The following is a 57278-nucleotide window of genomic DNA, read 5'->3' on the forward strand; positions in this document are numbered from 1 at the left end:
CTAGATCGTCCAGCCACAGGACACATCGCCGCTCGTCACGCGCGGCCGCCACCGCACTGCGAATGGATCCAGGCTGGTGGTCAGGGAAGACAAACGCATGATCGGGGAGACAGCGGCGCGTCGCTTCGAACGCGGCTCGCGTCTTCCCAGCGGTCGAGTCCCCCACCACCAGGACGAAACCACCGCGACGGACCGCCGCCTCCAACGCGTCGCTGCGATCGCGCCGTACGAACGTCGGCACGTAGCCCGATGAGGACGACACCCGCGCGGCGCGATGTACCCCGACGAACAGCGGCTCGGCCACGTCGCGAACCCGGGGAACTCGGCCTCGCCGATCCACCCAGACGTTCTCGAGGAGCCGCCGGCCAGCTGCCGCGTCCAACGCCTGGCTGCCCCTGCTCGACAGGACCGCCCCCACCGCTCCGACCACCGCGACAGCCAGCGACGCCACGACCCCCGGCAACACGTCCGCCAGCGCCGCCGCCCCCGACCCAAGCAAGGCCGAACCGGCCACCAGAGACCAGGCCGCGAGCGACCGACTCATCCGCACATCGCACTATCACCACAAAGATCCCGAGCATCGAGCCAATCTCAAAGATCAACTCTCGGATTCCCTCCGCTGTCTGCTGTCCGGGATCCCTGGACGGTTACCGCGCGTCAGGCCCGGCGCGGCGTGCGCCAGCCCGGCCCGGCCGGGTCTCACGGAGCGTGAACATCCGTCGCGTCGACGATCGACCTCCGCGTCGGGGTGAAGGTCGTCGTCCGGCTCCAGACCAGGCCGGTGTCGCGGCCTACGCCGAAGAGCTCGACGCGGCCTGGCAGCGAGAGGAGGCCTGGCTCGACGCCACCGGCCAGTAGCTTAAGATCCACGACGTGTGCCCTCGATGGCCCCGACCACGACCTGGTCGGGGCCATCGCGCGTCCTGGCCCGGCGCGGGGGCTCGCCAGCGCCCTGGCCCTGCCGACCCGCGCCTGTATAGGAACCGGATGAGGATGCCCACGCCAAGCAGGCAGGTCACGGTAGTTGGCCAGCGCACGCGCGCCGATCGGCGTCGTTGTTGGCCAGGGCTGGGGGTAGGCGCATAAGCCTGCTGCGGGGCGGCCCGCGGTGGGCGCTTGGCCCCTCGCCTGCGTGCACCGCCCTGTTCGAGCGACCAGCTGACGGTTCGCGCTGGTCAACGGCGCTGGCGCAGGGCGGTCAGGCGGTCGCGCAGCGCGGGTTCGTCGGCCGGCGACGCGACGATCTCCACGAGCTTCGTGCGGCTCGTGGCGCCGCGTACGAGACACACGTCGGCACGGCGCAGGCCGAGCGCGTCGGCGAGCGCCCGTAGCGCCGCCTCGGTCGCCTTCCCGTCGACGGCGCGCGCTGAGACGCGCACCACCAGGCTCGGCTCGCCGTCCGGGCCGGCCAGCTCACCGCCGACGGCGGTCCTGCCGGCCCCCGGTCGCACCCTGATTGTCACCCGCACGCACCCCATCGTCGACGATGCAGGCCCCCGGCCGGTTGGGACGTCTGTCGACATCGATTTTCGACGCGGGTTGTTGACGCCTCCCGAGGGCGCTACGGGTGGTCGTCGGCGGGTGTCGGCGGACGACCGTTTACCGACAAGATCGAATGGCGTCTCTGTCTATGGGGCGCTGTTCGGGCAGATCTCCCGGTACGGCTCGTCGGGTAGGTATCGATTCCGTTCCTCCTCAGTCAGGCTGCGGCGGGCTCGTTGGCAGGCAACTTGGATGGGGTTGTTTCGGAGGCTTTGGAGCGCGCTGACGTCCCATAGTTCCACCGTGCCGTCGAAGCCAAGGCTGGCAAGCAACCCGTTTGGGCCGAATGTGACCGACGAGACCTCGGAGTTGATGGTGAGCGGCGCGCCGAGTGGGCGGGGGCACGGGCGGGTCGCTGACGTCCCACAGCCGCACTGTGCGGTCCATGCTGCCGCTGGCGAGCAGCCCGTTCCGGCCGAAAGCCACTGAGAAGACGCTGGAGTTGCCGGCGAGCGACTCACCAAGTGACCGGAAGATGCAGCCAGAGCAACCTGAAGAGACCACAGTAGGAACACGACCGTCGACACCACGCCGTCATGATCTCTGCCGCGCTGGTCGCCCAGCTCGGCGCCCCCCGACCGTCCAGTTGCACCCAACAGGCGAAATACGACCCGCCCAGGATGACCTCGGCCGAGCGCTGGCGAACTCGCGAACCGCGAGCTCCACCGGACTCAGCCCGGTAGTTGACCTCGGAACGGTCTGGGTTGTGGCCAGGAAATTCGCCCGGTACATAGATCCGCGAATCTGCCTATACCTAATCTTCCCGCCCTGACCCGAAGAGGAGAATGTTGCCGGAGCAGCCGCTCCACGTTGGCGAACGAATCAATCGGTGAATACGAGTACCCCAATGATCGACGAAGCTCGTTAATCCTGTTCCAGGAAAGCGCCGGCGCCACCGCCAGCTCTTGGCGGCAGATGCCGAGGGTGTCCACTACCGATCTTTCCTGGCTGTCTAGCGCGCCCAGATTGTCAGCACTGAAGTAGTCGACAATCGTCGCGGCGAAATAGAGGTAGCACGCGAGCGTACTAGCCTCGGCCACACGCTCTCTACCAGGTTTACCTTGCGCAAGAACCGCCAGTTCCGAGGCGGCCGCCACGAGTTCTCCCGAAGACCCGAGCGCGATACTGTCGACTATCTCCGCCAACCAGTTCACGCCCCCATCGCCTGGGTTCGCAACCGGCAGATAGCGATAGGCGTCTATCTTTTCGCGGACATCAAGGGCAACGATGTAGCGCGCGACTTCGGCGAGCTCGCTGCCGCCATCCGGCCAGATAGTCGGCATTTTTCGCATCATTCTGATCGCGTCGCGTGCCAATCCTCCTGACATCGCGTGCGCGAGTGCGATGAACGGGACAGGTATTCCCAGAGTCCTCCGCTCGATGACGCCTCTGGTCTCCCTGAAGTTCAGGTAGGGTAGCTGTATAACATCGTCAAACGAGCTATCTATGGCATCCCGAGCGGGCATGCCGCGGCGCTTGAAGGAAAGCAGCGCGTCGGTGCTCACGGAAAGCAGGAAATAGCACCCTTCGATACCAAAGATTCCCTTGATATCGTTAAGGAACTGGCTGGCGTGCACGCCGTCTTCCATCTTGTCCATCTCGTCGATGACAATGAAGACCCGCCCGCATTCTTTGGCCACTCTTTGAATGAAGTCCCTGAAAGATCGCACCGTCTCCGGGTGGGTAGAGTCATGGCGAGTCCAGGTCTCCCCGCTGGTGCTCTTTCCCTCGATGATGGGGATTTTGAGTGACAGTGAGGTGTCTGAAGTCTGCGCTTGCTGGAAGCGTAGATGCTTCAGCTTCTCCTCAGCCTGCTCTTTTATGGGTAAAGTGCGATTGGAAGTACCTGGGCCGGCGGCGCGGAATATTGTTGCCCTGCCCGTTTTCCAGATGACCAGCGCGACGGATCCGCAGAATCCAAACGCCAGGTAGAAGGTTCCGAGTCCAATAGACATATTCCCTGTGACGACGTGCGCAATGCCTGCGGCAATAGCTATAAAGACGGTACAGAGCCCGAGCCAGAATCTGCGAAGCGAGGGTGGGCTTTGTTCACAGGCCGTCACTCTACCGAAATCATGATCCTGGCCTAGGACGGCCATGCAAAGGCGGATATAAATATGTTGAATAAATTGCATCGCGTCATAGCTAACCGGGGCGGATACCTCAACACGGATCGGTCTAGATCGCGATCCCTCCGCATTGCTGGTCGCAGCGTGGAGTAACGTGGTCTTCCCGACGCCTCGTGGCCCCGCGACCCCGATACTTCCTCCGTCGATTGATGACACAACTCTATTCACGCGGTCCAGCGCCTCGGTGGAAACTTCGAACCGCGGGTTGAAGATCTCGCTCAACCCCGAGGCGTCGTCGAAACTGAAGATTTTTGAAAACGATGGCGTGGCCTTGTTGACCAGATGCCTCAACCGGGGAACAAGTACCTCCTGGCGAAGTGCATCTCGCAGCGCCTCCTGGGCCGAACTATACCTGTCCTGCGCCAACCGAGCTCGCTTCCACCGGGTGTCCGGCCTGTACCTTATCAGGAAATACAGTCCGGCGAGACTAAGAAGAAGACCGTTGCCGATCTGAATTACTGCGATATACACCGCCTGCGACCGGCCCGTCGAGCTGAGAAATAGGTACAGAATCCCGGCCGCGGCCATCACCGGACCCATAGCTAAGGCCAATGCGGCAAATGTCCGCCGAAGTTTTCGCTGATGATCTATTTTGCCTTTTCTTTCCCGTGCATACTCCACCTCTCGCACTTCTTCGTCGACATCATCCCACAATATTTCCGCGTCCGCCTCGCAGATGTCTCGGAATCTACGTTCTATAATTGGGCCAAGACGCCCACTGGACTGCACCTTGTCGTCTTTCAGTGCATTTTCCATCTCCTGCTCGATAATCGACGAATCGGGCATGGTCCCCTCCCTTGACACTAGCTGCTCGACAGGTTCCCGGTATGGGCGCCGTGAAACAGAGCGGACGTGACAGACCTGTTTGAAACCAGCAATATAACTGATGTTGGGTACTCGCGATGGACTCGCCTCCAGGAGTAGAACTCAATATTTCGTCGGAACCGCACGCACCCGTCCCATAAACCAGTGCCCGCGAAGGTCCGTCGGCGAGCCAGGGCAACACATATCCGCCTATTGGCGATTGTTCTGGCGACTGTTATCAGAGTGATTTTCGATGGCGCTGTCGCAGCCGACGATCCGGTTGTCCACTCGGGCACCGTTCTAAGCGCGTATCCAGGGTTCTGCGCGCAACCCGGGTGAGATCACCAGGCGAGAGGTCGTGTTGACACCGGCCCGCCGGTGGTTGGATCGAGGTTGCACCCACTCGTCCTCCACCGGCGAGGTCGTGGTCAGTATGCGCCCGCCCATCGTGTTCGCCAACCGCCCCACCAGCCACGTCGAGCAGCTGCGCGGTGATCTGCGCGGCCGGCGGCGTGTGGCGGTGCGGGCGGTGATGGTGCCGCTGTCCTGCACGGGCTGACGGCGGCCGAGATCGGCAATGAGTGGAACACCGTAATGCCCGAAATCGTCATATGTGCAAACATGCCGACGAAGCGCACGTCTCGCACTTGCAGTTGAAAGAATTTGGCCAGAGTTGACGGTCGGAGATTCCCGGAGCGGACGTAGCCCGCATTACGCATTGGGCACAGTGTCAAACGGAATGGGTGTCGGGACGGTTAATATGGTTCTGCGCCCTTTGGTGGCGCCACGTTCGAAGGCGTCTCACGCCCACAACCGAGTACTTTATGGCACGCGATGGGTCGCAGATTCCTTGGGGGTGGCGGCGCAGCCGCCACCCTCATAGGTGCCGGAGCGTCGCGGTGACCCCGGGGGGGGGGTGCAGTTGCCCTGACCTCGGGTCGCGCTCGCCACCGGCACTGGGGCGACGCTGGGCGGTGTGGGCGAGTCTTGGGCGGTCTGGTTCGAGGCTGCCGGTAGATGCTTTCAATACAAGATCTACAGCACTACGGCACCATTTCATGATCTTCGTTTCCGCCATTGGACGAGTGGCCGTCGAACGGGATTCTGGTGCTGCGGGAAGGGCCTGGCACGCGAGGTGCACTCGGCCGCCGGTTGCTGGGGCGGCGAGAACCATCCGGGCGTTGCGCTCTGCTGGAGTCGCGGATCGGGACGTGTACGAGCCGGACGACTGGCTCCGTGCCTGTCCAGATGGCCGATATCGCGCCTCGGTCGAACCAGGGTCGCCCGCACGCCGGGCCCATCAGCGGATTACAGCGGTAGTTGCGGGTGGAGGTCGGGTCCGAGTTGGCAGGCCTGGTCGTAGGCCGCGGCGGCGCGTGGGTCGGGTGGGCAGTTTCCGAGCGCTGCGTGGGCGGGGTTGGCGTCTCCTGGGATGGCGGGGGTGCCGTGGGGCAGGCCGAGGTGGCGGTGGCGGTAGTCCTCGACGCGCTGGGCGGCGTCGTCCCACGCGGTCGTGTGCTGGCCGGTGGGGCGGGGGCCGAGCAGCGCGACGAGGTAACCAGGCGGTTCGGCTTGGGCGCGTAGGAGGGCGTGGCTGGTCTGGCGGTCGAGCGCGGCGTCGAGCCGGGCCAGCCGGGTCTGTGCCAGGGCCCGGTCTGGCGGCGGCAGCTCCACCGCGTCGGCGTCGTTCGCCGTGCTGAGTTGTTCGTCGAGGGTGCGGCGTTCGGAGGCCAAGCCGCCGGTGGGTCGGGTGGCGAGGTGCCCGATCTCGGCCGTCTCCAGGAGGCGCGTGGCCTGGTTCCACTCGTCCTGGGCAGTGCGTGGCACGGGGAGGTCGTAGAGCAACGGGTCGAGTCCGGCCTGCGTGCACAGGTCGGCGACGCGGTGTGCCAGGACCGCGGCGGCCGCCTGTGCGTCGGTGACGGGCTGGCGGGTGAGCGCGGTGTGGATCTGGTCGGCGGGGTGGCCGTGGTCGAGCAGGGCGTGCAGGCCGGCGATCGCCTGATCGCGTGGCACGCTTTCGCGCGGGCTGTGGAATCGGGCCCGGGCTGGTTCCGGGAGGGTGCTGGCCCAGGTGGTGGCGAGGTGTATGGCCTGGTCGTGGTGGCGTAGCCACGGGTCGCGGCGCCGGTCGTCAGGGCTGGCGCCAGGTGGCGGGCCTGGGTCGTGGGCGGGGGCGGCCGGTTGGTGGCGGGCTTGATAGATCGCCAGCGCGGCGACCGCGTCCTCCCAGCCGGCCTGCTGGGAACCGGTCGTGGGCCGTGGGCCGATCCGAGCCAGCAGCGCGGCCGGTGGGGCTGCGAGCGCGGCGGCGCGGAGCGTGGCTTCGGCGGCGAGTTCGGCGCGCCGGAGCGCTACCTGGTGTGGGAGACCGGCGCGGGTCGGCGCGAACGGTGCCTCGTCCGGCGCGGACGGCGGAGTGTCCGGCGCGTCGGCGGCCGCCGACGGCGCGTGGCGTGGCGCGTCTGGCTCGCGATTCGGCGCGGCGGCGCCGACGCGGTCCCTCTTCGCGCCGATGGGCTGGTGTGCCGGTCCGGTAGCCAGGCGCAGGGCGGCGAGTTCGGCGAGGCTGTGGCGTAGGCGGAGTTGGTGGATGGCGGCGGCGTCGGGGTCGTGGTCGGTGGCGAGGCGTTCGGTCCGGGTGCGGGCGAGCTGGTCGGCGAGTCGGTCGAGCGGCCCGTCGGCCTCGGCATCGGCGATCTGGGGTAGCCAGTTCTCGTCGTCGTCGCGGTCGCTCAGTTGGTCGCGGCGTAGGACGTAGGCGTGTAGGTCGGTGCGGGCGCGCGAGAGCATGACGTAGAGCGCGGGGCGGGTGGTGTCGTCGGGGACGATGGCGCGGGCGGTGTCCAGGGTGGCGCCTTGGGCCTTGGCGGCGGTGATGGCGTAGGCGTGGCCGAGGCCGCCGTCGCGGCCGTCGTCGAACCGGTGCGTGAGGTACTCCCAGGGGACGCGCACGGTGCCTTTGCTCGGGAAGTACACGTCGAGTGTCTGCTCGTGGGTGGTGTCGGCGAGGTGGACGGCGGTGATGATGCCGACGGTGCCGGTGCGGATGTAGGCCGATGCTGGCCGGCCGGTGGGGATGAGGGTGTGGCCGGCCTGGGTGAGGGTGATGACCTCGTCGCCGGCCTGGAACTGCCGTCCTGCGGCGGTCATGACCGGGCCGGTCAGGGTTCCGTCTGCGGCGAGTAGGGCACGGGCGTTGGTGTTGAGGGTGTCGACGTCGCGTTGCCGCTCAGCCATCAAGCGCACCATCACCGGCTGCGCCGGCGCGGCGTGGGCCGGCGCCCGCTCCGGCGCGCTCATCTGGTTCGCGCCGCCTGCGCGGCGCGTGTCCGCGCCGTTCGCGCCGTCGGGTTCGGCGCGATCTGGCGCGCCGCTCGCGGGTGTGTCGCCAGCCGCGGCGGCGAGGGTGTGGCAGCGTTCGGTGTACCAGTCGGCCACGGCGCGCTCGAGCAGCGCGTCGGCGGTGTCCGCGAGGGCGACGTGGCCGGCGTCGGCGAGCCGGGTCAGGGCGGCGCGGGTCGCCGGCGCGGCCTCGACGCGCAGGGCGGCGAGCGCGGCGCGGATCGGTGCCATCTCGGCGCCGGCCTGGCGGTGCACGGCCGTGAGGGTCGGGAGGTCGAGGGTGTGGGTGGCCAGGTGGGTGAACCAGCCGCCGGCGTCGACGGAGCCAAGCTGGGCGGGATCGCCGAGCAGGATCACCACGGTGCCGGTGCGGGTGGCGTGACGCAGAAGGCGTTCGGCGTGGCGGGTGGAAACCTGGGTCGCCTCGTCCACGATCAGCACCGAGCCCGGCGGCCACACATCGGCCGGGTCGTCGACGTTGTCCAGCAGCGTCAGCCAACTGGTGACAACCCGAGCGGGGATCCCGATCCGTTCGGCGAGCTCCTCGGCCTGGCGACCGCCGTGCGCGGTGGCGAACACCTGGCGCCCTGCGGCGGTGACGAGGTCGGTCAGGGCGCGCATGGCCTCGGTCTTGCCCGTCCCGGCCGCGCCGACAACGGGGCGGACCAGGTCGCCGCTGGCCAGCAGCCGGAGGACCAGTTTGATCTGCTCGTCAGACAGCGCCGGCCGCGCCTCAATGGCGCTTGCCGTGGTGGCTGGGCGGGCGAGAGCGGCCAGCTGGGTGTCGAGCCGTGCCGGGTCGGTGAGCAGGCGGGGTGGGGCGCCGGCGGCGACCTGGCCCTGGCGGATAAGGGCGAACACGGTGTCCTCGGCGGCGAGCAGGCTTTCGACGGTGTAGAGGGTCTCGGGTTGATGCCGGCGCCGGGTGCGCCCGGTGTCGTGTAGGACGACGACCCGCTGGTCGGCGAGGAACCGGTCGGCGAGCTGCTCGATGCCGTCCGCGGCGAGCCGGTCTCCCGCGAACGTGGCGACGTGCTGGACGACGTCGCGGCGGGTGAAGGTCGTGGCGTGCTCGGTCAGCCCGAACGGCCCTGCCAGCCGAGTGAACAGCCCGGCGACCGTCTCCTCGTCCAGGACGGCCGTGTGGCCCGGCTCGGGCCGCGCCGGGGCGAGGCCGCGGATCTGCTCGACCGTGAAACCCGCAGCAGCCAGGCGTTCGATCTGCAACGCCTGCACCCTGGCGTCGGCGAGCACCCGCTTGGCCGCACGGGAACCACGCTGCGCCGCGGCCTCGGTCGCGGCGGACGGCTCGAAACCGGCCGCGACGAGCTGAGCGAACTCCTCAACGACCTCGCCATGCCGCGTCGAGAACGCCGCCAACAGCCCGGCCGGAAACGACGCGATCTCGGCGACCCCGTTACGCGCCGGCTCCCACACGACCCCACGGCGCGCGGACAGCTCGTGGCGCAGCACCGCCGCGCCGACGTGCCCGGCGGTCTTGACCTCGGCGAGGAACAGCTCCCCGTCGAGCGCCCGCCACTCCCAACCCGCCCTCCCCGCTTGCTGCGGGTCGTCGGTCTCCGTGGGGACGACTACCGCGTTGATCACAATGTTATGGATGTGCAGGTGCGCCTCGACACTGCGCGAGACGTCGTGCAGGTAGGACGCCACCGCCAGGCCCAACGCGTGCCGGCTCTCGCCCTGTACGACCCCGAACGCGCCGTGGCGCTCCAGATAGCCGATCGCCGCGTCCACCGCCGCGTCCAACGCGTCGGCGACATCGGCGCGCAGCGCGTCGTCGCCGAACGCCCACAGCAGACTCACCGACTTCGGCGCCGCACACACCACGTCGTAACCGATCACGGTCGCCGGCGGCGTCCGCGCCGCGCACCACCGCTCCAACTCCCCCCGCCGGACCAGCCACCGCCCGCCGGGCCCTCGCACCCCGGCCAGTTGCTCCGCCGGCTGCTGGACCGTCCGCTGGCCAGCGGGCGGCGCCGCCTGGCTGACGCTGCCGTCGGCGGGCATGCCGGCCGGGGCGGAGGTCTCCATCGTCGGTAGCGGGGGCGCCGTAGGCACCGGGCCGGCACGGCTGACCAGGCGGCGTAGGTAGGTGGCACCGACCCCGGCCAACGTTGCTGCCTGCGCCAACGTCAACAGATCATCGGGCCGGGGATCGGTCGTCGGAGCCTTGCCGTCCGCCGGCGGGATGCGCATCACCCGGCCCGCGGAACCGGTCGCGGCGAGCAACGGCCGGCCGGTGACCGCGTGCTCGCCCCGCAACAGCCGCTCCAACGCCAACCCGGACACCTCACCCCGCAGCCCGACCAGCCCGGCCGCCGACCCACGCGCCCGCCCCTGCGCCTGGCCCCGCCCGTAGTACCGCGCCAACGGGTCGACCGCCTGCGGCTGCCCACCCTGGACATAGTTCACGACCGCCCGCGCCGCCCTCGCGACCTGCCCGCTATCCCGCGCGTGAACCCGCAACACCTTCGCCGTCGCGATCACCGGCGGCCCACCTCGCCGGGTCGGACCCTGGCCAGCCACGCCGGCCGGCCGTCGACGTCTGGTGTCTGCTGTGGCCTGGTGCGGCGGACCGGGCCGGGTTCGGGCCGCGCCATGTCGCCTCCCGCTCGCCAGGGCGGCACCCGCGCGGCCCAGACCCGGGCAGCACGGATACCCGAAAACCCCGACGCTGCCGCCCGCTGTCACCGCGGACGACACCGCAAGAGACACCGCGAACGACACCGCGACGTACTGGCCTCAGCGCGCGCATCGCGCAGGACATCGCGGGCGACACCGCAGGCTGCGGGTCCTGTCGCGCCACGGGGAAGCGGCGAGCGGCCGGCCCAGGGCAGCGCGTCAGCCGGCGCGCGCTACCACCAGCCCGGCGCCGGTCGTCGCCGCGTCGTCCTGCGCGTTGCCCGCGGCGCTGCCGGCGGTGTTGTCTCAGGCAGCCGCAGGTCGGGCGGTGGCCTGGCGGCGCCATTCGGACAGGTAGCGGCGGGCGGTACCCGCATGGAGGTTGACGACGGGCGCGAGGTCGCGGGCGAGGGCATAGTCGCTGCGCGGGTCGTCGGGGCCGACGTCGTACAGGAGGACGGCGGCCAGGCGGGCGCGTTTGCTGCCACGCCGAGCCGTGCGCAGAGCCCGGGTAAGCACAGCCGGCGGGATCCGCTCCGGCGCCGCGACGCACTCGATGGCGCCGTCTGGCCAGACCACGTCGCGCTCGCCCAGCCGCTGCGCCGTGCTGGTCTCGGCTCGTGACGCCGGTTCTGGGCGCGACGGATCGGAGGCGGTCGAGCGGCCAGCACCATCGGCGGCCACGGCGTTCGGCTCCGGACACTGACAACCGACGAAACAGACTCGGTCGTCTACACCACGCCCCTCGGCACCGCCGGGGCTGTCGTGCCCGCTGGGGCCAGCTGGGTGCACGCGGGTGAGCGTGGAGCGCGGGGCGCCATCCGGGCCGGGCCGACCGGAGTCGGCAGTGCCTGCCGGCCGACGACGGGCTCCGCGGATCTGGCTCACGAGCATTTCATAGGAACCGATCAACGCGGCCGACGGCCACGCGGCAATCACCCGGGCGGCAATGTCTGGCTGGGCGTGCATCACGTTCGCCGCGACGCTCGCGGCCGAAGCCAGGGCGAGCAGCGCGTAGGGCAGTGGCGAGCGGCGGCGGCCGGCGCGGCTGTCGGCGAGCAGGGTCAGACTCGCCGCGACGATCAGCCCATCGACCGAGATCGGCACAATCGCCGCCGTCACCCGATCCTCACCATGCTCCCGGGCAACGCCAGCCATGTGCATGTAGGACACCGCGCCAGCGATCAACGCGACGGTCACGACAGCGACGACCGTCGCCAATCGGGTCCACAGCTCCCCACTCCCCCACCGCGACCCATGCCGCCCGCTCGCGGTCGGGATGACGGCTACGTCGCGCGGCCCGGCTGTCGGGACGGCGGCGGTGTCGGTCGTCGTGGCCGTCGGAGTGGCTGCGGCGGGTCGCGCCTGGCTGGCGGTGGGCTGGACAGCGAGAGCGGTCATGGCGACCTACCAGGGGTGTAGGGGTTCCTACTAGGCAGTGCGAATCTGCGGGCCGGTTCCGGAAGCTCGCGTCGGAGCCGAGGGCGAAGGTCCCGGCCGAGGCCCCACAGCGCACTGCCATCGCCGACGTCACCGTGGATGTCATCCCGAGCTACATCGCGCCAAGTTGGGTCATCGCCGGGGCCACCCGCACAGGCATCGCCGATCCCGCCGGAGTGCGCGGCGCCCGGGGTCCGGGGTCCGATGGCCTCGGATCAGGCCGCGCGGGTACGGGCCCGGCGCAGAAGGCTGCTGATGGTGAGGGCGCGGTCGGCAGTCTGGGTCGCAAGCCACGCCAGAACGTGCTCGTCCTGCGGGCCCAGCGGCACGCCGTCGAGCGCCGCGTGCAGCCGGTCGGCGAGATCGTCGACGGTGAGGCCGACCAGCTCGCGGCTGACCGGGCCAGATGGGCCGGTCGGGGCCACGCGCGCGAAGGGCACCAGGTCACCGTGTGGCCCGGAGCCTTCGGTCGGCAGCGGGATGGGCACGAAGACGAGCGTCATCTCGACATCGCCCAGAGCCTCGACAAAGCGAGCGGCCGCGGGGACCTGACGCAGCGTCGCGACCACGCCGGCCACGTCGTCATCCGGCTCGACCGTCACCTCGAACCGACCCTCCGCGGTCAGCCGCACCCGGCCCGCACCGGCCACGGGTCCCAGGCCGGCATCGGCAGCCACAGCCGGCGCCCCCACGTCAACCGCCAAGGACAGCGCCGCTGCCGGGCGGGCGTCGAGCGCGCAGATCTCGGTCACGACGGTCGTGAACCGCTCGGCGAACGTCTCGCCGCCAGCCCGAGCGGTCGGCACGTGCGACAGGTCCGGGACGAGCAGCAACGCCTCGGGATGACGCGCGATCTCGTCGACAGCGAGCTGCAACCCGGGCCGGGCGCTCTCGGCGGCGTCGGACGGACGGTCGACGTACACCTCGACCAGCTCCAGGCCTGCGCGCGCCGCGTAAGCGGTCAGCCGCCCGTGCAGGCCGTTGACGAGGTCCTCGTCGTCCGAGACACACACATAGCCAACCGCCAGCCGTCGCTGGGCCGCCGGCGAGGCCGGGCGCGTCGCGTTGGCCAGCGTCACCGGTTCGGCCGGCACCGTCAGGGCCGACAGCGCGCTGGGTTCGACGGCCGCCGCCGCCGGGACGGGGACGGGCAGGGGGCGTGGCACTGACTCGGCCATCGCTTCCTCCAAAGCACGGGACCACGGGTGGCGGGCGGTACGCCCAGGGCCGGTTGGCTCGAGGCCACGAACTCCGCGCGGTCCATCCGCGCGGCCATGTCCGATCACTTGTCATTCTGACTTGGCTAGTTGACTTGGATAAGAGTAGCTGACGTGAGCGCAGCGACCAACCGGCCAGAGGTCGTGACGATCACCGGCGTCGCCGAGCTCCTCGGCGTCTCCCGCCAGTGGGCAGACGTCCTGTCCCGCGGCAAGGACTTCCCCGACCCCCTGCCCATGGGCGCTGGGAGCGAACGCACCCGGGTCTGGCTCGCCGCCGACATCACCGCCTACAAGGCCAGACGCGACCAGCAGCCGACGTAGCCGCCCGCAGCCGTCACCGGCCCACGTCCAGCGCCGTACTCTGCGCGACGCCGCCGATCTACGCTGCGAGCCGTGCCACCATCCCCGGACTCGGACCGGCTGCCGTCGCTCGTCGTCCTGCGCGGTCCGTCCTGCAGCGGTAAGACGACGACCGCGCTCGCCGTCCGCCAGGCGGTCGGCCGTGGGGTGGCGGTCGTGCAGCAGGACGTCATCCGTCGGGAGCTGCTCCGCGAGCGGGACGTGCCCGGCGCGCTGAACATCGACCTGATCGCCATGATCGTGGCGCGGTGTCTGGCCGGGGGCTACGACGTCATCCTCGAAGGCATCCTCGACGCCACCCGCTATGGCACCGCAGTGAAGTCGCTCATCGCGGCGCACCCCGGTCCGGCCCACGTCTACTACTTCAGCCTCCCGTTCGAGGAGACGCTCCGCCGGCAGCGGCGAAGCCCAACGCCGACGGCTACGGGAAGCGCGAGCTGGCCGAGTGGTACGTCCTCGACGACCTGCTCGGCGTTCCCGGCGAGCAGATCCTCAGCCCGGCCGAGTCCCAGGTGGAGATCGTGGCCCGCATCGTCGCCGAGGCCTTACCGCCACGGATCCGACCAGGTGCCGAACCGATGCCGTCAGCCTGAACGGTGGACGCGACGCTCAGCGAGTTGTCGGATAGGAGGACATGGGTCCTGTCGACGGCGTTGCCGGGTCTGGGGTTGGTGACATGTCCACGGTTGCGGAGCTCCAGCGTTCTGGACCCGAGACGGCCCAGGCCCGCATCGATGATCTTCTCGCTGTGTACGCCGATGCCTATGGCGCGGAGGTCGGCGATCGGAAAGTGACCGCGTTCGCGGACCGGCTCGCGCGGGCAGTGCGACGCCCGGGCTTCGAGGTCGCGTTCGCGTCGGTCGGCGACGCCGGGCTGGTCGGTTTCGTGTTCGGCTATCCACTGCCGGCCGGTGACACGCACTGGTGGGCGGGGCTACGTCCCGAGCCCGCCGCCGGGTTCGCGGTCGAGACCGGATCGCGGACGTTCGTGCTCGCGGAGATCGAGGTGCGCCGCGCGTTTCAGGGCAGCGGCGTGGGCCGCCAGCTGCACGACCTGCTGCTGACCGGGCGCCCGGAGGAACGGGCGACATTGGCGGTGAATCCGACGGCCGACCGGTCGCACGCGATCTACCGAAGCTGGGGCTGGGAGCTGGCCGGGCAGGTTCCGGGCAGCTCGGGCGACTACTTCGACGCCTACGACCTGTTCGTGATCTCGCTGGGCAGCCTGGCAGGGCGACGGTAGAGGCGGAGCTGTTCGTCGAGGTCCCGGACGGCCGCGGTGCGCTTCCAGGGCTCGAGGGCCCGGCGCAGGTGGACGATGCGGTCGTTGATGCGCCCGCTGCTGTGGGCCACGGTCGCCTTCGCGATCTCGGCGATGTGCGGGCAGGCTGCGGGGCCGTCGCCGTGGCGGATGACTGCCTCGGCCTGCATCGTCTGGGTCATGACCCGGTTGTGCAGGTTGGCCGGGTCGATGAGGGGCAGCGAGCGGCTGGCGGCGTCGAGGGCGGCGGCGGGCCGGCCGAGCAGGAGGCTCGCCTCGGCCTCGGTGCCCAGGCGGAACGACTCGTCGAAGAAGTACCAGCGATCGGCGGCCGGATCGTCGTCGCCGATCATCGCGGTAGCGGCGTGCTCCAGGGCGAGCGCCTCGTCGCAGCCGCTGTGCTGGTCGTCGTCCTGGGCATAGGCCCGAGCGGCGACATCGGCGGCGTACGCCACCGCCCGGGGGTTGCTGGTGCGTCGAGCCCAGGTCTGCGCGGCGACGGCGTGGTCGATACCGACACGAGGCTGACCGGTCCAGGTCGCGAGGTGGCTCATCGTGCACAGGACGTAGGTGACCAGGTCGGTGTCCTGGGCCGCGTGCGCGACGGCCCTGGCCTCGTCGTAGTAGTGGCTCGCCGTGCGGTAGTCACCGAGGTTGAACGTCAGCCACCCGGCCAGCTGGGTCAGCTCCGCGTAGGCGGACCGTGCCCGGCGAGCCTGCGCGGCCGCAGGCAGGCCGCGCAAGATCGTGGCGAGCATGTCGCGCTCGGCCATGACGCACTGGAGAGCGACCGCCGGCCCGAGTACGTCGCCATGCCGCCGGCAGTCCGCGATGACGGCCTCCGCCCGGTCAAGGGTGGCCGCGTCGAGCCGGCCCGGGTCGTCGAGCACCCGCGCGAGCCGCTGCTGGTCGTCGGTGATGCGTTCGAACACCGGCGCCGCCGCGGCGAGCGCGAACGCACCGCTGAGCTGGAACAGCAGCGCCCGGCGGTCGACGTCCGCGCTTAGCCGCTCTCCCCACATGGTCACCGCCTGCGCGAGTTCGGTGAGGTCCGTGTACGCGAGCGTGTGGGACGACCACATCAGCCCGGCTAGTTCGGACTCTACGTCGACCGGCGTCCCGCTGATCGACACGTCGACGGCCGGCCGGAAATCGCCCAGGTCGGCGAGCAAATCGCCGACGGCGCACTGGTAGAGGCGGGCCAGGTTGGCGAGGACGCCGAGGCTCGGTTCGTGGCCTGTGGTGGCTGGCCACGTCTCCCAGTAGGAGATGTGTTTCAGCGTTTTCGGGTCGTCGGGCCAGCACGCGGTCCAGCGGTCCGCGACTTCCCGTTGGCTCCAGCCGCGGGCCAGCCGCATCGCCACCCTGGCGTTGATGCGGTAGCGAGAGCGGAACACCTCCGCGATCTCGTGCCATGTCCTCCCGTCCGCCCGCATCCGGGCGGACAGCTCCGCGCGCTCCTGGCGCTGGCTATGCGACATGGGCGGCATCCCGTCTTCCAGTGCCCCCTAGCTTCTCCCAGCATCGCGGATCGCGGCGACTCACTCACTACCCGTGGGCAATGTTCCCGGTCTGAGAGGGATCTTTCCGCGCCGCAGTTCCCCGTCCGAGTGGATGGCCGCGACGCCGGACCGCGAGCGATCGTGATCGGGCAGACGCGGGCCGTGCAGGCGGCCCGCTGCGGCTCTTCACTGGAGGTGCACGGTGCGCACTCCCACGACGGGCGACAGACACGATCCGCGCCCACAGACGGAAACCGCCACAAGACCCGAGGTGACCCCGCCGGCCGGCCACTTTCGGGTCGGGAAACGTTTCAGCTTCGACGCCTCCCACCAGCTGCCCGGCCTGCTGGACGGGCACAAGTGCGCTCGGTTACACGGTCACACCTACACGGTGGAGATCGTGGTGGCGGCCGACATGCTGACCGATCCGGGATTCGTCACCGACTTCGGTGACCTGGCACCGTTGCGGGCCTACCTCGACGACGAATTCGACCACCGACACCTCAACGAAGTCCTGGCCGCGCCGCCGACCGCCGAGAACCTGGCCGCCCACCTGGCCAGGTGGTGCCACGTTCACCTGGAGCCGTTGATCCCGGGCCAGGTTGTCGCGGTCCGGGTCAGCGAGACGCCCACGAGCTGGGCGATCTGGGAAGCGGACCCGCGATGACCGCCTCGGTGTCGCTGCTGGCCGCCGACGCGGAGACGACCCGGACGCTGCAGATCGTCGAGATGTTCGGGCCGACCTTCCAGGGGGAGGGACCGCACGCCGGTCAGCTCGCGCTGTTCGTACGGCTCGCCCAGTGCAACCTGTCCTGCCGCTGGTGCGACAGCCGCTTCAGCTGGGACTGGACACGTTTCGACCCACGTACCGAAACCCGACGGCTGCCCGTTGCGGAGATCGCGGACTGGGTGCTTGGTCAACCGGCACCCCTGGTGGTCATCACGGGCGGAGAACCGCTGCTGCAGCAACAGGCGCTAGTACCGCTGGCCGAGGCGCTGACGAGCGCTGGTCGGCGGGTCGAGGTGGAGACGAACGGGACGATCGCCCCGACCGCCGAGTTGGCCGGCGCGATCAGCGCGTTCATGGTGTCCCCGAAACTCGCCCACGCGGGTGGGCGGACCGCTCGCCGGCTCGATCCGGCCGCGTTGCACGCGTTCGCGGCCAGCGGGAAGGCCGCGTTCAAGTTCGTCGTCACCGGGCCGGACGACCTCGACGAGGTGGCCGCCGTGGTCGACCGGTTCGCGCTCGCTCCGGTGTGGGTCATGCCAGAAGCCACGAGCAGCGCCCAGCTCATCACCGCGCTGCGGGAGCTCGCCGATGCGGCGCTGATCCGTGGCTGGAATCTGTCCACCCGACTGCATGTGCTCCTGTGGGAGGACACCCGTGGACGTTGACCGTCTGACCTGGACCGAGGTCGCCGGGATCGCGGCGACGCTGGCCGACGCTGTGGCAGCCGACGGGATTCCCGACGTGATCATTGGCATCGCGCGCGGCGGGCTGGTGCCCGCGGTGCTGCTCGCTCATCTCCTGGGCCTTCGGGACGTGCGGGCGCTGGAGATCGCGCACACCGAGTCGGACGCGGTGAACGCCGCGAAGATCGACCTGCCGGTGCTCAGGAATTCCATGTCCCTTGGCCACCTGGCTGGCGGCAACGCGCTCGTCGTCGACGACATCGCCGGTAGCGGTGACACTCTCGTCGCCGCGCGGGAGCAGGTCGTTCTCGGCGGCGCCGCGTCGGTCCGCACCGCCGTGTGCCTGCTGAACCTGGCCAACTGGCCGGCCTGCCGGGAGGTTGCTGGCGACCGTGCCGGCGAGCAGGAACCTACGTACGTCGGCCGGCGAACCTCGCGGTGGGTGGTCTTTCCCTGGGAGCGGTCATGACGGTCGTCGTGTTCTGCCTGCTGACCTACCGGCCGGACCATCCGTCGGGCATCGAACGGAGCATCGCGGCGCTGGCCGCCGGGCTGCGCGGCCTTGGCCACACGGTCGCGATCATCGCCGCGGGGCCGGCAGAGCCCACCGACGCCGTCGAGTCGGGCCTCGTCCGGCTGACGTCGGTGCGGCTGCCCCGGCCGGCGCGGAACGACGACGTCCTCGCCGCGCTCGCCGACCCACGACCGGTCGTGTCCGAGATGTCTGAAGTGCTGCGGCGACTGCGTGCCGATGTCGTGTGCTGGGGCGCACCGGTCTGGGGCTTGGGCTACCTGAACCCGGCGCCTCCTGGCGTGCGGACGGCGTTGATGGTGCACAACAGGATCCGGGCGAGTTCCACCGAGACGTGGTCGGCGGCGCTGGCCGCCGCCGACGCGGTGCTGCCGGCCAGCCCGTACCTCGTCACGGCCGCGGCGCAGGACGGCTGGGACACCAGCGCCTGGACGGTGGTCCCGAACGCGGTTCTCGTCCGTCCTCGGCCTCCGGACTATGACCAGCGGGAACAGCTTCGCCGGTCGGGTCCGCTGCGGCTGGTGTCACGAGCCGTTCCGGTCAAGGGCCAGGCACGACTCCTCGCGGCGATGCCGACGGCTTGGCGCCGCCAGGTTCAGGTGGTTCTCGCCGAGGCCGATTTCGAATTCGAGCAGGGCGAGCAGTCAGCCGCACTCGCCGCGTGCCGCGAGCAGGCCGCGCGGCGCCCCGAGCTGATCCAGATCCGGCCGGCGCTGTCCTGGCGGGACGTCCCGCCGTTCTTCGCGGGCGCGGCCGCCACCGTCATCTCGTCGCTCGAACCGGAGACGTTCAGCCACACGGCCGCCGAGGCGCTGTCCGCTGGAACTCCCGTGATCGCCTTCGATCACGGCTATGTGCCCTCTCTCGCCGGCCCGGCAGGGCGCGCCGTGCCCCTGGAGGCTGGCTTCCCGGCGATCTGGCAGGCGTTGGACGACCTGCTCGCCAGTCACGACGACTACCACGCCGCCAGCCAGGCAGCGCCCGCCCGGATCGACCCGCACACATCCGAAAAGGCGGCCGAGATCTTCCTCGCCGCGACAGTCTCCCGCTGATCTGTCCGACGTACCCCGCCGCCCGGTTTCCGGCACCGCCTACGGACCTGTCCGTACGGCCCCGTCCATTCCCTTCCACGGACAAGAGGAGGGTCCCATGTTTGGGCTCCATTCCGGCGAACGTGCGCTCGTCGTGGGCACGCATCCTGATGACGAGACCGTCGGCATGGCCGGCACGATCGCCGCCATGACGGCCTGTGGCATTCACGTCGACGTGCTCGCCGTGACGTGCACGACCGCTCCTATGTACGGCGGCCACTCCGAGGTGCGCACCCGCCTGGATGAATTCCACGAAGCCTGCGACGTCCTCGGAGTGGGACAACGGCGGGTCGCCTGGTTAGACGACGAACGCGCGGCAAGCCCGGAGGCGTTCTTCCCCGATCTGGTGGCGCTCATCGAGTCGGGCGAGCAGGTGTCCCTCGGCGCGTCCCGCCCGGCCGCGCTGTTCCTGCCCGCCGGCGGCCACCACCAGGACCATCGCGCCGTGCACTTGGCCGGCCTGGCGGCGGTCCGCCCGGGCTTCCGGGACGGCCGGCCGCTGCCTCGCATGGTTCTCGGCTACGACGGCCCGGAGGATCGGGCGTGGTTGGCCGGGCCGATGCCACGGCCGGCGATCGTCGACATCACACCCATGGTCGAAACCAAGGCCAAGGCGCTCAGCTGCTACGGCAGCCAGCTGCGAGCGAATCCGCACCCGCGCAGCGTCGAGAAGATCCAGGCGCAGGACTGCGCCGCCGGCGCCGAGCTAGGCACCCAGGCCGCCGAGCGGTTCGCCGTCTACCGGATGGCGTTCTGATGAGCGAAGCGACCCGCGTGGGCGGCCACGTACTTGTCGCGCACCAGCCCGGCTACCTGCCGTGGCCGGGCTACTTCTCCCGCCTTCTGGACGTCGACCGATTCCTCTTCCTCGACCACGTCCAGTTCAGCTCCGGAAGCTGGCAGCAGCGCAACTACATCGCCGGCCACGACGGCCACCCCCGTCTGGTCACCGTCCCTGTCCGCCGTCCGCATCACCAGCCCATCACCGACGTCCGCATCAACGGCGATGAATGGCGCCAGCGCCACTGGAGCATCCTGCGCGAGGCGTACCGACGAACCCGGTTCTGGCCGAGCTGGGAACCGCGCCTGGCCGCTATCTACGACTATCCCTGGCAGCGGCTCGCCGCGTTGAACGAGGCTCTCCTACGGCTTCTGCTGGACGGATTCGGCCTGCGCGTCGAGATCCTGCGGTCCAGCGACTTGCTCCCCACTGGGCGCCGGACCGACATGTTGATCGACCTGTGCCGGATCACCGGCGCCCAGGCGTTACGGGTCGGTACCGGGGCGACCGGCTACCTCGACGCCGACCGCCTCGCCACCGCGGGTGTGAACGTTGAAATAGCCGGTTACAGCCACCCGCCCTACGACCAGGGACGCCCCGGCTTCACCAGCGGGCTGTCTGCCCTGGATCTCCTGTTGCACCTCGGGCCTGCGGCCAGAGACGTCCTGGCCGTCGGCGCCACGACCGGCCCCTGGGTACCCGCCACGATGACAGGAAGTGCCCGATGACAGGCGCCTTGCCCTGGATAACCCTCGAAGGGGTCAATGGCGTGGGGAAGAGCTACCTGGCTCGCCGCGCCGCCACGGAGCTCGGTGACCGGTGTGTTCCGCTCGTCGAGCTCTCCGACAGCCATCCCGGTCTGCTTCCGGGCCGGATCATCGACGCCCTGCTTGCCGGGGGCGACCCGTTCCTGCGTACCGGCTGTCCGCAAACCGAGACGCTGCTGCTGGCCGCCCTCCAGGTCCACCGGTACGAGACCACCACCGTCCGCGCGGGCCAGGTCGTCCTGGAGGACCGCGGCCCGCACAGCGTCGCCGTGTACCAGGCGGCTGTCCTCGGAGGCGACGCCGCGAGCGACGACGAGACGTTCACCGAGGCTCAGGGGCTTCTTGACCTGATGGCGCGGTGGCGACCGCTGCCTGGCCGGACGATCCTGGTCCTCGACGATCCGGCCAGCTGCCGGCGGCGCTTCGAGGAACGGCTGGGCCGGCCGGCTCTCCCCGGCGAGATCGGTCTCATGGAGCGCGTCACCCGGCTCTACGGCCGATTCGCCGCCGCGCTGCCTCACCGGTTCGAGGTGCTCGACCGCCGCCGTCTCGACGCCAATGCCTGCGCCGACTCGATCGTCGCGGTCTGCCGACAGGCAGCCGGCGTGTCCAGGTGGCCACGGTGACGCCGCGCGGCGCGGCGGCGGTGACGCTGCTCTGGGCACTGCGCAGCCCGTGTCCGCTGTCGTGCCGGTACTGCTACTTCGGCACCATCGAGGAGCACAGGCAGACGCCCGTCACCGGTCCGGGCACGCTCTCGCACCTGTCCCGCACCGACCTCACCGCCGCCGAGGTCCTCGCGTTCGCCCGAACGGTGGCCGGGTCCGCGGTGAGACGGGTGTTCCTCGCCGGCGGCGAGCCACTCGTCTGGCCGCCCGTCTTCCAAGTGATCGAGACCCTCAAGCGCGCCGACGTGCAGGTGGTCGTGTGCACCAACGGCCTTCCGCTGAACCGGCCGGACATCGTCTCCACGTTGCTCGATCTCGACGTGGATGCCGTATCGGTCTCCGTGGACTCCGCAGATCCCGCTCATCACGACGCCTGGCGTCCGTCGCGCAACGGCAAGGACGGCTGGCGGCAGGTGGTCACCGGAATCAGGTCCCTCGTCGCCGCACGCGCCGCCGGCGCCTCGCCCCGCGTCGGCGTGTACATGGTCGTCACCCGGCAGAACGTCACTGCCATGGCCGAGACCGCGCGGCTGGCCGCGGACCTCAGCTGTGACTACTTCGTCCCGCAGCCCATAGCGCTCGACCAAAGCCACCAGCTCCATCACCAGCTGTCCCTCACCGTCGCGGACCTCCCCGACCTCCGGGGACAGTTCGCGGCGCTCGCCGAGGCCGGGCTGCCGCTGAGAATGCCCACCGCTGCATATCCCGAGCAGGTCGCCTCGTCGGTCCGCGAGCCGGTCGGCGTCGCCTATGGCTGCTTTGGCGGGTCGTCCCTCTTCTTCGTCGAGCCTGACGGGTCGGTCTGGGACTGCCCGTCGTCCCTGCGCATCGCGGCCACCCCCACCATTCGGCATCGCACCATCCGCGGCGCCAACGCCACCGAGGTCTTCGCGGGCACCGACGACTGCAACGACTGCCCGCTGTTCTCGGTCGACTGCGTGAACATGTGGCCGCTCCTGGATTTCGACCGGTTCCTGACGCCGATCGGGAGCCAGCCGTGAACGTGGCCCGCGAGACGCTGTCGCCCATGGCCTTGCTGGCGCAGGTCGTCGCCTCCATGCCGGATCCGACCAGCCGCGAGCAAGCGGCGTTACTCGAAGCCGAGCTGGCCACCGCCCACAACGTCGCTCACGCGATCACGGTCTCGTCCGGAACGGCGGCGCTGCACACCGCGCTCGTCGCCTGCGGCATCGGCCCCGGCGACGAGGTCCTCCTTCCCGCAGCCACTGTGATCATGACCGTGGCCGCGGTCGTCCAGGCAGGCGCGCGGCCGGTGTTCGTCGACGCCGGCCCCGACGGCGGACTGCTCGACCTGGCCGACGCCGCCCCGAAGATCACGGCCAGGACGCGGGCTGTCGTCCCGGTCCATCTCGCCGGCCGCTGCGGAGACCTCGACGCGCTCACCGATCTGGCTGTCCGCGCCGGCCTGGACGTCATCGAAGACGCCTGCCAGGCACACGGCAGCCGTTACCGAGGACGCCTGCTCGGCACCGTCGGCACGGTCGGCTGCTTCTCCCTCAAGGACGGCAAGCTCGTGTCCTGCGGTGAAGGCGGCTACCTCGTCACCGACAACCCGGACCTCGCCGCCCGCGCCGCCGCCTTCCGCACCCACTGGCAGACGCCGGCGCCGGGCCAGCCCGCGCTGTCCCGCCTCGGCACCAACTACCGGCTCGCGGAGCCCCTCGCCGCCCTCGCCCGCTGCAGCCTCGCCCGCCTCGACGACACGCTCACCCATCGCCAGCAGGTCGCCAGACACCTGGTCGAGCTGGTCGGCGACCTGCCCGGTCTGGCCCACATCCCGGCCACGGCCGATGAACAGCCGAACGGCTACTGTGCCCTGTGGCGAATCTTGCTGCCCGACCCACGCGGACTGTGCCGCCGCCTCGCCGACGTCGGCATCGTCAACAGCGTCGGTACGTTCGGGCTCCGCGCCGCCCACCTGCACCCCGCCTGCCAAGAGCTCCATCCCGCGCCCTGTCCGCGAGCCGAGCGAGACATCGACACGCTGCTGGCCGTCCTGACACCAGAGGACGACCAGCGGGTCGACCAGATCGCGGCCTTGATCAGGAACGAGGTCCAGGCATGGTGATCCTGGAGGACCCGGATTTCCGGGACCACACCTTCGTGGTCATCGACTTCGAGGCACTCACCCCGAAAGGCCGCCCCGCAGAACCCGTCGAAGTCGCGGCCGTCGCCGGGTCGTTCCGTGGCGGGCAGTGGGCCGAGTCGGGACGGTTCAGCTCCCTGATCCGGCCGCCCGACGACGTTCCAGTTACCCCGTTCGACATCGCCCAGACCGGCCTGAACGCCACGGTACTTCGCGCCCAGCGGCCAGCCGCGCTGGTCATGGCGTCCCTCGACGCTCGGCTGACCGCACCGCCCTATCGGCTGGTTGCCCATCATGCCCCCACCGAAGCCGGGCTCATCGCCGGCCAGCGCGAGCACTGCCCGACGCTCGCGGCCACCTCGCTGCTGTGCACCGTCCGGCTCGCGCGCGCCGCCTACCCCGATCTTCCTTCCCACAGCCTGAACGCGGTGCTCCACCATCTCCGCATCCCGCTCCCCGCCGACCGGCACCGCGCCCTGCCGGACGTCGAACTCACGGTGCAGGTGTTCGCACGCGTTCTCGCTGACGGCGCCGCTGCCGGCCGCTGGTGCAGCCTGCGCGACCTCGACCAGGTCGCCGGCATTCCGCCCAAATCGGCAAGACAAGAGCCAGCGAATGCCCCCGCCCAGCCGACCCTGTTCTAGACCGAACCACCCGCCGCGGCCCGCGCCGCTATCTCGTCGATCCCGGCGAACAACTCCTTGGCCTGCAAGCGCGAATCCTCAGCCACGTCCGCCCCCTCAGCCAACTCCCCCGCGCTGAACCACCGCACCCGGGTCTCTGGCGGCGCAACCTCACCAGCGAACAGGCCCACGAACACGTGGTCGACATGAACGTGCCGCTCGACTGTGTGGTTGTCCGGACTCGCCGCCATCTCCACGATCCACCACGGCGCGACAACAGGCTCATGCGGAAACCCGTCAGGCAGCGGCGTCGTCGGACCGCCGAGCAGCCACACCCGGCAACCCACCTCCTCGGCAACCTCGCGCACGGCGGCCTCCGCCGCGCTCTCGGCCGGCTCCACGTGCCCACCGGGCGGAATCCAGCCGGCGAAGCGCCGATGCCACACCATCGCGACCCGCCAGACCTCGTCCTCCGACCGCCGGAAGACGAAAACCGTCGCCGTCGCCTCCTTGATCACCGCTGTTCTCCCGCCCGTCCCGAACGCCGCCGACAGCCCGTGCTCGAACGCCACGAGCCTCCCATGTCGGACGCGACATTCCCGTCGCGACACCACCCGTGGACCACCAGGCATGGCCGTTGACACGCCCCGCCGCCCAGCCATGACCCCAGAGAGGTAAGCATGGAGCCCGTCTGGAACGGGATGCTGACCTGCGACTACGAACGCACCCGCCCTCAAGCCACCCCGTTCGAATGGGATCTCTACACCCGATCCCTGACTCGATGGCCGCTGATCCTCATGAACGACCCGGAATCCTATGGCCGGCTGCGCCGGTCCGGGATCGTCGACATCCCCGAACTGGTCCACCACACCATCACCGGCCGCTGGCACGCGCGCCTTCGCAACCTGGACTACGTCGCCGACCTGATTTCCCGGACAGTGGCCGACCGGCGGGCCGTCGCCCTCGTCCTCGACGCGTGCGACGCCGCCAGACGAGAAAACGACCTGGCCGGCCTCACCGCAGCTCTGGCAACGGCGACCACGGCATTCCTGCGCGTCAACGCGACCCACGTCGTCAACTGGCTGCTCCCAGAAGACCGATGGGAACGACTCCTCATCGACCTACTCGGCTCGCGGGAGAGCGCGCTCACCTGCCTGTCAGCACTCCAACTGCCCACCGAACCGGGCCACATCCTCGCCACGGCGACAGCCGAAACCGACGTTCTCGCCCGGCGCGCGTCCGCCGCCGCCCGACGCGAAGCCTGGACGGCCGCGGCCCTCGTCGCCGCGGCCGGCAACGACCCGACGCTCACCGAGGTCCGCGCCCTGGCGGCGGTGCTCGGCTGGGCCGCCGACAGCGAAGAACGCCGCAAAGAACTCCGCGAACGCCTCCTGGCCACCGCTCGAGCCTGGTGCGAGGTCACCAACGCCAACCCCGACCGGATCACCATTGAGGATCTGCTGGGAGAAGACCACCATGGCCCGCACCAAGACGATCAACCTTCGGGACGCGTCTGACCCCGCCCAGCACGGTGGGAAGGCAGCGGCGCTTGCCGCCCTGATCCGCCGCGGACTGCCCGTACCGGACGGACTCGTCCTGTCCGCCGATCTCACCGACGGCCAGGTCGCCGAGGCGGCCACCGAGGTTCTCCGCTGGGCGACGTCGACAAACACTTTCCACGGCCTCGTCGCCCGATCCAGCGCACCCGCGGAAGACGGAGCGCAAGCGTCGTTCGCCGGTCTCTACGCCTCCCGCTTCTCCCCGGCCAGCTCTGAGGCGCTCCGCGACGCCATCCGGGACGTCCGCGCAACGGCGGCCACGCCCGCCATCCGCGCCTACGCCGCTCTCCGGAACATCACGACACCGCCGGGCGTCGCAGTACTCGTCCAGCGCGCTATCCGGCCCTACGCCAGCGGCGTCCTCGCCGCCGAAATCGACCAGGGAACCATCCGCCGATGGACCCTCGAAGCCGTCCACGGCCTCGCGATCCCCGTCGTCAGCGGCACCCAGCGCGGCGAATGTCACTACAGCGACAGCAAGACCCCGTCCGCCGGCGCTCAAACAGAGATCATCCTGCCAGGCACCGCGACCGAACTGAGCCAGCCACCCGGCGAATGGATCACCCTCCCAGGCCTCGACAACCGCCCCGGGCAGCGCACCAAGATCCGAACCTCCGACGCCGGGCTGCTCCATCTCTACCCACCCGACGCTGACCAGCGCCGCCCGATCCTCATCGCAGCGCTACGCGATCAGCTTGTCGAGACCGCAGCGATCGTCGCGGCCGTCCTCCACCACACGAGCATCGACATCGAATGGGCCGTGACTCCAGACCGCGCCGTCCACATCCTCCAGGCCCGTCCCCTCACCAGCCCGATCCCCGAAGCGCCCAAGCTGACGCATAGCGCCGGCACAATCTGGCGGGGCCTCCCCGCAGCACCAGGACGCGGCACAGGACCCGCCCATCACCTCACCACCGGGGCCTCACCAGCGATCGGCCCGGGAAGCGACCAGGTCGTCATCCTCTGCGACAACCTCGACACGAATGCACTCGACGCCTTGCTGTGCAACCCGGCCGGGATCGCCGCGACCCGCGGCGGCCCGCTGTCCCACGCCGCCATCGTCGCCCGCGAACTCGGCATCCCCTGCACCACCGCCCTACCCGACGACCTCCTCACCATCCGAGCGAGAACCCCCATCACGATCGACGGAACAATCGGCACCGCGGAGATCATCAAGAGCATCGAAAGATCACCCCAACAGTGACGCAGAAACCGCAGCGTTCCACGTGCAGCAACATCGAGCGACCCCGAGACCAGCGCCCAACCCACTGTTACCCGCCGCCGGGCCTAGGCGCGGCTCTTCGGCACCTCCATTTCTTGAGATGATCACACAACCCGATACCGGGAGTAGAGGAATATTCGTTCGTCGCTGCCAGGAGCAGAACCTGATTTCCTTGAGTTCTCGATACGCCAAGACAGGCTCGGACGACGCCCTCTACAGCGGACTTCTCCAATCCGCAAGACCAAAGGCCAGCGTGACGCCGCCGCTCTTCTCGATCACTTCCCGAAACCGCGGCTTGGGCCCAAATATTTCGTCACGTCGCATCGGACTATTCAGGAAGAAGTCAAAACCGTACAGCACTGCGATTCGTCCAGCCGTACGCGCACGCTCGATCCACCGCATATCCGGCACGTTATCTGCAATAGCTAGGAGCATGCCGTCTTCGTCGCGAAGACAAAATCGCCCGCCTTCGACGAACGCCGAAACTCCGGTGCTCTCTGGGATAGCCGAGACGTCGCCAAGCACCCGTCGGAAGCCAGCTGAGGCGAGCCGATAGACTTTGAGCTCAACGGGTTGGAGCTTAGGATCTAGCGTGACGAGCACTGGTTGACGAGGCTCTAGGATGGCAATCGGAAAAATTGACGACGATGATGAATCGCCCCGAAGTATATCTGAATTCGCGATCAGCTGAATCCAGAGAGTGGTCGCGCTTGAGTTCTCAAGGTAGTAACCGTAGGATTTAGGATCTTCAAAGAGCTCCCACACCGGTGATCTGCGCGGAATTTTTGCGACGATCTCCGATATTCTGGCCTGCTCACGGTCGTGATAGTCCTTCAGGAGAAGCGTTCGAACCTTCTTCTCGAAACCAAAAAATACCCTCTCCCACCTGACGGCTGTTTCTTCCTCATCGGCAAAAGATCTGTCTGAAATCAGCTTCAGCTTCTCAATCGCGCCTGCAAAATCGGCACGGGTGGCGCGCTCCACGGCGCGCAGGAATTCGAGCTGCACAAGTTCATGTCCAGCAGGTTTGAGAACCTCGTCGGATCCGCATTTTTCAAGGAGGCGGCCGAGGAATGGGGCGGCCGACTCGTCGGCGAACAGCCAGTTTAGCGTCGCGGTGAAACCGGCGTTGTGAATCAACATCCGGATCGAGAAATGATGGAGAGAGTTGGGAACTACGTGGCGGGAAAAAGCATCGAGTTCCGCCATTGCCGCATCCCATTTTCGCTGCGCAGCGAGGGCCTCGATGAGTAGTCGCCGTATTTCCATCACAGGGGCGACACGCGAGCTCTCCGGCCTAACCAAGAGCGCTCGTGCCGACTTTTCAGCCTCGGCCGGCCGACCGCTCTGTATCAGCCGGTTAATCGCCGATATCGCGAGTGCTATCTCAGCGACCGGCGTCGTCGGCAGACCTTCCACGAGCCGGCCATAGAGCCCATGAACGGACCGGATCTCGGGCTCGTTTGGAGTAAGCTCCAGCTGTATGTTAAGAAGCGCGTAGGCCTGCGCGGCAAGATCGGCAGCCAGCATCGAATTCTCTAAGACTAGACCCTCGACGTACGCATACACCTCACCACCGAGCTGCTCCGACAAGATGGCCGCCGTGGCAGACGTCTGCTCGGCGGCGTGAACTGTAGCAAGCGTGATTCGGGTCTGGGTTGTAAGCAGTCCACGCGGGCCCTCAATTTCATTGAGCCATCGTAGTTCAAGTTCCAATAGATCGACTGCGTCGTGGCTCCTGCCCGTCGAGAAATAGAAGCCCGCGAGGTTCCCTAAGAGAGCAGCCGTCCCTCCGTTACGAACGTTCAGACGGCGAATATTGGAGACCAACTCCGATGCGTGCTGTGCGACCTGCCACGTCCACTCGGACTCGTCGTGGTCCATTCCGGCCCCCAGCCACCTCGTCGTGTGAAAAGCAGCTCGTGTCAGCGGAGCGTCTGGGGATATCGTCGCCTCGAACTCCCGGCGGAGGACGGTCTGCAAAACGGTATTCAATGAAACCGTCTCATTTTGCAGAGAGTCAAAATTGAAGGCCGACGGCAATGGCTCCGATCGGTGCACAAACGAGATATTGACGAGCTCTCGAAGGGTTTCACGTACCAACCCGTCGGATTCGTCGAGGACAGCCGGTCCGATCAAATCTTGCGGAACCTCCAACGGAGATATACACGCAGAAGCCATCGCCAGGTGCAAGGGAATTCCGACGGCGCCGAAGAAACTCATGTAGCCGAGAACTTCCACGGCGACGGCCGAAGCCACTCGATTCACCTTCGCGCCTTGCCTAAGTCTCTCTAGGCTCGTACGTATTGCAGATACGAGGGTGCGGGGATACCCCTGAGGCACTGAGAGATGGTCATCCATCGCGCGATCTTTGATCAGATCACGGTACTCGGTTATACGGTCTGGCGGAAGCCCACAGGAGACTATGTAACCACTCGCGAGCTCGATTGCCAGCGGCCACGCGTCGAGCGTCTCGACCAGCGAGAGAAGCGAGTTCTGATGTCTCTCTGTTTCCGTGCCATCGAGCCGGAGTCGGCGGACAAGAAGGTTGAGAGCTTCCTCGGAGTTCATCCTCTCAACGAGAATCCTGGTCTGTGCGTATGACCATCCTGCCGATGCTGTCGACGTCACAATGACGTCGCCTCTGCCGAACCTCGGTAGCCACGCCTTTACAGAGTCAGGTATGACATCGTCAAAAACAATTAGCCATCGGCCTGATATCCGCTGAAGGAGTGCATGCACCTTTTCCCGGAGGTAGTCGAGGCCTCGGGATGTTGCCGATTCTCCCTCGCTTTGAGTGCCAAGGTGGCTAAGTACACGAGTAAATGAGGCCGCCAGAGCGTCACTTGTTGTTCCATCGACCCATAGAATCTGATCATACAGGTGAGAGTGTTCGGCGATGTAGGCGACTGCGAGACTAGACTTTCCGATCCCGGATAGTCCGGTGATCGCGCATAACACCGTTCCGACGCGCGACTCTGTCGACGTTTCGAATGTCGCCGCCACCTGCCCGACAAGTGTGGATCTTGGAATGTCGGGGATAGGTGGAACTGGCCCCGTAATCACGCCCCAGTCTTGGCGCCCGAGCGCAGCGCTGAGACTCTCATTGCTGATATTTAGATCGGCCAAGAACTCCGTAATGGTCCACACCGACAATTTAGGATCGGCGGCGCGCTGAAGGGTCTTGGCGACGAGGTGGTTGAGCACGAGGCCGCTGGATCCCTCTCCACTCCCTCGCCGCTCCCTGGCACGCCAATTGCGTATCCCATCACGTAGGTCAGCGCGAGTTTGATCGTCTTCCCGAGAGTCAAACTCAATACTCGCAGACACAAGGCGAACAAGCTCGGCTGGCGAGAGGCTTTGAAGCTGCTTCAGTGCCTTTGGAGACCCCGAGAGCAGTCCCGAAACTCCATAATGAAGGTCGCCGGGATGTTTCGCGCTTGCAAGAACGCGGGCTAGGTCCTTGCAGTTCTTGTCCGGAATTGCCTGAGTTATCAACTGGTAACGCTCAGCCTCTTGGGACGTTACGAGCCGCACGAGTATTGCAAAAGCTTCAGGAGCTCGGATTATCTTACCAAGCCCGGCGCTCTTGACCTGCGCGGCAAAAATGCACTGTCCGGAATTATCGATAAGATCGAAGTCAACGATGTCGGTGTTGGCAAGTTGAGGGCTCACTGGACCTTCAACCCGGCAAGCGTGGACGTCTCCCTGTTGTATTGCAGCCAGAAACGCTTCCACGGTACGGAGGTACTGATATTGGAAGCCTCCTGCGGCACCCCGACCGCCACCAAGTCGCGCCATCGCCTTGTCCGCCTCCGGCAGGAAACTCCTCAGCTAAGTGAGCGACATCATATCGCCTCGCGCTTGCGCACCGGCCTGCTTCGCGGGCAATCGAATCCGCGCTTGGGATCGCATCGGCGCACCTCTGCGCGTTCGCGACAGGAGGACTCGTCCCGGGGGCCGCGTGGCCCCTGCCGTGGAAGTGCGAACGGGGGTCCTCGGAGCCTCCGCTGTACCTGGGCCGACATGGACGTGGGTTATTGCACTGTCTGACCGGGTGGCCTACGGGCAGACGCCAAGGCGGTCCCCACCACCCCCGCCCTGCAGGCTCGGACATGATCTCGCAGCGTTCGAGAACCCCCACCGAGGCGCGGCCGGACCTTCTCGCTGCGGCTCGTCTTGGGTGCTAGCAAACTGCGACCGCCGACAGCGCGTCAGGTCGCGATGTTCGGGAAAATGCTGCCGCGGGTGTCGCGGAGGCCGTCATCGATGCTCATCCTGCGGCAGTGGGTGATCGCGATGTCATCCGCGATGTCGGTCGGGACGCTCACGGCCCGGACCGTACGTTCCTGTGAGCGCAATCCGGCACAGCGTCGGCGGCGGCGGGCGTCGACCGAAGCAGCCCATCCAAACGATCTCGCAGACCTCCCGGACCGATCAACGGATCCTGCTGACCCTCGACCAGGTCCTCGTCGAGCTCGGCGGACCCGACGGACCGCTGCCGCGCTCGACCTGGCATGACTGGCAGGCCAAGGGCACGGGTCCGAAGGTCATCAAGCTCCCCAACGGCCAGATCCGGATCGGCCGCGACGACCTGAACGCCTGGCTCGACGGCCGCACGCGCGACCCGTCCACCCCATGACCACCGACTCGGCAGCGGCGCACTCTTCTCCGGGCGGTGAAGAGCGGAAGACGACGTTCGACGTCCGGGTCTGGGCCGTCCACGAGCTGAAGGGGAAGAACCGGTCCACCTGGCAGGTCCGCTGGAAGGTGGCCGGACGGCCGAAGCCGAACACTCACACCTTCCCTTCCAGAAGGGCGGCCGAGTCACGCCGTGCCGAGATCCTCACGGCGGTCAAGAAGGGCGAGGCGTTCGACGTCGAGACCGGCCTACCGGTCCGTGAGGCACTCGCGCAGATCGCGGCCGCGGCGCCGCCGCCGGCGGCCCGCACCTGGCTCGTCGTTGCTCGGAGCTTCGCGGACGCCAAGTGGGACGAGGGTCAGGCTCCGGGGTCGCGCCGATCGGTGGCCCAGGCGCTTGGCGCCGTGACACCCGCGCTGTTCGACCAGCAGCCGCCAGCGAGACTCGCCGAACTCGTGCGTGAGGCGCTGGTCGGCTGGACCTTCAACACCGGCGCCCGCACCGCCCTGGGCCCCGACGGGCACCGGGCCGAGAACCCACCGCCGCCCACCTGGGCGGAGGTCCTCGACTGGATGGAACGGCACAGCCGACCTGTCGGCGACCTCGCCAATCCCGACATCAGCCACGCCGCCCTGGCCGCGCTGAGCCGGCGCATCGACGGCCGGCCGGCTGCCGCGAACACCGTCATCCGTCGTCGCCAGGTCTTCAGCATGACCTGCCAGTACGCCGTCGCTCGCGGTGATCTCGACGCCGACCCGCTCGCGACAACCAGCTGGAAACCACCCAAGAACGTCGACGTCGTCGACCGCCGCGCCGTCGTGAACCACCGCCAGGCGACCGCGCTCCTCGCCGCCGTCGACGAGATCGCCCCCGACCTCACCGCGTTCTTCGCCGGCTTCTACTACCAGGCATTCCGCCCCGGCGAGAATCAGGAACTGCGCGCCGGCCAGGTCACGCTGCCCGACTCCGGGTGGGGCGAGGCACTGCTCGCCGGAAACAACCCGGAGATCTCACCCCGCTGGTCCGACAACCCCGACGGCGGCCGTCAGGCCCGCCCACTGAAGCATCGAGCCGACGGCGAGACCAGGCCCGTGCCGCTCAACCCGCGGTACGTCGCCTTGGTACGCCGCCACATCGACCGGTTCGGAGTCGCGCCCGATGGCCGCGTGTTCCGCACATCCCAGGACGGCCCGATCAAGGCGGCACGGTACCGCGTTGTCTGGGCCAAGGCACGCCAGAAGGCCCTCACCCCGGCCGAGTTCGCCTCCCCGCTCGCACGCCGCCCCTACGACCTTCGCCACGCCGCCGTGTCGACCTGGCTCAACTCCGGAGTTCCACCGACCCTGGTCGCCGAATGGGCCGGCCACTCGGTCCGCGTGCTCCTGACGGTCTACGCCAAGTGCATCGTCGGCCAGGACGAGATCGCCATGCGGCGAATCGACACGGCCCTCGCCGCCGACGACGCCGGAGCACCCTCCCCCGGCGCCCCGGCCGAGCCCGATCCCACCCACGGCTCATCCACTCCTCATCCACAGCCGCCCGGAGACGGCCGGGCTGAGCCGGACATCACCGGACACCGGCCATCAGCCGACCCCGAACTCGACCTCGGCGATTCATGGTTCTGACCAGCCAAAACGCCTGGCAGCCAGGCCGGACAGCCACACCACAAGATCGCAAGGAGCCGAACCGCGCCGACCTCATCGAAGCGCTACACAATCTTCGAGGGCACGTCCGAGATCCAGCGTCTCGTCATCGCCCGTGCCATCTCCGGCGTGCACATTCGCTGAGAACCCTCAGGTCGGAGGAGCCGCAGAGCCTCGGCCGGATATCGGCCGGGGCGGCAGTCCCCTCTGGCTGACTCTCACCGGATCCCGGACTCCCTGGTGGCCCGTGGTCCATTGGCGGTCCGCCCCTCGGTGATGGACCAGGCCTCGATGAGGCGCATGGCGCGCCGGGCTCCCCACCGACGATGCACGCCGCGTAGACCCACGGCCCGACCGCGCCCTCGCAGGCCTGCTTCTTCGATCAGCGTGGCGCGGCGGGTGCCCGCGCCGCTGTCAGGCGGTGCAGCCCTGCTCGATCATGGTGAGGGCGTCCGTGCCGGCGGCCATCAGCTCGGCGGTGAAATCCGGGCCTAGCCGGCCGTCGATCGCGGCCTGTTGGACGGCGCGCGACATGGCGCGGCTGACGCCGACCAGGGCGGTCGCCAGCACCCAGGGGCGCAGGTCGCGGGGCCCCGCTTCGAGGTCAGCCGTGACGAGCGCGGCGAGCGCGGCGACAGACCGCTCCGCCTCCTGGCGTTCCCGCGCCTGCAACGCGGGGCTCTCGCGGATCACCCGGGCCACCACGGCCAGTTGCTCTCGCGCGCCCGGGTCGGGGGTGACGAGCAGCCCACGCGGCTGAAGCAGGAACTCCCGGAACGCCGCCGGCACGGAGACACCCGGTCCGCGGCCGCGGATCGCACCCAGCAGAGCGGTGTGGAACGCCGCCATGCCGTCGTAGATCAGGTCTTCCTTGGTCGGGAAGTAGTTGAAGACCGTCGCCGGCGACACCTCGGCCCGCTGCGCGATCTCGGCTACGGGCACCGCCTCGAAGCCTCGCTCGGCGAACAGCGCCACCGCTGCCTCGACGATCCGCTGCCGCCTCGCCAGCTTCTGGCGCTCGCGGAGGCTCACCTCGGTCATGGGATCACCCTACCCCCTTGTTTTGGTGTCGCACAAAATTTAGAGTCTCTATAAAGTTAGTGTGACACCAAGGAGGCTCCGATCCCATGTCAACAAAGATCACGTCCCATCCGGCCGGACCGCGGCCCGAGCACGACGCGACGGCTCCCGCCCCTCCCACCCCTTCCAGCCCTCCCAAGCCGACGACGAGGACCGAGCGGCGGGAGCGGCCCGCACCGCTGGACCGAGCCGCGCGCATCGTCGTCGCTCTCGTCGTGCTCGGCGCCATCACCACCGTCCTGGACGCGACGATCGTCAGCGTCGCCCTCGACCGGCTGGCGAGCGACTTCGCCGTCGGGCTGACCACGGTCCAGTGGGTGATGACCGGCTATCTGCTGGCGCTCGCCGCGGTCATCCCGATCACCGGCTGGGCAGTCGACCGGTTCGGCGCGAAGCCGGTCTGGCTGGTCGCCGTCGGGACGTTCACCGCCGGCTCACTGGCATGCGGCCTCGCCTGGTCAGCGCCCAGCCTGATCGCGTTCCGTGTGTTGCAGGGCCTCGGCGGCGGAATGGTGTTCCCCGTCGGGATGACGATGGTCGCCAGGGCCGTGGGGCACGAGCGGATGGGCCGGGCGATGGCCGCCGTGGGCGTCCCGATGATGCTCGGGCCGATCCTGGGTCCGGTCGTCGGTGGCGTGCTCGTCTCGGCCGTCGACTGGCGGTGGATCTTCTTCCTCAACCTGCCCATCGGCGTCGCCTGCCTGCTGTGGTCCGCCCGCGCGCTCGAGCCGCAGCCAGGCAGCCGCGGCCAGCGCCTGGACGCCGTCGGCCTCGGCCTGCTCTCCCCGGGGCTGGTCGCGCTGGTCTACGGCGTCACGTCGATCGCCGGTGACGCGGACGGAATCGGCGCCGCCGCGCTGGCCTGGATCGGCGCGGGCGTCGCCCTGCTGGTGGCGTTCGCGGTCCGCGCGCCACGCGTCGCGGCGCCGCTGCTGGACCTGCGCCGCTTCACCGCCCGCGGTTTCACGCTGGCCGCCCTGGTCCAGGTCGTCAGCGTCGGCGCGCTGACCGGCGCGATGTTCCTGCTGCCGCTCTACTACCTGCAGGTCCGGGGAGCCTCGGCGCTGGAGACCGGGCTGCTGCTCGCCCCGCAGGGCGTGGGCGCGGCCGTGTCGCAGGCGCTGGCCGGCCGCCTGGTCGACCGGGGCCGTGGCCGTCTCGTGATCCTCGCCGGAAGCACGCTGCTGACGCTCGGATTCGTCGGCTACGCCCTGGCCGGCGACGCGGGCGACGACCTGGTCCTGCTGCCCGCGCAGGTCGCGCTCGGGCTCGGCGCCGGCTGTCTGTTCGCCCCGACGAGCGCGGCCGCGTACGCCACGCTCGACCGGGCCGCTATCGCCGGCGCGACAACCCTGCTGAGCATCCTCCAGCGGACCGGTGGAGTCGTCGCCACCGCCGTGTTCGCCGTCATCCTGCAGCACCAGCTGTCGGGAACAGCCGACCGAGCCCATGCGTTCAGCGTCACGTTCTGGTGGCCGGCCGTGCTGGCCGCCATGGCTCTGATCCCGGCTCTGGGCCTGAAGGCCTCCATGACGGAGCCGAAGGGAGCGCGGAAGTGAGCATCGAGCTGAACCACACGATCGTCTGGTCGTCCGACCGGGACGCCACCGCCACCTTCCTCACCGAGATCCTCGGCCTGCCGGACGCGCCGGTCTACGGGCCGTTCCGCGTCGTGCAGGTCGCGGGCGTCAGCCTGGACGTCGGCCAGGCCACCGGCGAGGTCCACCCGCAGCATTACGCCTTCCTGGTGGGCGACCGGGAGTTCGACGAGATCTTCGGCCGTGTCCGCGACCGCGGCCTGTCCTGGTGGGCCGACCCGATGCTCACCCGCGCCGGCGAGATCAACCACCATGACGGCGGCCGTGGCGTCTACTGGCAAAGCCCCGACCGACACATTCTGGAGATCATCACCGTCCCCTACGGCGGCGCCGCCGCGTGAGCCGAACGGCCGACCGCCTGGACGGGGTCCGCGACCTTCGCGGGCCCCGTCCCTCGTCGTCGGCCTGGTTCCAGGCGATCCGTCCCCGCTCAGAACACTGGGCCGGCCAGGCGCCGCCGTTGACTGGCCGCCGGTGACTGCCGCCGGTGACTGGGAGCGTCAGGAGACCGGCTGACGGGACGGTTGCCAGGCGGGGTCGCGGCCGGTGAGGCCAACGAGCTGGTCGAGTAGCGGCGCGTGCGCCGGCACGGAGACCGGTGCGCCGAACAGGCCGGGTGTTCCGTCCGGAGCCTGTTCGACGACCGTGCTGACCCAGCCGTGCGCCGACCGCAGCGCGTCGGTGAAGGTGGGGTCGTCGGCCGGGTAGGGCTGCCCGGTCGCGACGGCGAGGTCCCACCCGTGAATGACGATCTCGTTGAGCGCCACAGCCCCCGCCGTCTCCGCCGGCAAGGGCCCTCCGCCCACGTAGGTGCTGCCCGTCCACGCCGTCGGTGCCAGCCACGCGTCGGCGAGCTCGGCGATCCGGTCCGGCAGCCTCTTGCGCCAGTCGTCTCCCAGCCTCGACGGGTCCGGCACCGGAGCCGCGCCATCGCCCGGAAGCCGGTGCTTGGTCGCGGCGGCGGTGAAGGCGACGCACAGGCCGTCGACGTGGTCGAGCAGCCAACCGACGGAGACGCCCTGACAGGGCGTGGGCGCGGCGAGCTGGGCATCCTCGATACCTTCGATGATCCTGGTCAGCGCGGCGGCGGCCGGACTCAGGTCGACGTTCGTGCCGTCTTTCTCTTCGGTCACGGTGTCCTCCACATGATCGGCGTCCTCCGCATGATCGTCCGGTACGTCACACCAGTGGAGACCACGGAAACCGCGGAGACTCATCGATCGGCGCCGCCTCGAGCGCGTGGCCGATCCACGATGCGCTGCCGGTAGTCGGTTGGGTGACCATCGTGTCCGGGCGCGCCTCAGCAGCATTACCCTCCGGCGCTGGAAGCCGAACCGTGCTGGTCTTGGGGGGTTGGTTGTGAGCGGGCTCCCCGCGGCGGCGACGGCACTCGAAGCCGGCGACCCACGCCACGTGGGGCCCTATCGACTGCTGGGCCGGCTCGGTCAGGGCGGCATGGGCTGGGTGTATCTCGGGCGGCGGGTCGAGGGGGTTGGCGACGCCGGGACACGGCCCTATGTCGCGGTCAAGGTGATCGCACCCCACCTGGCTGAGATCCCGGAGTTCCGGAAGCGCTTCGCGCAGGAGGCACGGACCGCTCAGCGCGTCGCGCGTTTCTGCACCGCCGAGGTGATCGAGGTCGATGTCACCGGCCCGCGGCCGTATCTGGTCACGGAGTTCATCGATGGGCCGTCGCTGGCTGACCAGATGGCCCGTCGGGGACCGCTGCCGCCGGCCGAGGTAGAACGACTCGCGATCGCGGTGGCGACGGCGCTGAGGGCAATTCACGCCGCCCAGCTCATCCACCGCGACCTCAAGCCCGGGAACATCATGCTGTCGCCATCCGGGCCGCTGGTCATCGACTTCGGCATTGCCCGCGCACTCGACGCCGCCGCCACCACCTCGGGCTGGCACGGCACCCCGGCCTACATGGCGCCGGAACAGGCGAACGGGCGGCCCCTCACGACGGCCGCCGACGTCCATGCCTGGGGCGCGGTCCTCATCGCCGCGTCTACCGGGCACCCTCCGTTCGGAAAGGCGCCGCTGGCGGTTCTCCTGCATCGGATCGTGCACGACGAGCCCGACCTGTCCAGCCTTCCGGCCACCCTGCGTCCCGTCGTCGCCAGCGCCATGCGCAAGGAGCCGTCCCAGCGGCCGACGGCATCCGAGCTTCACGACCTGGTGAGCCAGGCATTTCACTCGGTGCAGCCGGCGGTCGAAACAACCGTGGACGTGGACGTGGACGGCGACGGGCCAGGCACGCTCCAGCCGACACGTGTGCTGACGCGGCGTCGGAAGGCGGCCCGGCGTGGCGTGTTTCTCGGCTTCGTGGTCGTCCTCGCGGCCGCTGTCGCGCTCACCCTGATCCTCAGGAACGGTGACCGCCGGGAAGACAGCAACCGCCGGGAAACGAGCGCGGATCTCCTCGCGGCGCATCCGCCGCAACCTGTCGGCCAGCCCATGACCGGCCACCGCAACGCCGTTCTTTCCGTGGCGCTTTCCATAGACGGAAGGACGCTGGCCAGCGGGGGCTTCGACGGCGCCGTTCGGCTGTGGAACGTCGCCGACCCCGCCCATGCGGCATATCTGACCGGACCACAGACCCCACGCAAGGATGCCGCCGTGCGCGGGGTCGCTGTCTCGCCGGACGGCAGGATCCTCGCCAGCGCGAGCCTCGGCTCCACCGTCCTGCTCTGGAACATCACCAACCCCGCGGTGCCCGCACGGCTGGGCCAGCCGCTTCCACACACCGACGCGGTGCGCGCGGTCACGTTCTCACCCGACGGGTCGACGCTCGCCACCGGCGGACGCGACAAGACCGTCCACCTGTGGGACATCCGTGATCCCGCCGATCCCAGGCCCCTGGGACAGCCGCTCGAGGGCAACACCGAGGACGTCGTCTCTCTCGCCTTCTCACCCGACGGCAAGACGTTGGCGAGCGGAGGGTGGGACCATTCAGTCCACCTCTGGGACCTCACCGATCGCGAGAGACCCAGGGCGCTCGGCCAGCCGCTACGTGGCCACACCGACGTTGTCTGGACTGTCGGGTTCACCCCTGACAACCGCACCCTGATAACCGGCAGCGCGGACAGGACCGTCCGCCTCTGGGACCTCGCCGACCGGAACACGCCGAAGCAGCTTGGCGCGCCGCTGACGGGCTATCGAGATGCCGTCTGGTGCGGCGCCCTCTCGTCCGACGGATCCCTGCTGGCCATCGGCAGCGCCGACGGAACCGTCCGCTTCTGGGACATCTCCGATCCCGCCAAACCCGTCGCGCTGGAACCACCGCTCGACACCCACCACGGCAAGGTCGAATCGATCGTGTTCTCCCCAGACGGCACCCTCCTGGTCACCGCCGGCTCCGACTCCACAATCCGCCTCTGGAGACTCGGCACAGCGCAGTGAACAGCGCGCCCGGCGCATCCGTCGGGCCACGAGCGTCGAACAGTCGTAGAGGTCATCGTCGTAAGGCTCGATCGCGAGCAGATCGGCCGCTCCATCGCCTCCCCAGCTGCCCAACCGTGACGGTCTCCGACACCGCCATCTCCTCGACGACCTGGTTCGTCGCGATGGTCAGGAACAAACCACCGGATCTCGGTCAAACGTCCGCGAGATCGTGCCGCCCCGCTCGGGACTCGCCGACAACCCGGCCGAGTCGATGTGAGCGTGTTCTCAGTGAAACGTGCGCACGGTAGATCGACAGGTTCGCGGTGCTTCGGTCAGCCTGTTTCCGCTGGTGCGGTGGTGATGCCGGGCTCAGGCGACGTCGACGACGACCTTGATGGCACCCGACTCGCGGTCGCTGGCCACCCGGAATGCCTCGGCCGCGTCCTCGATCGGGAAACGATGGGTTATGAGCGAGTCCGGGATCTCGGGGCGTGCGGCGAGCATCTTCGCGGCTTCGAGCATCTCCCGCTTTCCGGCATGCCCGCAGTACCCCATCGACGCGACCAGCGTCACTTCCTTGGTCAGCAGGGCCGAGTACGGCACGTCGAGGCCACCATGGTGGACGCCCAGGAGCGATACGGTCCCTCCCGGCTTGACCAGCTCGATGCTGCGCTGCAGCGAGCTGGGCGATCCGGCGGCCTCGATCACCACGTCGTAGAGCGTCCCGGGCTCGGGCTCCGCGGCCCCCAGCCGCTCGCGGATCTCGTGCTGATGGCGGTAGCGGGCCTCGAGCACCACCTCGTCGGCGCCCTGGGCCTGGGCCGCGGCCGCGGCCAGCTGGCCGATCGATCCGCCGCCGACGACGGCGACCGTCCGTCCCGGCGCGGTCCCGCCGAGCCGAACCCCGTGCCAGGACACCGAGGCGGGCTCGGCGAGCGACGCGTTCGAGATGTCGAGCCCCGCCGGCAGGTCGAGGACCTTGTGGGCCGGTACCCGGAACTGCTCCACCATGCCGCCGTTCTGCATGATGCCGAGCGCCTTCCTGGTGGACTGGGCGCAGAGGTTGTTCCGGCCCTCCAGGCAGAAGCCGCACTCCCCGCAGCCGAACAGGCCCTCCACCAGCGCGGGCGTCCCGTCCGCCTTCCACCCGGCGAGCTCGTGGCCGAGGATGAACCGGGTCCCGAGACGCAGGTAGGCGAAGTCCGAGGCGCAGATCCCGGCAACGGCCATGGTCAGCAGCTCGCCGTCGTCCCAGCCGGGCACGTCGTCGACGTCGACGACGATGGGCCGGCCCTGATGCCCTCGGACTGCCTTCATTGCCGTCCTCCCACCGTCGATGCCGCACAGCCTGCTGCCACGGCAGACGTGCATCTTCCCTCGCCCACCCGGCACGCGCGCTCCTTCCCACTCCGCGATCCGTCCATCCGTGGGTTCGGTTACAGCTCGGCGAACAGGGAAGGCTCGGCGAACGAGGCGCAGACCCCGCCGTCGATGAGCACGTCGGTCCCGTTGACGAAGCTGGCCTCGTCCAAGAGGAGGAACGCGACCACCGCGGCGACCTCCTCGGGAAGGCCTCTGCGGCCCAGCGGCGTGCGTCTGACCAGCGCGTCGAGCTGGACGTCGTTCGCTTCCTCAGCGGCCACCATCGGGGTGTCGATCGTGCCGGGCGATACCGAGCAGACCCGGGCGCCGACCGGGCCCAGCCGCACCGCCTCGCGCCGCACGAGCCGGACGACGCCCCGCTTCGCCCAGGCGTAGGCGAGGCCGGCGTTCTCGATGTCGGGCCCGAGAGCGGCGCGGATGCGTTCGAGGAAATCCGCCTGAAGCACCGCGTCGAGCGCGGCGTCGACCGCCGCGTCGGACGTCCCGATTCCGATCCACGGGATCAAGGAGGCGAATGGGACTCCTGACTGGCTTCCAGGTCGTCAGTCCGAGCGCAGCTGGTCCACCAGCCAGCCGACCGGGCTGACGCGGATCGCGAGCCGTAGCACCGTCGCCGACCACCCCGGGAGGTCCCCGTCGTCGGCGCGGCGGTCGACGGCGTGGTCGAGGCCGTGCCGGACGGCGGGTGTGAGCTCGTCGTTCGTAAGGGGCAGCCGGGGCTGGCCGCTTTCGGGCAGCAGTGTCAGCAGCAGCGCCGCCCGACTCGTCCGGAGCTCGCAGGCGGCTCCGTCGAGGGTGTCGAGCGCGAGCTGTTGGACGAACCCGTCGGCGCCGCCGAGCGCGAAGGCCGGCTGGGTGGTGCAGGGATCGGGTACGGACAGGCCGCCCCGCCCACCGGAGCGGAGGGTCGAAGCGGCGAGGCCGATCGCCAGTACCGGCGACAGGACGACAGCGACCGCCCTCGTCGCCCGCCCGAGCCGGGCGCTGCCGGCGGGGCCGCCGGTGCGAGCAGGGCCGGCGGGGCGAGTGGGGCCGGCGGGGCGGGACGTCGGCCCTCGCGGGGCCGGCACCGACCACCGCCCTGGCCCGATCCGCGACGCCGGTACCAGCGCGAGGAGCGCACACAGGGCACACAGGGCGAACGAGTTCCGGAAGGCGCCGGTGACCGCCGTCGTGATGATGCCGGACAGGGTGTGCTGGAGGGTGTCGAGGCTGCCGTCGGGCGCGACCTGCTCGAACACCTCGTCCAGGTCGGGCAGCTCCCCCGCGGGAGTGTCACCCAGCGCCTCCCCCAGCGTGCGGGCGAGCGAGACCTTGCTGGCCAGCGGGACCGGTTCACGCAGTCCGGCCTCGGTGCCGGCCACGACCGCGTCGTCGAGCCGGGCGCCCAGTGAGGAGGCCAGCAGGGGCGTGACCGCGGCAAGCGCGAGCACGAGACCGACATGGCGCGCGACGACCGAGACGGTGCCGTCGAACGCCAGGCGCGGGCCGACACGGATGGAGGCCTCGGTGAGCGTGGGGACCGCGAGCCCCAGCCCGAAGCCGGTCACGGCGAGCGCGGCGGCGGCCGTCGCCCAGCCCTTGTCGGGGACCAGCGCCAGGCTGGCCAGCCCGCCGGCGACGGTCAGGCAGCCGGCCAGCGCCAACGTGCGCGGCCGGCGGCCGGCGGTGACGTAGCGGCTGGCGAGGGTACCGAGCGGGAGGACGGTCGCCACGGCGGCGGCGGTCAGCGGCGTCGCGCCCCAACCATTGATCATCAGAAGGATCACGAGGAACAGCGCGCCGACCAGCGCCGCCGACACCAACGCCAGCGCCACGTGCGCGGCGATCAGCCGGGACGGCCGCATTTCGCTGGTACGCGCCGGACCGGGTGACCCCAGCGGACCGGACGGCCCAGCGGGGCCGGCCGGGCCAGCGGAGCCAGCCGGGCCAGCGGAGCCAGCCGGCCAGGGCTGGCCAGGTGAGTCCGGAGTGGCGCCGCGCACGGGGAGCGGCCTGGCCCGCGCGGCGCGCGGCAGTGCCACGATCGCGGCCGCGGCCAGCGGGGCCTGGACGAAGAAGATCGCCCGCCAGCTGAACACCTCGGTCAGCAGCCCACCCGCGGCGGGGCCGAGCGCGGACCCGACCGCGGCCGCCGCCGACCAGGCCGCGAGGCCCGCCTGGTCCGATCCGGCGAGCCTCGCCAGCAGCGGGAGGGAGCCGGCGAGCAGCAGTGCCGCGCCGGCTCCCTGGATGACGCGCAGCCAGGTCAGTGACCCGAGCGAGCCCGCCGTGGCGCATCCCAGGGAGGCGAGGAGGAAGACGACCAGACCCAGGGCGGTGAGCGCCAGCCAACCGCGCCGGCGTACGAGCAGCAGGACGGGTACCGCCGCGAGCACGATCGCGACGTTGTAGCCGGTCACCACCCACGAGACCGCCGAAACGGTCGAGTCGTACTCGGCGAGCAGCTCCGGCGCCGCGAGCACCACGATCGAGGCGTCCGCGAAGGCGACCGCCACGGCGAGCGCCAGCAGCCAGCCCGACAACGGCAGCGCCGCCCCACCGCCACCGCCGCGTGGTCGAGTCATCGCCGCGGACCAGGGAGCCGGCGCCTGAAGTCCTTCGTCGGCGGTCACGAGGACCAGCCTCCCCGCCATCCGCGGCGGCGTCACTGGCGCTTACCCGACATCTCGCCCTGGTGGCGTCCCCACCCTTCCGGCACCGCGCGTGTCCACAGGACGGTTTGGGCCGTCATCAAGGCTCCTGGGCGGACGGGAGCCTTGCACGCAGGGCGCAAGCCCCTTCACCGGACAGCCGTGGCATGGCGGCGGGGCGGCCGGTGAGCAGCAGCAGGATCGCGTCCATCGGGCCGTCGACGGGCGCGCCCTCGCCAACGGCCCAGTCCACGTCGGACGCGGTGAGCCGCAGCCCCCTTAGTCGTTTCCTGGGGAAGAACGGGTAGCCGAAGAACGGGAGGACGACGGACCAGACCCGGTCAGCGGCGACGGCCGCGGCGTCGGCGGGGGTCTCGAGGGGTCGGTCGAGGGGAATAGCAACGTCCAGGCCGTGCACCAGGATGTCGATGAGGGTTTCCCGACAGGTGACGCCCGCGTTGTGCTTCCGCGAGCCGACCATTCCGCGGATCTCGGTGATCATCTGCTCGGTCGGCGTCGCCGCGCGCAGGCATGCCGAACGGTGGATGATTCGCTTCATCCCGCCCGGCGACCGGGCCGCCATGCGAAGCGCCCCGCCCAGTCCTGTCTGTTGCATGGTCAGGTGGGCCGCGACATCCCGCACGGTCCAGCCGTCGCACAGCGAGGGCGTGCGCCATTCGTCGTCGGTCAGTTTTTCCAGCAGGTCGGCGACTCGTATCCGCTGGGTGTCGATGGCCTGCCAGACCTCGTCGGTGTTCATGGGTGTTCCCTCTATGCCTGGTGGAGTGTCCGTGCCGCGACCATCCGGGCCGCACGGCGAGACGGGCGCGCGGGTCGTGCTCGCCGCCGTGATCGGCCCAACGCGTCGGGGCGCATGACGCCTGGGTACTTCAGGAGTCGCTGTCTCGCGAACCCCGCTCGCGCTGGGTCTGGATCAGTGACGCCAGCAGGGCGTCGAGGTGCGCCATCGGGTCGAAATCCGGGTCCGGGATCGCCAACTGGTGCAGAACGAGTCCGGTCAGGTAGTTGCCGACGACGTGGACGTGATGGTCGGGGTCCGTCGAGCCCACCAGGCGCAGCCAGGTGGTGAACCAGGTGTTCACCCGGGTGCCGGTGGCCGCGAGCTGCGCCCGTAGCTCGGGCCGGCGGGAGGCCTCGACGAGGATCGCGTACCGGGACAGGGTCAGTGCCCGGTTGCGGCCCGCGCTGTCGCGGGCGAACACGGCCAGGGCCCTGGCCAGGTCCGTAGTCGTTCGAGGTGCCAGGTGCGCGGCCAGCTCCTCCCAGTTCGCCCGCTCCCGCGCCGCGAACCGCTCCACGATTGCGTCGAACAGCGCCTCCCTGGTGCGGAAGTAGTTGGACGTCGACCCCGCGGTCAGCCCCGCCGCCGCGTCCACAGCCCGGTGTGTCAACGCGCGAACTCCCTGCTCCCCGAGCAGGTCGATCGCCGCGTCGAGAAGGTCATCCCGTCGGCCAGCCACGAAAAGAAACTACACCCATAGTTGTTTTCACTTCAAGTGTAGTACCGTGCATCCGCGACGGCGTGATCGCCGCTGCCGCTCCATGAGTTCCGGCCACCGCGGCACGCCGCCCGCCGGCGCCGCGCCGGCCGGCCAGCCGGACCGGCCGACATCCCACCCGTAGCGAAGGAGACCGTCATGGCCCAGATCGCGATGCTGCTGCTCACCGTTCCGCTCGGCATCTACCTCGCCAACCGCCGAACCGCCTACCTCGCCACCATCATCCTTTTCGCGGTCGTCCTCGCGGCGCAGACCATCGTCGTTCACGCGGACACCCCCAGCGACATCAACTGGACCTACTGGCTCCTCAACGCCGCCACCCTCGCCGTCGGCCTCGGGCTCACCACCGCGGGCCTCGCGCTCGGCCGCCGGCGGCGGACCCGCCGAACCGCCAACTGAACAGGACCGAGCCAGCACGGCCACGGGTGGTGTGTGGCCTCGCTTGAGGGGGAGGCCACACACCGCCCGTGGCGCATGCTGACTGGCGTCGGAGCCGTCGCGACGAGGCCGCCGCGGATATTCCTCCCGCCTTTCCGCCCTTTCTCTGCCGCGTGCGTGCGCGCCCCGCCACTCCTGCTCGGCATAAATCGTTCGATATCGGTCAGGACGTGTGGGATGGTCGCGACATGTCGACGGCGGTGACGCACACGGAGTATGGAAACCGGGATCTGGCGTTGGCCGGGGAGATCCTGCGGACCGTCGTGGGCTCCGGGTTGCACGGAATCGCGATCGCGGGAACCGACGACCACGACGAGATGGGTATCTTCGTCGAGCCGGCCCATCATGTCCTCGGCATGGCCGGACGGTTCGAGCACTACGTGTACCGGACCCAGCCGGAAGGAGCACGCTCCGGCCCCGGCGATATCGACCTGGTCATTTACTCCCTGCGCAAGTACCTGCGGCTGGCGACCCAGGGCAACCCCACCGCCCTGCTGCCGCTCTACGCGCCGACGGACGCGATCATGGTCATGACGCCGCTCGGCGAGGAACTGCGCGCGCTCGCGCCGGCCGTCCTCTCCCAGCGGGCGGTACGCCGTTTCCTCGGCTACCTCGCCGGCCAACGGGCCCGCATCGGCGGCCAGGCCACGCCTGCCGGCAGGGGCTTGGCCGCGCGGCACGGTGGCTGGGCACGCCCGGAACTGGTGGCCAGGTACGGCTACGACGTCAAGTTCGCGTCGCACGCGCTACGGCTCGCGTTCCAGGGCCGCGAGGTCGCCACCCACGGCCGCCTCACGCTTCCCATGCCCGACGACGAACGCGAACGCGTCCTGCGGGTCAAGCGCGGCGACGTCCGCGACGTCACCCAGGTCCTCGACGAGATCGCCACCGTCGAGGCCGAGATCACCACCCTGCTCGAGACCGGCCGCACCCCGCTCGCCCCTGACCCCGACCTGGCCACGATCAGCGAGTGGTCCACCGACGCCCATCGCCGCCACTGGGCCTGGACCTCCGCCTGACCCCGACCCGACGGACCAACAGACAGACCGACTGTCCAGACCCAGGATGCGGTCGCCGCGCGTCGGAGCCTGGCAAGCTCCGGCGCGCGGCACCGACACACCTGACCAAACCGCGCGAGGATGGCGGCATGCCACGGCTGAACGACCTGGGGCAACTGGTGGGAGATCCGGTCAGCTGGTCGACCGCCCGAGCGCCGCGGCCGCGGGTGTTCACGGGGCGCTCGGTGCGGCTGAGCCCGTTGTCGGCCTCGGAGCACGCGCGGCAGGTGGTCGAGCGGCTGAGCCCGCATCCACAGCTGTGGACCTATCAGGGCGACGACGCGCCAGCCGATGCCGAGGAGGCGGCGCGGGGGATCACCGCCTTCGCCGAACGGGCGGACATGTGCGCGTTCGCGATCATCGACCTGGCCAGCGGAATGTTCCAGGGCCGGGTGGCTCTGCTGCGCGGTCAGCCGGCCGTCGGGTCGATCGAGGTCGGCGGGATCATCTACGCGCCGGCCCTTCAGCGGACCCGCTCCGCGACCGAGGTGCAGTACCTGCTCATGCGGCACGTCTTCGAGGACCTCGGCTACCGCCGCTACGAGTGGAAGTGCGACAGCCTCAACCAGCCCTCCCGGGTGGCCGCGGCCCGGCTGGGGTTCGTCGAGGAAGGCACCTGGCGCAACGCCCTGGTCGTCAAGGGACGCAACCGGGACACGACCTGGTTCTCGATGACCGACGGCGAGTGGCCCTTCGCCCGCAAGGCCCTCGAAGCCTGGCTCGCGGACGACAACTTCGACGCCGCCGGACGCCAACGACGCTCCCTCGCCGACCTCCGGGCCCGCCTCGGCGACGTCGCGACGTGAAGGCACGCGGACGATGTGCGATCCCATCGCCGGGGTAAAAGAGACCGAGAATGTTCGGGGAACGCCCGCGCGGGTCGCCCTTGCCCGCGTCAGTACTGCAGGGCCGTGGCCAGGTCGCCGCCGATCCGTTCGACCACCGCGAGGTCGAGTCGGTAGTGCACATAGCGGCCGCTGCGTTCCACCTGCGCCAGCCCCAGGTCGCGCAGGACGCGCAGATGCCGGGAGACCTGCGGGCGGGTCATCCCCAGCCGGTCCGCCAGGTCGGCGTTGGTCATCGCCTGGCGGGCGATCAGCCGGCACAGCCGTACCCGGCTCGGGTCGGTGAGCGCGAGCAGGCGGGCGCGCGCCAGGGTGACGCCCACCGCCGGGGCGTCGACCGGGAAGTGCACGACGGGCGGCAGCCCAGGCTCGTTCTTCACCAGCAGGTGCGGCGCGCCGTACCGGGTCGGGATGAGCAGGACCGGCGTGCGCGCCGGGCTGATCACCGCCTGGTGCACCTTGTCGAAGACGACCCGCGTGGGGCCGTCGGCGCCCGGCGCCGAGGGACGCGTCAGGCGGGCGCTGGACGGGCTGAGCGAGACCAGCGCCACCGCCGGGCCCCTGTCGGCGAGCAGGCGGCGTACCCGGTGCGCGGCGCGGGTGAGGGTGGGCGCGGTCTCGGCCCACAGGTCGCCGAAGAAGACGCGGCGAGACAGGTCGAGAAAGCCGAGGACGTCGGCGCGCAGCAGCTCGGGGGCACGCAGCAGGTCCTCGGCGAGCGCCAGGTGGGGCTCCGGCAGCGCGGCGGCGGTCTGGCGCAGGACGGCGGCCTGACCGGTGTCGCGCAGCACGCGGCCGAAGTCGAAGCCGCCGTATCCGCTGGCGCAGGTGTAGGCGGTCAGCTCGGCGAACCGGTCCAGCGACAGCCCGGCGAGCGGCATGCCCAGGCCTGGCCCGCCGGTGCCTGGCCCGCCGGAGACCGGGCCGCCGGAGACCGGGCCGCCGAGCCCTGGGTAGAACGCCCGCCATCGCAGGGCCGTCCACAGCGGCGCGAACCGACGCAGCCCTGCCCGGAACTCGGGTGGGGCGGTACCGACGACAGCCGTGGCCCAGCCCGCGTGTTTGGCATGGTGTGCGTGCTCGGTGAGCACATGCAGGCTGGCGGCCAGCTCCGCCAGCGGCGACACGGCGACGGAGAACCGATCGGGACCGGCCCCGTCCAGGACGATCACGACCGACATGACCGGGCCCGGGCCGGTTGGCCGCCGTTCAGCTCGCCACCCCACCAGTGGCGAACTCGGCGCGCGCGCCGGCGAGCAGCTCGGGGTCGGTGAGCAGGTCCGTGACCACTCTCGCCAGCCCGGTCGCGGCGACCTGGGTGCGGTCGTGGGCGAAGGAGGTCCGCGCCGCCGCCCGCATCGCCTCGGAATGGCCCGGCGTCCCGGGCTCGGCGATCTGGATGTAGGGGTGGATGACCGGCAGCAGCTGGCCGAGGTTGCCGATGTCGGAGGAGCCGGCCGGGCTGTCCGGTTCGCCGGCGGCGATGGGCACGCCGAGCGCCCGCACCGCCTCGCCGAAGCGCTCGGCGAGCACCAGGTTGTCGCGGCGCTCCGCGTACAGCGGGCCGGTCTCGGCGACCTGCGCCCGTGTCCCGGTGGCGAGCGCCGCGCCCTCGGCCGCCGTGCGGACCCGCGCGACCAGGTCGAGTGCCGAGGCCGCCGTCCGGTCCCGTACGTAAAGATCGACGGCGGCGCGCGCCGGGACCACGTTCGGTGCCTGCCCGCCGTCGGCGACGATGCCGTGGATCCGGGCGGTCGGCGCCGTGAACTGACGCATCGCGTCGATCGCGGTGAGGAACACCTGGACTCCGGCGAGCGCGCTGCGGCCCAGCCACGGGGATACCGCGGCGTGCGCGCTTTCCCCGGTGAAGACGACGCGCAGGTGCGCCGCCGCGAGCCCCGGCCGGGTGGTCAGCGACCGGTCACCCGGATGGAACATCACCGCCGCGTCCACCTCGTCGAACACGCCGGCCTCGGCCAGTCGGACCTTGCCCGCGCCGCCCATCTCCTCGCCGGGGGTGCCGATGACGGCGATCGTGCCCGGGTGGTCGGGCAGCACGCGCACGGCGGCGATCGCCGCGGCCACTCCCCCGGCGGCGATGAGATTGTGGCCGCAGCCGTGCCCGACCTCGGGCAGGGCGTCGTACTCGGCGAGCACGGCGATCCGCGGGCCAGGGCGGCCTCCCTGGTGCACGGCCACGAACGCCGTCTCCAGGCCGCCCGCCGGCGCCAGCACCGTGAAGCCCGCCTCCGCGAGCCAGGCGGTCAGCGTCCGCTGAGCATGGAGCTCGGCGAACTTCAGCTCAGGGTGGGCATGGATCGAGAGGCTCACCTCGTCCATCCGGGGCCGCAGCGCCGCGAGCGCCGCGGTCAGGCTGTCGAGCGATGGCCTGGTGTCCTTGGCGGGCGTGGCTGGGACGAGGGACATGGGACTCCCGTCGCACGGAACACGAGACACGAGACACGAGACACGGAACACGGAACACGGAACACGGAACGACGCGCGCCACGCGGGCCGACGCGTCGTCACGTGCGGTGAATTCGGCCCGTGACGTCGATACTGCGGCCTTGACCACGCGGACGACCTTCGGTTACCGCAGTCGCGGTAACCGCCCATCTGGCCGTGACCACGCTCGTCGTCGTAACGCCGACGGCCTTCTGTCGTCTGGACGGCGTCGTGACCGGCCGTCAGTACGGTCGGCCGGCTGCCCGCACGCACGGGGTGTCGACGGAAACCGCTAGCATCGCGGCGCATTCCCCAGTAATTCGACGGGCCTGGCCGTGAGGCGGTCCGGTGGGCAACGTGCTCGCCGGTCAGAACGTCGGTACTGGGAGACCTTACGAGCGGCGGGGACAGATGACGAACGACATCGGAATGGCGACGACCGAGCAGCGGCAGGTCCGCCACCTGGCCGGGCGACCGCTTCGGATGGGGCCGGCATTCGCGCGTCTCGCGCGCCGGGCCGGCCAGGTGGTGCTGGCGGCGGGGGCGCTGGTGCTTCTGTCGGCGGGTGCCGCCTCGGCGGCGGCGCCCGTGGTCGAGGCCAAGAAGGAACGCGACGCGGGCGACGTCACCATCGGCGCCGTCATCATCGTGGTCCTGCTGGTCCTGCTGTTCCTGATCTACCGCGTGATCCGCAAGCGCCTCCGCGGCTGACCGAACCACCGACACCGGCGACACCGGCGATTCTCAGCACCCTGGCTCTCGCCTTCGCCCGTTCTTCGGGCGGCCCGTCAACGTCAGCGGCCGGCCAGTGCGCGTCCAACGCGCACCGGCCGGCCGCCGCTATGAGACGAGTGCCGGGATACCCGTCAGCGGGAGTCCCAGCGGAGCTGACCGTGGTAGCCGTGGCCGGTGGTGAGCTGGCGGTCGGGGTTGTCCGCGGCGTTGACGTTGGTCATGTAGATCTCGCGGTCGCCGGGGTTGTTGGGGTCCCGGTTGGACGTGAAGGTCAGGATGCTGCTGCTTCCGGGCGCCCACGCCGGGTCCTGGTCGTCGGCGCCGACCTCCTTGGTGATCACGATGATCTTCTTGGTGTTGATGTCCATCGCGTAGATCTCGAGCTGCTGCGGGTCGCCCTTGACGACGCGGCTGAACGCGAGCAGCTTGCCGTCCGGCGACCAGGTCGGGTCCGCGTCGAGGTTGCCGGTCTGGGCGTTCTCGACCTTGTTGAGCGGCACCGCCTTGGCTCCCGGATCGGTCGAGATGATCACCAGGAAGCCGCGGTCACCGCCGAACTCGTTCGACCAGTAAGCGATCCGCTCCCCGTCCGGCGACCAGGATGGGTCGGACGCCTGCGGCGCCGTGTCCAGCCTCCGGACCGACGACCCATCCATCGCGATGATGTAAAGGCCGGTGTGCGACTGGCCGGTCTCGTCCGTGGTCGACCGGATCACCGCGAACTTGCCGTCCGGCGAGATCGACGGCCGGGCGTCCGGGGCGATGGAGATGTTCGCCGCCGGGCCGGACGTGAACAGCTGGACCGGCTGGCCCGTCCCGTCGGCGGCGACCGCCATCATGGTGTTCTTGAGGCCCTTGTCGATGTAGAAGATCGTCTGTCGGTCCGGGCTGATGGCCGGGAGCAACAGGTCGTCAGGGCCGCTGATGACGTTCTTGAACTGATTGATCGTTGGGAGGCCGGGCGTCGCGTTGTCGGCGTCCGGCACCTGCGCGGTGACGATGTGGTACTTCGGGTCGGCGCCGACCTTCTGGGCGAGGACCATGGTGTCAAGGCCCAGCGGGGCGGTCGAGCGGGGCAGGAACGCGCTCGGGTCGCCCGACTTGTCGTCCTTGCCTCCCAGGACCATCGGCAGCACGGCGGCGAGCGCGGCGATCACGATGACCGCCGCGACGATGCCGAGGATGAGCGGTCGCTTGCTTCGGCGCTTCTCGGGCTGGCCGCCCGGCGCTCCCTGCCCGGGGTATCCGTACGGCGGGGCGCCGCCGGGAGCGGGGGCCGGCGTGTTGGCGACCCGGGTCGCCACCTGGGTCGGGACGAAGTTCTCGTCGGCGGGCTGGCCGGGACGGGTGGCTGCGAGGGTGGCGAAGTCGCCACCGGTGGTGGCCGGGCCCCTCCCGCCCGTCGGGGCCGGGGGCACCTTCCAGTCAGCGAGCACGTTGGTGACCTGCTCGTCCTGGTCGCCGGTGTCCCCCGCGTCGCCAAGGAGGCGGTCCATCAGCTGGCTGGCGTTCGGCCGCTCGTACGGGTTCTTGCGCATCGAGTCCCAGACGATCGGGTGCAGCCCGGGGTCGACGCCGTCGAGCCTCGGCTCCTCGTTCAGCGCCCGGAAGAGCAGCACCTGGGCGCTGCCCATGCCGAACGGGTAGTGGCCGGTGGCCGCGAAGGTCACCAGGCCGCCCCAGGCCCAGATGTCGGCCTTCGAGGTGATCGGGTCGCCCCGGATCTGCTCCGGCGACATGAACGCCGGGGTGCCGAGCTGCTGGAGGTCTCCGGTCAGGCCGGCCCCCGAGTCCAGCGCCCGCGCGATGCCGAAGTCGATGACGCGCGGTCCGAACGGGGAAAGGACCACGTTCGACGGCTTGAGGTCGCGGTGCACGATGCCGGCGGCGTGGATCGCGCGCAGCGCGGCGGCGACGCCGACGGCGAGCTGCTCGAGGTTCGCGTCCGCCAGCGGGCCGCCCTTGGAGACGAACGACTGCAGCGTCGGACCTTCGATGAACTCGGTGACCAGGTAGGGCTGCTCGGCCTCCGGGTCGAAGTCCAGCACCTCGGCGGTGCAGACCCGGGCGACCCGGCGCGCGGTCGCCGCCTCCTGCCGGAACCGGCTACGGAACTGCGCGTCGTCGGCCACGTCGGCGCGCACCACCTTGATGGCGACGAGCCGGCCGAGCTCCGACCGTCCCAGGTAGACGGTTCCCATCCCGCCCTGGCCCAGCTTGCCCAGCAGTGTGTAACTGCCCAGCGTCCGCGGGTCGTTCTCACCCAACGGTGTCGCGCGGCTGCTGACGTTCGCCTCTGACGACGCCATCGCCCCACCTCTCTCCCCTGATGGACGCCGGCCACGCGACAGCCCAGAATGACGATCCCATGCGGGCAGAATGCTACCGTCTGGCGATTTCCACGAATGGGCGGGAAACCAAGCCGACGCAGTCGTTGCCGCGACAGCGGCGCAAGATGGGCCGGTCGGTGACCGTTCGGCGACGAGCCACGGACGACGCTGACTGACGCTCCGTCACCAAGGCCAGCGTGATCCGTCCACCGATCCGCCCCCGCCGGGGGTGCGCGAACCGCGGTCAGCGTCCACGCCGGCCGAAATGTCCGTTATTCGACAAGGCGTCCGCGGCGATGCCCGCGGGTTTCCCGTCCTCGGTGAGCGAACGGCTCGCACGGGCCGCCGTGGCGGGGCCACCGCGGCGCCCACGATTCGCCTCTCCGCCCCGACGACGCCGAACCTACGGACCAGCACTCGGCCGGCCATCGGTGTGAATCGGCCCGGCTCGCGAAATCGCCCAGCCCGGGCAGCTTCCGCGCCCAACACCAGCCCCTGAGCGAGGGGTCCCCACCGATCTGCCGCCCGACCCCCGTCGACGCCGAACCTACGGATCAGCGTCTTGCGGGCATTGGCAGATCGGTGGGGGTGGCTGGACCGCCGGCCGCTGCCCCGAACTGACGCCCCCCGCGTGCCGGTTCTGGGTGACGGTCCAGCCAAGGTCAGGAAACCGCATCCCGGCGCCGCGGACCTCGTATCCTGACGGGTTTCCGGGTATTCCTTCGCAGGCTGGTCCGGCAGCCACGCTCCCCACGGCCACCCCTGCCCACGACGCAGAAAGGCAGCTGCCATGACGATTCTCGACAGCACGAGCACTCCGCCCGCGGTCCATGTCGGCGCAGACGACCTACCATTCGTCGAGATCGGCGGCGGGAGCAAGCTCAAGGTGATCCAGGTCCGCGCCGACGAGAGCTTATGGGTCGTGGAGAACATCTTCCAGGCCGGCTATGAGGTCGCGACCCACCGGCACACCGGTCCGGTGTACGGCTACACCGTCTCCGGGGCCTGGAAGTACAAGGAGTACGACTACGTGAACCGCGCCGGGTCGTTCCTCTACGAGCCCGCCGGTTCCGTGCACACCCTGATGTGCGTCGAGGACGACACCCGGGTCTGGTTCCAGATGTACGGCAGCAACCTCAATCTGGGGCCGGACGGGCAGGTCGAGTCGGTGACCGACGGCCCGGCGGCGCTCGCCGCCTACGTGGCGCTCTGCGCGGCGCAGGGCCTCGGCCGCCCGAACGTCCTCGTCGGCTGACCGCGATGCCGACCAGCGCTCTCGTCGACCTCTACGACCCGGGCACCTACCTCGCCGGGCCGCCGCACGAGGCGTTCGCCGCGCTGCGGCGGGTGTCTCCCGTCCACTGGCAGGAGGTGCCGGCGGGCCCCGCGGCCCCCGGTTACTGGGCGGTGCTCGGCTACGCCGAGGTCGAGCGCGTGCTGTGCGACCCCGAGCTGTTCAGCTCGGAAGAAGGCGGTGTCGTGCTCGACGACCTGCCCCCCGACCGGCTCGCCCAGATGCGCGGCATGCTGCTGGCGATGGACCCGCCGCGGCATCGGGACTACCGTCGCCCGCTCGCGCACCGGTTCACCCACCGCGCGGTCGCCATGCTCGAACAGCGGGTGCGGGACGCCTCCCGGGCGATCATGCGGGAGGCCGCCGAGCGAGGCCGGTCTGGCGACGCGGTCGAGTTCGTCAGCGAGGTCGCGGGGCAGCTGCCCACCCGCGTCGTCGGTGAGCTGATGGGCCTGCCTCGCGAGGACTGGGACTACGTCCACCGGTTGGCGCAGGCCCTCAACCGCGGCCAGGACGCCGACGACACGACCCGGGCCGGCGCCGAGGGCGCGGCGGCGCCGACCGTCGAGATGGCGATGTACGCCGCCGGGTTCGCCGCGCGCCGGCGCGCGTTGCCACCCGGCGACGACCTGACCGGCCTGCTGCTGGCCGGCGACTTCGGCGGCCGGACGATGTCGGATCTCGACTACGGCAGCTTCTTCGTCCAGCTCGTCACCGCCGGCAACGACACCACCCAGACGATGCTGTCCTCCGGGCTGCTCGCCCTGCTCGCGCATCCTGACCAGCTCGCCGACCTGCGGGCCGACCCGTCGCTCGCGCCGGGCGCGGTCGAGGAGATCCTGCGCTGGGCGAACCCACTGCACTACTTCCGGCGAACGGCGGCCGCCGACGCCGAGGTCGGCGGCGTCCGGATCCGGGCGGGTGACCGGCTCGCCACCTACTTCACCGCCGCCAACCGGGACGAGACGGTCTTCGAGGACCCGGACAGGTTCGACATCCGCCGTTCCCCTAACCGGCACCTGTCGTTCGGCAAGGGCGAGCACTTCTGCCTCGGCGCCCATCTGGCCCGCCTAGAGGGCCGGGTGTTCCTCGAGGAGCTGCTCTCCTCGTTCACCGGAATCGAGCTGGCCGGCCCACCCGTCCGGGTCCGTTCCAACCTGAACAACGGCCTGAAGTCACTCCCGGTCCGGCTCACCCCGGCGTAGGCCTGCGGGCGCCGGGAAACACCGACGGCGGCGGACCGTCCTCCTGAGGGAGGAGCCGTCCGCCGCCGTCGGTCGCGGGACCTGAGTCAGGCGCTCGCGGATGCTTTGGCGCGCTTCTTGTTCGACTTCGGGTCGAGCCGGCGCAGCAGCCTCGAGGCGATGCCGATGAACACGACTCCGCCGACGAGGCCGAGCCCGATGTCGGTCACGTACTGCTTCGGCGTGTGGTCGAAGAGCGCGTCCCGCTCGGGCGCCCGCGGGTTGACCGGTACCTCGCTGCCCGCCACCGGCTTCCCGTTCTTGGTCTCCGGACGCTTCAGGCCCGCCTTGGTGAGCAGGTTGAAGTCACCGACCGAGGCCATGGCCGCGTAGCCCCACCGGGCCGGCGAGATGACCGCGACCTGCTGGAGGCCGGGCGTGCCCGTCACCGGCACGATGCCGGCGCTGAACACCAGCTGGATCATCGTGACGACCACCATCAGCGGCATCGTCTTGTCGGCGTTGTCCACGAGCGCGGAGATCATCAGGCCGACCATGGCGGAGGCGAAGAGCACCACGAACACCGCGAGCATGAACTCCAGCAGCGTGTTCACGAGCAGCGGGTCCGGTGGTAGCCGGGTGCCGATCGCGATGATCGTGAACGGGATCGACTGCAGCGCCGAGATGATCGCCAGTACGACGACCTTGGAGCCCACGTAGGCGCCCCGCGAGAGACCGATCGCCCGTTCTCGGCGATAGATCTCGCGTTCCTTGACGATCTCGCGGATCGAGTTCGACATGCCCATGAAGCACGCACACAACACCATGATCAGGACGATCGTGGGCGCGTCCGAGTTGGGCGTGAAGTTGTCGTTGGTGTCCTTGAAGTCGCCGCCGATGGCCAGCGGGATCGCGCCGAGCACGAACGGCAGTGCGATCGACAATCGTAGGTAGCCCTTGTCGGACGCGATGACCGCGAATGTTCGCCGGCTCAGCGTGATCAGCTGTTTCCCGACCGACTGCTGCCGGATGCTGGGCAGCTCTTCCGGCGCCGGCCGCGCCGACGGCGCGGTCACCGCCGACGGGACGTAGTGCCGCGACTGGCGGAAGTTCGCCGCCGACTCGGCGCCCGGCGTCGCCTCCAGCCCGCGGAAGACCCGGGGGTAGTTGCTCTCCCCGAAGAACGGCAGCGCGTCCTGCGGCGGGCCGAAGTAGGCGACGTAGCCGCCGGGGGCAAGGACCAGGACGTAGTCGCACAGGTCGAGCTGCAGCACGGAGTGCGTGACGACGATGACCGTGCGGCCGTCGTCGGCGAGCTTGCGCAGCGACTCCATGACGTTGAGGTCCATGCCCGGGTCGAGACCGGAGGTCGGCTCGTCCAAGTACAGCAACGTCGGGCGGGTGAGCAGCTCGAGCGCGACCGAGGTCCGCTTGCGCTGGCCACCGGACAGCCGGGAGACGACCGTGTTCGCGTGCTGGGTCAGGCCGAGCTCCCCGAGCACCTCGTCGATCCGGGCGGAACGCTCCGTCGCCGTGACGTCCGGCGGGAAGCGCAGCTCGGCGCCCAGCTCGAGCGCCTTCCGCACGGTCAGCGAGGTGTGCAGGATGTCGTCCTGCGGCACGTAGCCGATCCGGCGGCGCAGCTCGTCGTACTCGTCGTAGAGGTCCCGGCCGGCGTAGCGGACGGTGCCCTTGTTTGCCGGGCGGAAGCCGGTGAGCGCGTTGAGCAGCGTCGACTTGCCGGCACCGGACGGGCCGACGACACCGAGCAGCGCCCGCCCGGGCAGCCGGAACGTCATGTCGTGCATGAGCTGCTTGCCGCCGCCGGGCGCCCAGACGTTGAGGCCGTCGGCCTCGAAGCTGACGTCGCCGGAGTCGACGTACTCGACGAGCTGGTTGCCCTCGAGCTGGAAGACGTGGTGCCCGACGGCGATCACGTCGCCCTGGCCGACCCGGCCCCGCTGGACCCGCTTGCCGTTGAGGAACGAGCCGTTCGCCGAGTCGAGGTCGACGAGCTCGACGTTGTTGCCCCGGACGGAGACCTGGGCGTGGTG

The 57278-nt window shown here is 69.8% G+C and carries 47 protein-coding genes and 1 pseudogene (2 of these 48 running past the window's edge); 26 read left to right on the forward strand and 22 right to left on the reverse strand.

The genetic code is table 11. The features are described from left to right. From FRCN3DRAFT_RS50130 to FRCN3DRAFT_RS54500, 5 genes are all read right to left on the reverse strand, one after another. Positions 1-544 carry the start of a tetratricopeptide repeat protein gene (locus FRCN3DRAFT_RS50130; RefSeq protein WP_007513748.1) on the reverse strand. The gene continues 1382 nt to the left of window position 1, outside the view, so only the first 544 of its 1926 coding nucleotides appear in the window; the start codon lies at positions 542-544; its stop codon lies beyond the left edge, outside the window. A gap of 155 nt (positions 545-699) precedes the next feature. Then, positions 700-870 carry a hypothetical protein gene (locus FRCN3DRAFT_RS54490; RefSeq protein WP_157845290.1) on the reverse strand — a complete coding sequence of 57 codons (171 nt, stop codon included), beginning with the start codon at positions 868-870 and terminating at the stop codon, positions 700-702. Between the two features lie 305 nt (positions 871-1175). Next, positions 1176-1469, reverse strand: coding sequence for a DUF167 domain-containing protein (locus FRCN3DRAFT_RS0233750; protein ID WP_035925505.1), 294 nt, complete (start codon positions 1467-1469; stop codon positions 1176-1178). 226 nt (positions 1470-1695) lie between these two features. Then, on the reverse strand, positions 1696-2046 hold the full coding sequence (locus FRCN3DRAFT_RS52170) for a WD40 repeat domain-containing protein (protein WP_083401292.1): 351 nt from the start codon (positions 2044-2046) through the stop codon (positions 1696-1698). A gap of 167 nt (positions 2047-2213) precedes the next feature. Beyond that, positions 2214-4457 (reverse strand): P-loop NTPase fold protein, encoded by a 2244-nt coding sequence (locus FRCN3DRAFT_RS54500; protein ID WP_007513744.1) that lies wholly within the window; start codon positions 4455-4457, stop codon positions 2214-2216. A gap of 451 nt (positions 4458-4908) precedes the next feature. On the opposite strand from FRCN3DRAFT_RS54500, the pseudogene FRCN3DRAFT_RS57265 reads away from it, so the two are divergent. Then, positions 4909-5048 (forward strand): annotated as a pseudogene (locus tag FRCN3DRAFT_RS57265) (IS630 family transposase); the annotation flags it as partial. Between the two features lie 735 nt (positions 5049-5783). Here the strand turns inward: FRCN3DRAFT_RS57265 and mobF are convergent. The 3 genes from mobF to FRCN3DRAFT_RS0233775 form a co-directional block, all read right to left on the reverse strand. Beyond that, positions 5784-10328, reverse strand: coding sequence for a MobF family relaxase (gene mobF / locus FRCN3DRAFT_RS0233765; protein ID WP_007513740.1), 4545 nt, complete (start codon positions 10326-10328; stop codon positions 5784-5786). Between the two features lie 441 nt (positions 10329-10769). Continuing rightward, positions 10770-11864 carry a DUF2637 domain-containing protein gene (locus tag FRCN3DRAFT_RS0233770; RefSeq protein ID WP_007513738.1) on the reverse strand — a complete coding sequence of 365 codons (1095 nt, stop codon included), beginning with the start codon at positions 11862-11864 and terminating at the stop codon, positions 10770-10772. 254 nt (positions 11865-12118) lie between these two features. Continuing rightward, a complete protein-coding gene (locus FRCN3DRAFT_RS0233775) occupies positions 12119-13081 on the reverse strand; it encodes a hypothetical protein (RefSeq protein WP_007513736.1) in 963 nt (320 codons plus the stop codon). Between the two features lie 153 nt (positions 13082-13234). On the opposite strand from FRCN3DRAFT_RS0233775, the gene FRCN3DRAFT_RS0233780 reads away from it, so the two are divergent. Continuing rightward, the gene (locus FRCN3DRAFT_RS0233780; RefSeq protein WP_007513734.1) at positions 13235-13444 is read left to right on the forward strand and encodes a helix-turn-helix transcriptional regulator; all 210 of its coding nucleotides are present in this window, start codon (positions 13235-13237) and stop codon (positions 13442-13444) included. Positions 13445-14159: 715 nt separating this feature from the next. Continuing rightward, entirely contained in the window at positions 14160-14726 is a 567-nt protein-coding gene (locus tag FRCN3DRAFT_RS47515; RefSeq protein ID WP_051466465.1) for a GNAT family N-acetyltransferase, read from the forward strand. Here FRCN3DRAFT_RS47515 and FRCN3DRAFT_RS50135 read toward each other — a convergent pair. Beyond that, positions 14678-16225: a helix-turn-helix domain-containing protein gene (locus tag FRCN3DRAFT_RS50135; RefSeq protein WP_007513729.1), complete on the reverse strand. Its 1548-nt coding sequence runs from the start codon at positions 16223-16225 to the stop codon at positions 14678-14680. The genes FRCN3DRAFT_RS47515 and FRCN3DRAFT_RS50135 overlap by 49 nt on opposite strands. A 292-nt stretch (positions 16226-16517) precedes the next feature. Here FRCN3DRAFT_RS50135 and FRCN3DRAFT_RS0233795 point away from each other — a divergent pair, with 292 nt between their 5' ends. The 10 genes from FRCN3DRAFT_RS0233795 (at position 16518) to FRCN3DRAFT_RS0233840 (ending at position 24249) form a co-directional block, all read left to right on the forward strand. Further along, the gene (locus tag FRCN3DRAFT_RS0233795) at positions 16518-16913 is read left to right on the forward strand and encodes a 6-pyruvoyl trahydropterin synthase family protein (protein WP_027141181.1); all 396 of its coding nucleotides are present in this window, start codon (positions 16518-16520) and stop codon (positions 16911-16913) included. Further along, on the forward strand, positions 16910-17641 hold the full coding sequence (locus FRCN3DRAFT_RS0233800; RefSeq protein WP_007513725.1) for a 7-carboxy-7-deazaguanine synthase QueE: 732 nt from the start codon (positions 16910-16912) through the stop codon (positions 17639-17641). The genes FRCN3DRAFT_RS0233795 and FRCN3DRAFT_RS0233800 overlap by 4 nt, the downstream gene beginning before the upstream one ends. After that, a complete protein-coding gene (locus tag FRCN3DRAFT_RS0233805) occupies positions 17631-18128 on the forward strand; it encodes a phosphoribosyltransferase (RefSeq protein WP_007513724.1) in 498 nt (165 codons plus the stop codon). Before FRCN3DRAFT_RS0233800 ends, FRCN3DRAFT_RS0233805 begins: the two co-directional genes overlap by 11 nt. After that, positions 18125-19243 carry a glycosyltransferase family 4 protein gene (locus FRCN3DRAFT_RS0233810; protein WP_007513722.1) on the forward strand — a complete coding sequence of 373 codons (1119 nt, stop codon included), beginning with the start codon at positions 18125-18127 and terminating at the stop codon, positions 19241-19243. The genes FRCN3DRAFT_RS0233805 and FRCN3DRAFT_RS0233810 overlap by 4 nt, the downstream gene beginning before the upstream one ends. 97 nt (positions 19244-19340) lie before the next feature. Then, positions 19341-20039: a PIG-L deacetylase family protein gene (locus FRCN3DRAFT_RS0233815; protein WP_007513720.1), complete on the forward strand. Its 699-nt coding sequence runs from the start codon at positions 19341-19343 to the stop codon at positions 20037-20039. Next, entirely contained in the window at positions 20039-20791 is a 753-nt protein-coding gene (locus FRCN3DRAFT_RS0233820; RefSeq protein WP_007513718.1) for a WbqC family protein, read from the forward strand. The genes FRCN3DRAFT_RS0233815 and FRCN3DRAFT_RS0233820 overlap by 1 nt, the downstream gene beginning before the upstream one ends. Then, positions 20788-21456 carry a nucleoside/nucleotide kinase family protein gene (locus tag FRCN3DRAFT_RS47525; protein ID WP_007513716.1) on the forward strand — a complete coding sequence of 223 codons (669 nt, stop codon included), beginning with the start codon at positions 20788-20790 and terminating at the stop codon, positions 21454-21456. The genes FRCN3DRAFT_RS0233820 and FRCN3DRAFT_RS47525 overlap by 4 nt, the downstream gene beginning before the upstream one ends. Then, a complete protein-coding gene (locus FRCN3DRAFT_RS0233830; protein WP_007513713.1) occupies positions 21453-22499 on the forward strand; it encodes a radical SAM protein in 1047 nt (348 codons plus the stop codon). Before FRCN3DRAFT_RS47525 ends, FRCN3DRAFT_RS0233830 begins: the two co-directional genes overlap by 4 nt. 26 nt (positions 22500-22525) lie before the next feature. Then, on the forward strand, positions 22526-23587 hold the full coding sequence (locus tag FRCN3DRAFT_RS0233835) for a DegT/DnrJ/EryC1/StrS family aminotransferase (protein ID WP_051467373.1): 1062 nt from the start codon (positions 22526-22528) through the stop codon (positions 23585-23587). Next, positions 23581-24249: a 3'-5' exonuclease gene (locus FRCN3DRAFT_RS0233840; RefSeq protein ID WP_007513710.1), complete on the forward strand. Its 669-nt coding sequence runs from the start codon at positions 23581-23583 to the stop codon at positions 24247-24249. Before FRCN3DRAFT_RS0233835 ends, FRCN3DRAFT_RS0233840 begins: the two co-directional genes overlap by 7 nt. Here the strand turns inward: FRCN3DRAFT_RS0233840 and FRCN3DRAFT_RS0233845 are convergent. Next, positions 24246-24746 carry an NUDIX domain-containing protein gene (locus tag FRCN3DRAFT_RS0233845; protein WP_035930693.1) on the reverse strand — a complete coding sequence of 167 codons (501 nt, stop codon included), beginning with the start codon at positions 24744-24746 and terminating at the stop codon, positions 24246-24248. The genes FRCN3DRAFT_RS0233840 and FRCN3DRAFT_RS0233845 overlap by 4 nt on opposite strands. A 162-nt stretch (positions 24747-24908) precedes the next feature. Between FRCN3DRAFT_RS0233845 and FRCN3DRAFT_RS0233850 the strand changes: the two genes are divergently transcribed. Together FRCN3DRAFT_RS0233850 and FRCN3DRAFT_RS0233855 are read left to right on the forward strand one after the other, a co-directional pair. Continuing rightward, positions 24909-25745 (forward strand): hypothetical protein, encoded by an 837-nt coding sequence (locus FRCN3DRAFT_RS0233850; protein WP_007513706.1) that lies wholly within the window; start codon positions 24909-24911, stop codon positions 25743-25745. Next, entirely contained in the window at positions 25705-26991 is a 1287-nt protein-coding gene (locus FRCN3DRAFT_RS0233855; protein WP_007513704.1) for a PEP/pyruvate-binding domain-containing protein, read from the forward strand. The genes FRCN3DRAFT_RS0233850 and FRCN3DRAFT_RS0233855 overlap by 41 nt, the downstream gene beginning before the upstream one ends. A 231-nt stretch (positions 26992-27222) precedes the next feature. On the opposite strand, the gene FRCN3DRAFT_RS52175 is transcribed toward FRCN3DRAFT_RS0233855, so the two are convergent. After that, a complete protein-coding gene (locus FRCN3DRAFT_RS52175; protein ID WP_198536071.1) occupies positions 27223-30747 on the reverse strand; it encodes a tetratricopeptide repeat protein in 3525 nt (1174 codons plus the stop codon). A gap of 613 nt (positions 30748-31360) precedes the next feature. On the opposite strand from FRCN3DRAFT_RS52175, the gene FRCN3DRAFT_RS56775 reads away from it, so the two are divergent. Continuing rightward, entirely contained in the window at positions 31361-31651 is a 291-nt protein-coding gene (locus FRCN3DRAFT_RS56775; protein ID WP_007513700.1) for a helix-turn-helix transcriptional regulator, read from the forward strand. Beyond that, on the forward strand, positions 31648-33276 hold the full coding sequence (locus FRCN3DRAFT_RS0233870; protein ID WP_007513698.1) for a site-specific integrase: 1629 nt from the start codon (positions 31648-31650) through the stop codon (positions 33274-33276). The genes FRCN3DRAFT_RS56775 and FRCN3DRAFT_RS0233870 overlap by 4 nt, the downstream gene beginning before the upstream one ends. Positions 33277-33708: 432 nt before the next feature. Here FRCN3DRAFT_RS0233870 and FRCN3DRAFT_RS47530 read toward each other — a convergent pair whose 3' ends face one another. After that, positions 33709-34335 (reverse strand): TetR/AcrR family transcriptional regulator, encoded by a 627-nt coding sequence (locus tag FRCN3DRAFT_RS47530; protein ID WP_007513696.1) that lies wholly within the window; start codon positions 34333-34335, stop codon positions 33709-33711. Between the two features lie 86 nt (positions 34336-34421). On the opposite strand from FRCN3DRAFT_RS47530, the gene FRCN3DRAFT_RS0233880 reads away from it, so the two are divergent. Both FRCN3DRAFT_RS0233880 and FRCN3DRAFT_RS0233885 read left to right on the forward strand, forming a co-directional pair. After that, positions 34422-35933, forward strand: coding sequence for an MDR family MFS transporter (locus FRCN3DRAFT_RS0233880; RefSeq protein WP_007513694.1), 1512 nt, complete (start codon positions 34422-34424; stop codon positions 35931-35933). Next, positions 35930-36313: a VOC family protein gene (locus FRCN3DRAFT_RS0233885; RefSeq protein WP_007513692.1), complete on the forward strand. Its 384-nt coding sequence runs from the start codon at positions 35930-35932 to the stop codon at positions 36311-36313. The genes FRCN3DRAFT_RS0233880 and FRCN3DRAFT_RS0233885 overlap by 4 nt, the downstream gene beginning before the upstream one ends. Positions 36314-36472: 159 nt before the next feature. Here the strand turns inward: FRCN3DRAFT_RS0233885 and FRCN3DRAFT_RS0233890 are convergent, their stop codons facing one another. Next, a complete protein-coding gene (locus tag FRCN3DRAFT_RS0233890; RefSeq protein WP_027141184.1) occupies positions 36473-37105 on the reverse strand; it encodes a TIGR03086 family metal-binding protein in 633 nt (210 codons plus the stop codon). Positions 37106-37331: 226 nt separating this feature from the next. Between FRCN3DRAFT_RS0233890 and FRCN3DRAFT_RS50140 the strand changes: the two genes are divergently transcribed. Continuing rightward, on the forward strand, positions 37332-39377 hold the full coding sequence (locus tag FRCN3DRAFT_RS50140; RefSeq protein ID WP_007513690.1) for a WD40 repeat domain-containing serine/threonine protein kinase: 2046 nt from the start codon (positions 37332-37334) through the stop codon (positions 39375-39377). A 351-nt stretch (positions 39378-39728) separates the two neighbouring features. Here the strand turns inward: FRCN3DRAFT_RS50140 and FRCN3DRAFT_RS0233900 are convergent, their stop codons facing one another. The 5 genes from FRCN3DRAFT_RS0233900 to FRCN3DRAFT_RS0233920 all read right to left on the reverse strand — a co-directional run bounded on the left by FRCN3DRAFT_RS0233900 (position 39729) and on the right by FRCN3DRAFT_RS0233920 (position 44856). Then, a complete protein-coding gene (locus tag FRCN3DRAFT_RS0233900) occupies positions 39729-40676 on the reverse strand; it encodes a zinc-dependent alcohol dehydrogenase (protein ID WP_007513687.1) in 948 nt (315 codons plus the stop codon). 119 nt (positions 40677-40795) lie between these two features. After that, positions 40796-41248, reverse strand: coding sequence for an SDR family oxidoreductase (locus FRCN3DRAFT_RS47540; protein WP_007513685.1), 453 nt, complete (start codon positions 41246-41248; stop codon positions 40796-40798). 36 nt (positions 41249-41284) lie between these two features. Further along, complete coding sequence (locus tag FRCN3DRAFT_RS0233910) at positions 41285-43357, reverse strand: MFS transporter (protein WP_007513683.1); 2073 nt, start codon at positions 43355-43357, stop codon at positions 41285-41287. A gap of 118 nt (positions 43358-43475) precedes the next feature. Then, positions 43476-44135 (reverse strand): maleylpyruvate isomerase family mycothiol-dependent enzyme, encoded by a 660-nt coding sequence (locus tag FRCN3DRAFT_RS0233915; RefSeq protein ID WP_007513681.1) that lies wholly within the window; start codon positions 44133-44135, stop codon positions 43476-43478. A gap of 130 nt (positions 44136-44265) precedes the next feature. Next, on the reverse strand, positions 44266-44856 hold the full coding sequence (locus FRCN3DRAFT_RS0233920; RefSeq protein ID WP_007513679.1) for a TetR/AcrR family transcriptional regulator: 591 nt from the start codon (positions 44854-44856) through the stop codon (positions 44266-44268). Between the two features lie 177 nt (positions 44857-45033). Here FRCN3DRAFT_RS0233920 and FRCN3DRAFT_RS0233925 point away from each other — a divergent pair, with 177 nt between their 5' ends. From FRCN3DRAFT_RS0233925 to FRCN3DRAFT_RS0233935, 3 genes are all read left to right on the forward strand, one after another. Next, a complete protein-coding gene (locus FRCN3DRAFT_RS0233925) occupies positions 45034-45294 on the forward strand; it encodes a hypothetical protein (protein ID WP_007513677.1) in 261 nt (86 codons plus the stop codon). A 227-nt stretch (positions 45295-45521) separates the two neighbouring features. Then, positions 45522-46352, forward strand: coding sequence for a nucleotidyltransferase domain-containing protein (locus FRCN3DRAFT_RS0233930; RefSeq protein ID WP_007513675.1), 831 nt, complete (start codon positions 45522-45524; stop codon positions 46350-46352). Between the two features lie 128 nt (positions 46353-46480). Further along, the gene (locus tag FRCN3DRAFT_RS0233935; protein ID WP_007513674.1) at positions 46481-47197 is read left to right on the forward strand and encodes a GNAT family N-acetyltransferase; all 717 of its coding nucleotides are present in this window, start codon (positions 46481-46483) and stop codon (positions 47195-47197) included. Between the two features lie 89 nt (positions 47198-47286). On the opposite strand, the gene FRCN3DRAFT_RS0233940 is transcribed toward FRCN3DRAFT_RS0233935, so the two are convergent. After that, positions 47287-48417 (reverse strand): ArsR/SmtB family transcription factor, encoded by a 1131-nt coding sequence (locus tag FRCN3DRAFT_RS0233940; RefSeq protein ID WP_007513672.1) that lies wholly within the window; start codon positions 48415-48417, stop codon positions 47287-47289. A 28-nt stretch (positions 48418-48445) separates the two neighbouring features. Then, a complete protein-coding gene (locus FRCN3DRAFT_RS0233945) occupies positions 48446-49663 on the reverse strand; it encodes a M20 family metallopeptidase (protein WP_007513669.1) in 1218 nt (405 codons plus the stop codon). Positions 49664-50029: 366 nt separating this feature from the next. On the opposite strand from FRCN3DRAFT_RS0233945, the gene FRCN3DRAFT_RS0233950 reads away from it, so the two are divergent. After that, complete coding sequence (locus FRCN3DRAFT_RS0233950; protein ID WP_007513667.1) at positions 50030-50392, forward strand: hypothetical protein; 363 nt, start codon at positions 50030-50032, stop codon at positions 50390-50392. Between the two features lie 155 nt (positions 50393-50547). Here the strand turns inward: FRCN3DRAFT_RS0233950 and FRCN3DRAFT_RS0233955 are convergent, their stop codons facing one another. After that, positions 50548-52725 carry a protein kinase domain-containing protein gene (locus FRCN3DRAFT_RS0233955; protein ID WP_007513665.1) on the reverse strand — a complete coding sequence of 726 codons (2178 nt, stop codon included), beginning with the start codon at positions 52723-52725 and terminating at the stop codon, positions 50548-50550. An 811-nt stretch (positions 52726-53536) separates the two neighbouring features. Between FRCN3DRAFT_RS0233955 and FRCN3DRAFT_RS0233960 the strand changes: the two genes are divergently transcribed. After that, positions 53537-54001, forward strand: a complete 465-nt coding sequence (locus FRCN3DRAFT_RS0233960; RefSeq protein ID WP_007513663.1) for a 2,4'-dihydroxyacetophenone dioxygenase family protein — start codon at positions 53537-53539, stop codon at positions 53999-54001. Between the two features lie 5 nt (positions 54002-54006). Beyond that, positions 54007-55245, forward strand: a complete 1239-nt coding sequence (locus tag FRCN3DRAFT_RS0233965) for a cytochrome P450 (protein WP_007513660.1) — start codon at positions 54007-54009, stop codon at positions 55243-55245. An 86-nt stretch (positions 55246-55331) separates the two neighbouring features. Here the strand turns inward: FRCN3DRAFT_RS0233965 and FRCN3DRAFT_RS0233970 are convergent, their stop codons facing one another. Continuing rightward, positions 55332-57278: the 3' portion of an FHA domain-containing protein gene (locus tag FRCN3DRAFT_RS0233970; protein WP_007513659.1), read on the reverse strand. It continues 642 nt past the right edge of the window; only the last 1947 of its 2589 coding nucleotides appear in the window; its start codon lies off the right edge, out of view; the stop codon is at positions 55332-55334.

Source organism: Pseudofrankia saprophytica, assembly GCF_000235425.2.
Classification (GTDB): domain Bacteria; phylum Actinomycetota; class Actinomycetes; order Frankiales; family Frankiaceae; genus Pseudofrankia; species Pseudofrankia saprophytica.

Excerpts from the sequence above, each read along its gene's own strand:
- FRCN3DRAFT_RS54500 (WP_007513744.1), bottom strand. The coding sequence starts at position 4,457 with ATGCCCGATTCGTCGATTATCGAGCAGGAGATGGAAAATGCACTGAAA.
- FRCN3DRAFT_RS0233770 (WP_007513738.1), bottom strand. The coding sequence starts at position 11,864 with ATGACCGCTCTCGCTGTCCAGCCCACCGCCAGCCAGGCGCGACCCGCC.
- FRCN3DRAFT_RS0233775 (WP_007513736.1), bottom strand. The coding sequence starts at position 13,081 with ATGGCCGAGTCAGTGCCACGCCCCCTGCCCGTCCCCGTCCCGGCGGCG.
- FRCN3DRAFT_RS47515 (WP_051466465.1), top strand. The coding sequence starts at position 14,160 with ATGTCCACGGTTGCGGAGCTCCAGCGTTCTGGACCCGAGACGGCCCAG.
- FRCN3DRAFT_RS50135 (WP_007513729.1), bottom strand. The coding sequence starts at position 16,225 with ATGTCGCATAGCCAGCGCCAGGAGCGCGCGGAGCTGTCCGCCCGGATG.
- FRCN3DRAFT_RS0233800 (WP_007513725.1), top strand. The coding sequence starts at position 16,910 with ATGACCGCCTCGGTGTCGCTGCTGGCCGCCGACGCGGAGACGACCCGG.
- FRCN3DRAFT_RS0233810 (WP_007513722.1), top strand. The coding sequence starts at position 18,125 with ATGACGGTCGTCGTGTTCTGCCTGCTGACCTACCGGCCGGACCATCCG.
- FRCN3DRAFT_RS0233815 (WP_007513720.1), top strand. The coding sequence starts at position 19,341 with ATGTTTGGGCTCCATTCCGGCGAACGTGCGCTCGTCGTGGGCACGCAT.
- FRCN3DRAFT_RS0233820 (WP_007513718.1), top strand. The coding sequence starts at position 20,039 with ATGAGCGAAGCGACCCGCGTGGGCGGCCACGTACTTGTCGCGCACCAG.
- FRCN3DRAFT_RS47525 (WP_007513716.1), top strand. The coding sequence starts at position 20,788 with ATGACAGGCGCCTTGCCCTGGATAACCCTCGAAGGGGTCAATGGCGTG.
- FRCN3DRAFT_RS0233835 (WP_051467373.1), top strand. The coding sequence starts at position 22,526 with ATGGCCTTGCTGGCGCAGGTCGTCGCCTCCATGCCGGATCCGACCAGC.
- FRCN3DRAFT_RS0233840 (WP_007513710.1), top strand. The coding sequence starts at position 23,581 with ATGGTGATCCTGGAGGACCCGGATTTCCGGGACCACACCTTCGTGGTC.
- FRCN3DRAFT_RS0233850 (WP_007513706.1), top strand. The coding sequence starts at position 24,909 with ATGGAGCCCGTCTGGAACGGGATGCTGACCTGCGACTACGAACGCACC.
- FRCN3DRAFT_RS0233855 (WP_007513704.1), top strand. The coding sequence starts at position 25,705 with ATGGCCCGCACCAAGACGATCAACCTTCGGGACGCGTCTGACCCCGCC.
- FRCN3DRAFT_RS0233870 (WP_007513698.1), top strand. The coding sequence starts at position 31,648 with ATGACCACCGACTCGGCAGCGGCGCACTCTTCTCCGGGCGGTGAAGAG.
- FRCN3DRAFT_RS47530 (WP_007513696.1), bottom strand. The coding sequence starts at position 34,335 with ATGACCGAGGTGAGCCTCCGCGAGCGCCAGAAGCTGGCGAGGCGGCAG.
- FRCN3DRAFT_RS0233880 (WP_007513694.1), top strand. The coding sequence starts at position 34,422 with ATGTCAACAAAGATCACGTCCCATCCGGCCGGACCGCGGCCCGAGCAC.
- FRCN3DRAFT_RS0233900 (WP_007513687.1), bottom strand. The coding sequence starts at position 40,676 with ATGAAGGCAGTCCGAGGGCATCAGGGCCGGCCCATCGTCGTCGACGTC.
- FRCN3DRAFT_RS0233915 (WP_007513681.1), bottom strand. The coding sequence starts at position 44,135 with ATGAACACCGACGAGGTCTGGCAGGCCATCGACACCCAGCGGATACGA.
- FRCN3DRAFT_RS0233925 (WP_007513677.1), top strand. The coding sequence starts at position 45,034 with ATGGCCCAGATCGCGATGCTGCTGCTCACCGTTCCGCTCGGCATCTAC.
- FRCN3DRAFT_RS0233930 (WP_007513675.1), top strand. The coding sequence starts at position 45,522 with ATGTCGACGGCGGTGACGCACACGGAGTATGGAAACCGGGATCTGGCG.
- FRCN3DRAFT_RS0233935 (WP_007513674.1), top strand. The coding sequence starts at position 46,481 with ATGCCACGGCTGAACGACCTGGGGCAACTGGTGGGAGATCCGGTCAGC.
- FRCN3DRAFT_RS0233940 (WP_007513672.1), bottom strand. The coding sequence starts at position 48,417 with ATGTCGGTCGTGATCGTCCTGGACGGGGCCGGTCCCGATCGGTTCTCC.
- FRCN3DRAFT_RS0233945 (WP_007513669.1), bottom strand. The coding sequence starts at position 49,663 with ATGTCCCTCGTCCCAGCCACGCCCGCCAAGGACACCAGGCCATCGCTC.
- FRCN3DRAFT_RS0233955 (WP_007513665.1), bottom strand. The coding sequence starts at position 52,725 with ATGGCGTCGTCAGAGGCGAACGTCAGCAGCCGCGCGACACCGTTGGGT.
- FRCN3DRAFT_RS0233960 (WP_007513663.1), top strand. The coding sequence starts at position 53,537 with ATGACGATTCTCGACAGCACGAGCACTCCGCCCGCGGTCCATGTCGGC.
- FRCN3DRAFT_RS0233965 (WP_007513660.1), top strand. The coding sequence starts at position 54,007 with ATGCCGACCAGCGCTCTCGTCGACCTCTACGACCCGGGCACCTACCTC.